The 56096-nt window shown below is 66.3% G+C and carries 53 protein-coding genes (1 of these 53 running past the window's edge); 38 read left to right on the top strand and 15 right to left on the bottom strand.

Annotated elements, in window-relative coordinates; all coding sequences use genetic code 11:
- A protein-coding gene (locus tag FHR22_RS14540) for a CDP-alcohol phosphatidyltransferase family protein (RefSeq protein WP_166944093.1) crosses the window boundary here: on the top strand, positions 1 to 363 show its 3' end. Its footprint begins 411 nt before the window's first position; only the last 363 of its 774 coding nucleotides appear in the window; its start codon lies beyond the left edge, outside the window; its stop codon occupies positions 361 to 363.
- Here the strand turns inward: FHR22_RS14540 and FHR22_RS14535 are convergent.
- Positions 347 to 607, bottom strand: a complete 261-nt coding sequence (locus FHR22_RS14535) for a hypothetical protein (RefSeq protein WP_166944091.1) — start codon at positions 605 to 607, stop codon at positions 347 to 349. The two genes, FHR22_RS14540 and FHR22_RS14535, sit on opposite strands and share 17 nt — an antisense overlap.
- A 613-nt stretch (positions 608 to 1220) precedes the next feature.
- Here FHR22_RS14535 and rpsB point away from each other — a divergent pair.
- The 12 genes from rpsB to rpmE all read left to right on the top strand — a co-directional run bounded on the left by rpsB (position 1221) and on the right by rpmE (position 12896).
- Positions 1221 to 2078: a 30S ribosomal protein S2 gene (gene rpsB, locus FHR22_RS14530; protein WP_166944089.1), complete on the top strand. Its 858-nt coding sequence runs from the start codon at positions 1221 to 1223 to the stop codon at positions 2076 to 2078.
- Positions 2079 to 2213: 135 nt separating this feature from the next.
- Positions 2214 to 3140 (top strand): translation elongation factor Ts, encoded by a 927-nt coding sequence (gene tsf / locus FHR22_RS14525; RefSeq protein ID WP_166944087.1) that lies wholly within the window; start codon positions 2214 to 2216, stop codon positions 3138 to 3140.
- A gap of 228 nt (positions 3141 to 3368) precedes the next feature.
- Positions 3369 to 4091: a UMP kinase gene (pyrH, locus tag FHR22_RS14520; protein WP_166944085.1), complete on the top strand. Its 723-nt coding sequence runs from the start codon at positions 3369 to 3371 to the stop codon at positions 4089 to 4091.
- Between the two features lie 51 nt (positions 4092 to 4142).
- Positions 4143 to 4697 carry a ribosome recycling factor gene (gene frr, locus FHR22_RS14515; RefSeq protein ID WP_166944083.1) on the top strand — a complete coding sequence of 185 codons (555 nt, stop codon included), beginning with the start codon at positions 4143 to 4145 and terminating at the stop codon, positions 4695 to 4697.
- A 160-nt stretch (positions 4698 to 4857) separates the two neighbouring features.
- A complete protein-coding gene (uppS, locus tag FHR22_RS14510) occupies positions 4858 to 5544 on the top strand; it encodes a polyprenyl diphosphate synthase (RefSeq protein ID WP_166944081.1) in 687 nt (228 codons plus the stop codon).
- Positions 5545 to 5548: 4 nt separating this feature from the next.
- The gene (locus tag FHR22_RS14505) at positions 5549 to 6226 is read left to right on the top strand and encodes a phosphatidate cytidylyltransferase (RefSeq protein ID WP_166944079.1); all 678 of its coding nucleotides are present in this window, start codon (positions 5549 to 5551) and stop codon (positions 6224 to 6226) included.
- Positions 6223 to 7386, top strand: coding sequence for a 1-deoxy-D-xylulose-5-phosphate reductoisomerase (locus FHR22_RS14500; protein WP_166944077.1), 1164 nt, complete (start codon positions 6223 to 6225; stop codon positions 7384 to 7386). Before FHR22_RS14505 ends, FHR22_RS14500 begins: the two co-directional genes overlap by 4 nt.
- A complete protein-coding gene (rseP, locus tag FHR22_RS14495) occupies positions 7379 to 8512 on the top strand; it encodes an RIP metalloprotease RseP (protein WP_166944714.1) in 1134 nt (377 codons plus the stop codon). Before FHR22_RS14500 ends, rseP begins: the two co-directional genes overlap by 8 nt.
- A 72-nt stretch (positions 8513 to 8584) precedes the next feature.
- The gene (bamA, locus tag FHR22_RS14490; RefSeq protein ID WP_166944075.1) at positions 8585 to 11284 is read left to right on the top strand and encodes an outer membrane protein assembly factor BamA; all 2700 of its coding nucleotides are present in this window, start codon (positions 8585 to 8587) and stop codon (positions 11282 to 11284) included.
- Positions 11284 to 11970 (top strand): OmpH family outer membrane protein, encoded by a 687-nt coding sequence (locus tag FHR22_RS14485; RefSeq protein ID WP_166944073.1) that lies wholly within the window; start codon positions 11284 to 11286, stop codon positions 11968 to 11970. The genes bamA and FHR22_RS14485 overlap by 1 nt, the downstream gene beginning before the upstream one ends.
- 4 nt (positions 11971 to 11974) lie before the next feature.
- Positions 11975 to 12454, top strand: coding sequence for a 3-hydroxyacyl-ACP dehydratase FabZ (gene fabZ, locus FHR22_RS14480; protein WP_166944071.1), 480 nt, complete (start codon positions 11975 to 11977; stop codon positions 12452 to 12454).
- Positions 12455 to 12668: 214 nt separating this feature from the next.
- On the top strand, positions 12669 to 12896 hold the full coding sequence (gene rpmE, locus FHR22_RS14475; protein ID WP_166944069.1) for a 50S ribosomal protein L31: 228 nt from the start codon (positions 12669 to 12671) through the stop codon (positions 12894 to 12896).
- Positions 12897 to 12907: 11 nt separating this feature from the next.
- On the opposite strand, the gene FHR22_RS14470 is transcribed toward rpmE, so the two are convergent.
- A complete protein-coding gene (locus FHR22_RS14470) occupies positions 12908 to 14380 on the bottom strand; it encodes a glycerol kinase (RefSeq protein WP_166944067.1) in 1473 nt (490 codons plus the stop codon).
- 309 nt (positions 14381 to 14689) lie between these two features.
- Between FHR22_RS14470 and FHR22_RS14465 the strand changes: the two genes are divergently transcribed.
- From FHR22_RS14465 to FHR22_RS14455, 3 genes are all read left to right on the top strand, one after another.
- Complete coding sequence (locus tag FHR22_RS14465; protein WP_166944065.1) at positions 14690 to 16069, top strand: DEAD/DEAH box helicase; 1380 nt, start codon at positions 14690 to 14692, stop codon at positions 16067 to 16069.
- 194 nt (positions 16070 to 16263) lie between these two features.
- Positions 16264 to 17931 (top strand): MFS transporter, encoded by a 1668-nt coding sequence (locus tag FHR22_RS14460; protein ID WP_166944063.1) that lies wholly within the window; start codon positions 16264 to 16266, stop codon positions 17929 to 17931.
- 68 nt (positions 17932 to 17999) lie between these two features.
- Positions 18000 to 19052: an alpha/beta fold hydrolase gene (locus FHR22_RS14455; RefSeq protein WP_166944061.1), complete on the top strand. Its 1053-nt coding sequence runs from the start codon at positions 18000 to 18002 to the stop codon at positions 19050 to 19052.
- On the opposite strand, the gene FHR22_RS14450 is transcribed toward FHR22_RS14455, so the two are convergent.
- The 6 genes from FHR22_RS14450 to FHR22_RS14425 all read right to left on the bottom strand — a co-directional run bounded on the left by FHR22_RS14450 (position 18988) and on the right by FHR22_RS14425 (position 24497).
- Positions 18988 to 19758, bottom strand: a complete 771-nt coding sequence (locus tag FHR22_RS14450) for an alpha/beta fold hydrolase (RefSeq protein WP_166944059.1) — start codon at positions 19756 to 19758, stop codon at positions 18988 to 18990. The genes FHR22_RS14455 and FHR22_RS14450 overlap by 65 nt on opposite strands.
- A gap of 37 nt (positions 19759 to 19795) precedes the next feature.
- Entirely contained in the window at positions 19796 to 20041 is a 246-nt protein-coding gene (locus FHR22_RS14445; RefSeq protein WP_166944713.1) for a hypothetical protein, read from the bottom strand.
- Positions 20042 to 20315: 274 nt separating this feature from the next.
- Positions 20316 to 21566: an N-succinylarginine dihydrolase gene (locus tag FHR22_RS14440; protein WP_166944057.1), complete on the bottom strand. Its 1251-nt coding sequence runs from the start codon at positions 21564 to 21566 to the stop codon at positions 20316 to 20318.
- A gap of 1 nt (position 21567) precedes the next feature.
- Positions 21568 to 22569 carry an arginine N-succinyltransferase gene (locus FHR22_RS14435; protein ID WP_166944055.1) on the bottom strand — a complete coding sequence of 334 codons (1002 nt, stop codon included), beginning with the start codon at positions 22567 to 22569 and terminating at the stop codon, positions 21568 to 21570.
- The gene (locus FHR22_RS14430; RefSeq protein ID WP_166944053.1) at positions 22566 to 23777 is read right to left on the bottom strand and encodes a hydrolase; all 1212 of its coding nucleotides are present in this window, start codon (positions 23775 to 23777) and stop codon (positions 22566 to 22568) included. Before FHR22_RS14430 ends, FHR22_RS14435 begins: the two co-directional genes overlap by 4 nt.
- Before the next feature lie 48 nt (positions 23778 to 23825).
- On the bottom strand, positions 23826 to 24497 hold the full coding sequence (locus FHR22_RS14425) for a spermidine synthase (protein WP_166944051.1): 672 nt from the start codon (positions 24495 to 24497) through the stop codon (positions 23826 to 23828).
- Between the two features lie 240 nt (positions 24498 to 24737).
- On the opposite strand from FHR22_RS14425, the gene FHR22_RS14420 reads away from it, so the two are divergent.
- The gene (locus FHR22_RS14420; RefSeq protein ID WP_166944049.1) at positions 24738 to 26831 is read left to right on the top strand and encodes a malate synthase G; all 2094 of its coding nucleotides are present in this window, start codon (positions 24738 to 24740) and stop codon (positions 26829 to 26831) included.
- 206 nt (positions 26832 to 27037) lie between these two features.
- On the opposite strand, the gene FHR22_RS14415 is transcribed toward FHR22_RS14420, so the two are convergent.
- Positions 27038 to 27646 (bottom strand): hypothetical protein, encoded by a 609-nt coding sequence (locus tag FHR22_RS14415; protein WP_166944047.1) that lies wholly within the window; start codon positions 27644 to 27646, stop codon positions 27038 to 27040.
- Between the two features lie 178 nt (positions 27647 to 27824).
- Here FHR22_RS14415 and FHR22_RS14410 point away from each other — a divergent pair, with 178 nt between their 5' ends.
- The 6 genes from FHR22_RS14410 (at position 27825) to trhO (ending at position 33418) form a co-directional block, all read left to right on the top strand.
- Positions 27825 to 28097 (top strand): metal/formaldehyde-sensitive transcriptional repressor, encoded by a 273-nt coding sequence (locus FHR22_RS14410; RefSeq protein ID WP_166944045.1) that lies wholly within the window; start codon positions 27825 to 27827, stop codon positions 28095 to 28097.
- A gap of 10 nt (positions 28098 to 28107) precedes the next feature.
- Positions 28108 to 29013: a CDF family Co(II)/Ni(II) efflux transporter DmeF gene (gene dmeF, locus FHR22_RS14405; protein ID WP_166944043.1), complete on the top strand. Its 906-nt coding sequence runs from the start codon at positions 28108 to 28110 to the stop codon at positions 29011 to 29013.
- A gap of 64 nt (positions 29014 to 29077) precedes the next feature.
- A complete protein-coding gene (locus FHR22_RS14400) occupies positions 29078 to 29695 on the top strand; it encodes a DJ-1/PfpI family protein (RefSeq protein ID WP_166944041.1) in 618 nt (205 codons plus the stop codon).
- 20 nt (positions 29696 to 29715) lie between these two features.
- Positions 29716 to 30522: an SDR family oxidoreductase gene (locus FHR22_RS14395; RefSeq protein ID WP_166944039.1), complete on the top strand. Its 807-nt coding sequence runs from the start codon at positions 29716 to 29718 to the stop codon at positions 30520 to 30522.
- A gap of 28 nt (positions 30523 to 30550) precedes the next feature.
- Positions 30551 to 32566: a GMC family oxidoreductase N-terminal domain-containing protein gene (locus tag FHR22_RS14390; protein WP_166944037.1), complete on the top strand. Its 2016-nt coding sequence runs from the start codon at positions 30551 to 30553 to the stop codon at positions 32564 to 32566.
- Positions 32567 to 32677: 111 nt separating this feature from the next.
- The gene (gene trhO / locus FHR22_RS14385) at positions 32678 to 33418 is read left to right on the top strand and encodes an oxygen-dependent tRNA uridine(34) hydroxylase TrhO (protein ID WP_166944034.1); all 741 of its coding nucleotides are present in this window, start codon (positions 32678 to 32680) and stop codon (positions 33416 to 33418) included.
- Between the two features lie 33 nt (positions 33419 to 33451).
- On the opposite strand, the gene FHR22_RS14380 is transcribed toward trhO, so the two are convergent.
- Positions 33452 to 34021: a TetR/AcrR family transcriptional regulator gene (locus FHR22_RS14380; RefSeq protein ID WP_208417747.1), complete on the bottom strand. Its 570-nt coding sequence runs from the start codon at positions 34019 to 34021 to the stop codon at positions 33452 to 33454.
- Between the two features lie 167 nt (positions 34022 to 34188).
- Between FHR22_RS14380 and FHR22_RS14375 the strand changes: the two genes are divergently transcribed.
- Complete coding sequence (locus tag FHR22_RS14375; RefSeq protein ID WP_166944030.1) at positions 34189 to 34581, top strand: RidA family protein; 393 nt, start codon at positions 34189 to 34191, stop codon at positions 34579 to 34581.
- A 6-nt stretch (positions 34582 to 34587) separates the two neighbouring features.
- Here FHR22_RS14375 and FHR22_RS14370 read toward each other — a convergent pair whose 3' ends face one another.
- On the bottom strand, positions 34588 to 35214 hold the full coding sequence (locus tag FHR22_RS14370) for a class I SAM-dependent methyltransferase (protein WP_166944027.1): 627 nt from the start codon (positions 35212 to 35214) through the stop codon (positions 34588 to 34590).
- A 90-nt stretch (positions 35215 to 35304) separates the two neighbouring features.
- Between FHR22_RS14370 and trxB the strand changes: the two genes are divergently transcribed.
- Entirely contained in the window at positions 35305 to 36270 is a 966-nt protein-coding gene (gene trxB, locus FHR22_RS14365) for a thioredoxin-disulfide reductase (protein ID WP_166944024.1), read from the top strand.
- A gap of 152 nt (positions 36271 to 36422) precedes the next feature.
- On the opposite strand, the gene FHR22_RS14360 is transcribed toward trxB, so the two are convergent.
- The 4 genes from FHR22_RS14360 to FHR22_RS14345 are packed head-to-tail and all read right to left on the bottom strand — an operon-like array spanning position 36423 to position 39112.
- Positions 36423 to 37226 carry a hydrolase 1, exosortase A system-associated gene (locus FHR22_RS14360; protein WP_166944022.1) on the bottom strand — a complete coding sequence of 268 codons (804 nt, stop codon included), beginning with the start codon at positions 37224 to 37226 and terminating at the stop codon, positions 36423 to 36425.
- Complete coding sequence (locus FHR22_RS14355; protein ID WP_166944019.1) at positions 37211 to 37873, bottom strand: alpha/beta hydrolase family protein; 663 nt, start codon at positions 37871 to 37873, stop codon at positions 37211 to 37213. Before FHR22_RS14355 ends, FHR22_RS14360 begins: the two co-directional genes overlap by 16 nt.
- A gap of 13 nt (positions 37874 to 37886) precedes the next feature.
- Positions 37887 to 38153, bottom strand: coding sequence for an acyl carrier protein (locus tag FHR22_RS14350; protein ID WP_341786630.1), 267 nt, complete (start codon positions 38151 to 38153; stop codon positions 37887 to 37889).
- Positions 38150 to 39112, bottom strand: a complete 963-nt coding sequence (locus FHR22_RS14345) for a GNAT family N-acetyltransferase (protein WP_341786629.1) — start codon at positions 39110 to 39112, stop codon at positions 38150 to 38152. Before FHR22_RS14345 ends, FHR22_RS14350 begins: the two co-directional genes overlap by 4 nt.
- A 74-nt stretch (positions 39113 to 39186) precedes the next feature.
- On the opposite strand from FHR22_RS14345, the gene FHR22_RS14340 reads away from it, so the two are divergent.
- From FHR22_RS14340 to FHR22_RS14280, 13 genes are all read left to right on the top strand, one after another.
- Entirely contained in the window at positions 39187 to 40719 is a 1533-nt protein-coding gene (locus FHR22_RS14340) for an acyl-CoA ligase (AMP-forming), exosortase A system-associated (RefSeq protein WP_166944010.1), read from the top strand.
- Complete coding sequence (locus tag FHR22_RS14335; RefSeq protein ID WP_166944007.1) at positions 40716 to 41945, top strand: pyridoxal-dependent decarboxylase, exosortase A system-associated; 1230 nt, start codon at positions 40716 to 40718, stop codon at positions 41943 to 41945. The genes FHR22_RS14340 and FHR22_RS14335 overlap by 4 nt, the downstream gene beginning before the upstream one ends.
- Positions 41946 to 42118: 173 nt before the next feature.
- On the top strand, positions 42119 to 42775 hold the full coding sequence (locus FHR22_RS14330) for an XrtA/PEP-CTERM system exopolysaccharide export protein (RefSeq protein WP_166944005.1): 657 nt from the start codon (positions 42119 to 42121) through the stop codon (positions 42773 to 42775).
- A 51-nt stretch (positions 42776 to 42826) separates the two neighbouring features.
- Positions 42827 to 44374 carry an XrtA system polysaccharide chain length determinant gene (locus FHR22_RS14325; protein WP_166944003.1) on the top strand — a complete coding sequence of 516 codons (1548 nt, stop codon included), beginning with the start codon at positions 42827 to 42829 and terminating at the stop codon, positions 44372 to 44374.
- 17 nt (positions 44375 to 44391) lie between these two features.
- The gene (locus tag FHR22_RS14320) at positions 44392 to 45405 is read left to right on the top strand and encodes a P-loop NTPase (protein ID WP_166944001.1); all 1014 of its coding nucleotides are present in this window, start codon (positions 44392 to 44394) and stop codon (positions 45403 to 45405) included.
- Positions 45402 to 47123: a hypothetical protein gene (locus tag FHR22_RS14315; protein ID WP_166943999.1), complete on the top strand. Its 1722-nt coding sequence runs from the start codon at positions 45402 to 45404 to the stop codon at positions 47121 to 47123. The genes FHR22_RS14320 and FHR22_RS14315 overlap by 4 nt, the downstream gene beginning before the upstream one ends.
- A 33-nt stretch (positions 47124 to 47156) precedes the next feature.
- The gene (locus FHR22_RS14310) at positions 47157 to 48572 is read left to right on the top strand and encodes an XrtA/PEP-CTERM system-associated ATPase (protein ID WP_166943997.1); all 1416 of its coding nucleotides are present in this window, start codon (positions 47157 to 47159) and stop codon (positions 48570 to 48572) included.
- A gap of 42 nt (positions 48573 to 48614) precedes the next feature.
- Positions 48615 to 49475 carry an XrtA system polysaccharide deacetylase gene (locus tag FHR22_RS14305; RefSeq protein ID WP_166943995.1) on the top strand — a complete coding sequence of 287 codons (861 nt, stop codon included), beginning with the start codon at positions 48615 to 48617 and terminating at the stop codon, positions 49473 to 49475.
- A gap of 17 nt (positions 49476 to 49492) precedes the next feature.
- Complete coding sequence (locus FHR22_RS14300) at positions 49493 to 50539, top strand: FemAB family XrtA/PEP-CTERM system-associated protein (RefSeq protein WP_166944712.1); 1047 nt, start codon at positions 49493 to 49495, stop codon at positions 50537 to 50539.
- Positions 50539 to 51744, top strand: a complete 1206-nt coding sequence (locus FHR22_RS14295) for a TIGR03087 family PEP-CTERM/XrtA system glycosyltransferase (RefSeq protein WP_166943993.1) — start codon at positions 50539 to 50541, stop codon at positions 51742 to 51744. The genes FHR22_RS14300 and FHR22_RS14295 overlap by 1 nt, the downstream gene beginning before the upstream one ends.
- Complete coding sequence (gene xrtA, locus FHR22_RS14290; protein WP_166943991.1) at positions 51741 to 53255, top strand: exosortase A; 1515 nt, start codon at positions 51741 to 51743, stop codon at positions 53253 to 53255. The genes FHR22_RS14295 and xrtA overlap by 4 nt, the downstream gene beginning before the upstream one ends.
- Before the next feature lie 11 nt (positions 53256 to 53266).
- The gene (locus FHR22_RS14285; RefSeq protein WP_166943989.1) at positions 53267 to 55162 is read left to right on the top strand and encodes an XrtA/PEP-CTERM system amidotransferase; all 1896 of its coding nucleotides are present in this window, start codon (positions 53267 to 53269) and stop codon (positions 55160 to 55162) included.
- A gap of 85 nt (positions 55163 to 55247) precedes the next feature.
- Positions 55248 to 55952 carry a helix-turn-helix domain-containing protein gene (locus tag FHR22_RS14280; RefSeq protein ID WP_166943987.1) on the top strand — a complete coding sequence of 235 codons (705 nt, stop codon included), beginning with the start codon at positions 55248 to 55250 and terminating at the stop codon, positions 55950 to 55952.
- Positions 55953 to 56096: the final 144 nt, after the last annotated feature.

Raw genomic sequence — 56096 nt, 5'->3', positions numbered from 1 at the left:
TTTCAGCCGCACAAGTCGGCGGGTTTCATGACCGGCATTCCCGCGCCCGCGGGGGCCGGGCTGTCCTTTGTTCCGGTCTATCTGTGGCTGGTGACGGGGAACGACCTGTTCCGTCAATGGTATGTCGTCATGCCCTGGGCGCTCGCGATCGCGATGCTGATGATTTCGGCGATTCCGACTTATAGCTGGTCGTCGATCCGGCTGCGCCGATCGTGGCGGTTGTTCGCGCTGGCCGGTGTCGGCCTGCTCGGTGCAGCACTCGTCACCGCGCCGTGGCAGACCTTGCTCGCGGTATGCCTGCTGTATCTGGTGATGCTGCCCTTCGGGCTTATGAGTTACGCGAAGATCAGGCGGCGCGGCTGAACGCCGGCTGCATGCGTGTCGCAGCGCGCATCGGACGCGGGGCATCGCGGCGCGCGGATGAACGGCGCAGCGTCATTTTTTGCGGCGCCGGATCCGAATGCGGCGCGCTGTCGACCGGGAAAGCCCCTTCGCCGAGCAGGGCCGAGAGAATCGCATTTTCATTATGCTTGATCATGGCCAGGATCACCGTGACGCCGAGACCGGCGGCGAGGGTGAAGAGGAGAGCGGCTGCGACCTGAACCATGATCTTGTCCTTTCGGCTTCCTTGTGCGAAACCTCTTGTTAACCAGCGACGGTTTCGTCGGACTTTTTGTTCCATGTTCCCTTTTTGTTCTCAACTGTTTTGCGACGAACCGAGTCGCTTTGTCGCCGGGGCGAGTGCGGGCATGGCTCCGTTTGGCGGTTAAAAGGCGGCATCGGGGTGGGGAGCAGTCGTTCCAACGCCGACTAAATCGTCGCCCCCGCGAAGGCGGGGGCCGCTGGCAACCTTGCGCCAGGCCGATGGCGGCCCCCACCTTCGCGGGGGCGACGGTTATTTGGCTAGTGTCCGGCTTCGGCCGCTTCTTGCCTCTCAGTTCGTCATCCCGGGCTTGACCCGGGATCCCGCTTTTCTTGGGGCATCCACCAGTTGTCGAGTTCAAGCGGGACCCCGGATCAAGTCCGGGGTGACGAAAAAGGACATGGCAGCTTCCGGCCGAAACCGGTCATGAAGCGCGGTCCACCCCTTGCATTTATCCCGTAACCCCGCTAACGGCCCGCCCATTCCACATGGAAGGCGCACATAAACCGGTGCCGGGCCCGTCGCTTGCGACACCCGGTTCTTGCTTTCCAGAGGACCAACCGGAAGGAGAAAGACTATGGCGGCACCTGTCGTCACGATGCAGAATCTTATCGAGGCTGGCGCCCACTTCGGCCACCAGACCCACCGCTGGAACCCGCGCATGAAGCCGTATATCTTCGGTGCGCGCAACGGCATCCACATTCTCGACCTGTCGCAGACCGTGCCGCTCTTTGCGCGCGCGCTCGAGTTTATCGCGTCCTCGTCGGCCGCCGGTGGCAAGGTGCTGTTCGTCGGCACCAAGCGCCAGGCGCAGGGGCCGATCGCCGACGCAGCCCGCGCTTCGGGTCAGCACTTCGTCAACCACCGCTGGCTGGGCGGCATGCTCACCAACTGGAAGACGATCTCGAACTCGATCAAGCGTCTGAAGACGCTCGAAGAGCAGCTTTCGGGCGACACTTCAGGTCTCACCAAGAAGGAAGTGCTCAACCGCACCCGCGAACGCGACAAGCTCGAAATGTCGCTCGGCGGCATCCGCGACATGGGCGGCATTCCCGACGTGATGTTCGTGATCGACGCGAACAAGGAAGAGCTGGCGATCAAGGAAGCCAATGTCCTTGGCATCCCCGTCGTCGCGATCCTCGATTCGAACGTCTCGCCCGATGGCATCGCCTTCCCGGTTCCGGCCAACGATGACGCCGCACGTGCCATCCGCCTTTACTGCGATGCGGTTGCCCAGGCGGCGACCCGTGGCGGCCAGCAGGCCCGCGCGAACCGCGGTGAAGACCTTGGCGCAGCTGTCGAGCCGGTTGCCGAAGCCGTGCTGACCGAAGAAGCGACCGCTCCGGTCGCTGAAGAAGTTGCCGCTCCGGTGACCGAAGACGAACAGGTCCCGGCCGCAGCTGCCGCTGAAACCGAACGTCAGAGCGACGCCTGAGCGCGCTGACATGGCGGGACGGCGCGTTGCTTCGGGCACCGCGCCGTCCCCGTCATGGTTTTGACTTATCGCCCCGCCATGCGCGCGGGCGTCACGCGGGCCAAGCGGGCCCGCCCCTTTTGAAAGGAAGATTTCATGGCTGAAATTACGGCCGCTCTCGTCAAGGAACTGCGCGACCGCACGGGCGCCGGCATGATGGATTGCAAGAAGGCGCTCGCCGAAAACAATGGCGACGTCGAAGCGTCGATCGATTGGCTGCGCACCAAGGGCCTTGCCGCCGCCGCCAAGAAGGCCGGCCGCGTCGCCGCCGAAGGTCTCGTCGGCTTTGCCACCGACGGCACCAAGGGTGCGCTGGTCGAAGTGAACAGCGAAACCGACTTCGTCGGCAAGAACGAGCAGTTCCAGGAATTCGTCCGCGAAGTGACGCAGGTCGCGCTCGCCGGTAACATCACCGACGCTGAAGCGCTTGGCGCCGCTGCTTATCCGACCGGCGGCACCGTCGCCGAAAAGCTGACCAGCAATATCGCGACGATCGGTGAGAACCAGTCGCTGCGCCGCGCCGCCGTTCTGTCGGTCGGCTCGGGCGTCGTGGCGGGTTATGTCCACAACGCCGTTGCGCTGGGCATGGGCAAGATCGGCGTGCTGATCGCGCTTGAATCGACCGCCGGTGCGGACGTTCTCGAACCGCTTGGCAAGCAGCTTGCGATGCATGTCGCCGCCGCTTTCCCGCTGGCGCTGAACGGCGACGATCTCGACGCCGACCTCGTCGCGCGCGAACGCGCGATCGCCGAGGAAAAGGCCGCACAGTCGGGCAAGCCCGCCGATATCGTCGCCAAGATGGTCGACGGTTCGATCGCGAAGTATCGCAAGGAAAATGCGCTTCTCTCGCAGCTTTTCGTCATGGACGGCAAGACCCCGGTCGCCGAAGTCGTCGCCGCTGCCGGCAAGGATGTCGGCGCGACGATCACGCTCAAGGGCTTCGTCCGCTTCCAGCTCGGCGAAGGCATCGAGAAGGAAGAAAGCGACTTCGCGGCGGAAGTCGCGGCGGCCGCCGGCGTTTAAGAAGAATTGGGGCTGCTGCTCCGGCAAGCGTCTTTTTCCGCTTTCGTCACCCCGGACTTGATCCGGGTCCCGCTATCGACGTCACAAAGCGGGATGCCGGATCAAGTTCGGCATGACGAAAGAGAGATCGGCTCTGATCGGGCGCGGCAGTCCGCTTGGCAATGGCGCGTACTCTGACTAGGGTGCGCGCCATTCGCATATATAGAATAGCAAGAGGTTCCCCCGATCATGGCATTGCCCGGCCTGAAACGCATCCTGCTGAAACTGTCGGGTGAGGCGCTGATGGGCCCCAGCCCCTTCGGCATCGATCCCGAAACGGTCGCGAGCATGGCGGCCGAGGTCAAGGAAGCGAAGGACAGCGGTCTCGAAATCTGCCTCGTCATCGGCGGCGGCAACATCTTCCGCGGCATGGCGGGCGCCGCCAAGGGCATGGACCGCGCGCAGGCCGATTATATGGGCATGCTCGCTACGGTCATGAACGCGCTCGCGATGCAGAATGCGCTCGAGCAACTCGGCGTCGAAACGCGCGTCCAGTCGGCGATCGAGATGGACAAGGTGTGCGAGCCGGTGATCCGCCGCCGCGCCGAACGCCATATGGAAAAGGGCCGCGTCGTGATCTTCGCCGCGGGCGTTGGCGCCCCCTATTTCACGACCGACAGCGGCGCCGCGCTCCGCGCCGCCGAGATGAAGTGCGATGCGCTGCTCAAGGGGACGAGCGTCGACGGCGTCTATAACGCCGATCCGAAGAAGGATGCGAGCGCCGTCCGCTATGACACGCTGAGCTATGACCGCGTGCTGGCGGATAATCTGAAGGTGATGGATGCGAGCGCGGTGGCGCTGTGCCGCGACAATCACATCCCGATCGTCGTGTTCAATATCCGCGAAGCGGGCAATCTGGCGCGCGTGCTGGCAGGCGAGGGCGTTTCGACCATCGTCGGCGATGCCGATTAAGGAATATATGTCGGCGATGCCGCCTGAAGCGAAACAAGAGAGGAAAAGACGATGGCGAAATATGACAAGGCCGACCTCGAGCGCCGCATGCACGGCGCGGTCGAATCGCTGAAGAGCGATCTTGCGGGCCTGCGTACCGGCCGCGCGCACACCGCGCTGCTCGATCCGGTGACGGTCGAGGTCTATGGCAGCCATATGCCGCTCAACCAGGTGGCATCGGTCAGCGCCCCCGAACCGCGCATGCTGTCGGTGCAGGTCTGGGACAAGTCGAATGTCGGCCCGGTCGACAAGGCGATCCGTTCGGCGGGCCTCGGCCTCAACCCGATCGTCGATGGCCAGACGCTGCGTCTGCCGATCCCCGAAATGACGCAGGAACGCCGCAAGGAATTGTCGAAACTCGCCGGCAAATATGCCGAGGCGTCGCGTATCGCGGTCCGCAACGTCCGCCGCGACGGCATGGACAATCTGAAGGCCGACGAAAACAAGAAGGAAATCAGCGAGGACGAGCGCAAGCGCCACGAAGCTGAGGTGCAGAAGCTGACCGACGCGACGATCGCCGAGATCGATAGTGCTGCGGCGAGCAAGGAAAAGGAAATCCTGGGCTAGTGCGTTTTTGCACCGTCTTTTCAGCCGTTCGGGCTGAGCCTGTCGAAGCCCCGTCCTTCTCTTTCGCAAGAAAGAACGGCCTCCTTCGGCTGCCTGCCTGCGGCAGCCGCTCAGGAGATGCTTCGACAAGCTCAGGACGAACGGATTTTTGAGTTCGCCGATGTCGGTTCCCGATCACGGCGCCCGCCATGTCGCCATCATCATGGATGGCAATGGCCGCTGGGCAAAGAAGCGCTTCCTGCCGCGCGTCGCGGGTCATCGCGCCGGCGTCGAGGCGGTACGCACGATCGTGCGCGCCGCCGGCGACCTGGGGCTTGAGGTGCTGACACTCTATGCCTTTTCGTCGGAAAACTGGAAGCGCCCCGAAGAAGAAGTCAGCGACCTGATGGGGCTGATGAAGCGTTTCATCCTGTCCGATCTCGACGAATTCGCCGCGAACGACGTCAAGCTGAAGGTGATCGGCAACTGGCGCGCGCTCGCCCCCGACGTCGTCGCGCTGATCGAGAACGCGCTCGACCGTACGTCGGGGAACAAGCGCACCACGCTGGCGGTCGCACTCAACTATGGCGCACAGGACGAACTGGTGCGCGCGGCGACCGCAGCCGCGGCAACCGGCGCGATCACGGCGGAGGCGATCGAGGCCCATCTCGACACCGCCGACATGCCGCCGCTCGACCTGCTCATCCGCACCTCGGGCGAGGTCCGCTTGTCGAATTTCCTGCTGTGGCAGTCGGCCTATGCCGAACTTTATTTCACTGATCGGCTATGGCCGGATTTCAAGCCCGCCGACCTGGCGGCGGCGCTCGATCATTTTGCGCGGCGCGAGCGCCGCTACGGGGGGCTTTAGGGATATGGCGACAGCGGTAAAGTCGGACCTGTGGGTGCGCGCCGGATCGGCGATCGTCCTGTTTGCGATTGCGGGTGCGGCGCTCTGGTTCGGCGGCATCGTCTTCGGCTTTCTGCTGCTTGTCGGCGGTGCGCTCGTGCTGGTCGAATGGCTTGCGCTGGTGCGCGCGATGCAACTGGGCAGTGGTGCGAAAAATGCGCTGATGCTGCTCGGCCCGCTGCTCGTCGCCGGTGCGATGGCGGGGCTGTGGTTCATTCGCGATCATCTGGGCGTCACCGCGGCGCTGTGGGTGTTCGGCATGGTGTGGGCGACCGACATCGGCGCCTATTTCGCCGGGCGGGCCTTTGGCGGCGCGCGGCTCGCGCCGAAAATCAGCCCGTCGAAAACCTGGTCGGGCCTGATCGGCGGGATGATCGCGGCGCTTGTCGCCAGCGCGACGATCGGCGACCGCGGCGGCATCATCGGCGTTCCGCTGTGGATTGGCCTGTTCATGGGATTGTTCGCGCAGCTTGGCGATCTGGCGCAAAGCTGGATGAAGCGCCGTGCCGGCGTCAAGGATTCGGGCAAGCTGATCCCGGGCCACGGCGGCCTGTTCGACCGTGTCGACGGGCTGCTGCCGGTGGCGCTGATCCTCGGCATCCTCGCTTTTGCGGGGCAGATCGCCGTGCGGGCGGCCGCATGACGCGCTGCCTCTCGCTGTTCGGGGCCACGGGATCGGTCGGGCAATCGACCCTCGATCTCATCCGCCGCGACGGCGAGGCATGGCGCGTCGGGGTGCTGACCGCGAATAGCGATGTTACCGAACTGGCGAAGCTGGCACGGGAATTTCGCCCCGATATCGCGGTGATCGCCGACGAGGCGCGGCACGGCGAGCTTGCCGAGGCGCTGGCGGGGACGGACATCGAAGCCGCCGCCGGTGCCGATGCGCTGGTCGAGGCGGCGCGGCGGCCCGCCGACCTGGTGATGGCCGCGATCGTCGGCTGCGCCGGTCTGGCGCCGACGATGGCGGCGATCGAAAGCGGCACCGACGTCGCGCTGGCGAACAAGGAAGCGCTGGTTTCCGCCGGCGAACTGATGACCGCCGCGGCGCGGACGTCGGGTTCGACGCTGCTCCCGGTCGACAGCGAGCATAATGCGATTTTCCAGTGCCTCGCGGGCGGACGAATCGAGCAGGTGCGGCGGATCATCCTGACCGCGAGCGGCGGGCCGTTCCGGACGATGAGCGCCGCCGACATGGCGCGGGTAACGCCGAGCGAGGCCGTCGCGCACCCCAATTGGTCGATGGGCGCCAAGATCAGCGTCGATTCGGCGACGATGATGAACAAGGGCCTCGAACTCATCGAGGCGCATCATCTTTTTCCCGTCGGGCTCGAGCGGATCGAGATTCTGGTCCACCCGCAGTCGGTGATCCACAGCCTCGTCGAATATATCGACTGCTCGACGCTCGCGCAGCTCGGCTCGCCCGACATGCGGATCCCGATCGCGAGCGCGCTTGCCTGGCCGCAGCGGATGGCGACGCCGTGCGCGCCGCTCGACCTCGCGACGATAGCGCGGCTCGATTTCGAGGCGCCCGACGAGGTGCGTTTTCCCGCGACGGCGCTGTGCCGCGCCGCGATTGCGGAGGGCGGCGCGCGGCCGGCGCAGCTCAACGCCGCGAACGAGGTGGCGGTCGCCGCGTTCCTGGCGGGGCGCATTTCCTTTCCGGCGATCGTCGATACGGTGCGCCGGGTGATCGATGCCGCGGCGCCGGCCGCGCCGACATCGCTTCACGACATATTCAGCGTCGATGCCGCATCGCGGGCGGCTGCCCGATATTTTGTGGACCAATGTGAACATGCTTGAAGCCCCCGGTATCCCCTTCACCATCCTCGCTTTCCTGCTCGTGCTCGGCCCGCTCGTGTTCGTGCACGAATATGGTCATTATATCGTCGGCCGCTGGTGCGGGGTGAAGGCGGATACCTTCTCGATCGGGTTCGGCCGCAAGATTCTGGGCTGGACCGACAAGCGCGGCACCGAATGGAAGGTCGGCTGGCTGCCGCTCGGCGGTTATGTCCAGTTCGCGGGCGATCGCGATGCGGTCAGCCAGCCCGACGCCGGCTGGCAGCAACTGCCCGACGCCGAACGCTCGCACAGCTTTCCCGCCCAGCCGGTGTGGAAGCGCGCCTTGATCGTCGTTGCGGGACCGGTGACCAATTTCCTGTTCGCGATCCTGATCCTCGCCGGCTTTGCCTGGATCGCGGGTACGCCGACGACGCCCCCCGTTGCGGGTTCGGTGATGGCAGGATCGGCAGCGGACGCCGCGGGTATCCGCGCGGGCGATCGCATCGTTTCGATCGACGGCCGCACCGTCGACGTCTTCACCGATATCCCGATGGCCATCGGCCATCGTCCGGGCGAAGCGGTCGAGGTGCGGATCGCGCGGGGCGGGGCCGAAGAGACGCTGCGCCTCACCCCCCGGCTGGTGAAGGAAAAGGACCGGTTCGGCAACAGCTTCGAGCGCGGCGTCATCGGCATTGCGGCGGGCGAGGTGGTGTTCGAACGGGCCTCGCTGGCCGAGGCGCCGCTGGTGGGTCTGAAACAAACCGCGCAGATCATCCGGCAGACGGGGGAGGTGCTCGTCCAGCTGCTGACCGGCAACCGCTCGGTGAAGGATCTCAGCGGTCCGCTCAACATTGCCAAGGTGTCGGGCGAGGCGGCCAGCCTGGGAATCGCGTCGCTGATCTTCCTGATCGCGCTGATCTCCATCAATCTGGGGTTCATCAACCTGTTGCCATTGCCCATGCTCGATGGCGGTCATTTGCTTTTTTACGGATATGAGGCGATCAGGCGGCGTCCTGCACCGGCGAAAGTGCAGGAATGGGCGTTTCGATTCGGCTTTGCGGCGGTCGTGACGCTGATGCTGGTCGTGACTTTCAATGATTTGGGCTCATTCGGCCTGTGGGATCGGATCGCCCGCTTGATTGGATAGCCGGACTGGGGCAGGGAGTGCGCGCGAACCGCCGAAAAAGGGGGCTCGCCGCTTTTGAGTTATTTTTGCGGGATGAACAGCGTGGCCTCACTCAAAACTTCGGCGCGGATGCAGCTGTCGGCACTCCTCATGGCAGGAACGATGCTGGCACCCGTCGCGCCGCTCATGGCGCAGGAAGCCGCTCCGCCGGTCGCGGCGCCGACCGTCCCGGCACCCCCGGCGCCCGAGGCCGCACCATCGGCGACGACCGTGCAGTCGATCACCGTGGCCGGCAACCAGCGGCTCGAGGCGCAGACGATCCTGTCCTACCTCCGCCTGCGCGTCGGGCAGCCCTATGATCGCGCGACGCTCGACCAGGCGCTGAAGGATCTCGCCGCCACCGAATTGTTCAAGGATTTCCAGATCACCGACAATGCCGGTGCGCTGACGATCCAGGTCACCGAAAACCCGGTGATCAACCGCGTGATCCTGGAGGGCAACAAGCGGCTGAAAGAGGACAAGATCCGTCCCGAGATCAAACTGTCGCCGCGCCAGATCTTCACCAGGTCGAAAGTCCGCGCCGACGTTGCGCGCATCATCGAACTCTACAAGCGCCAAGGCCGTTTCGCGGCGACGGTCGAGCCGAAGATGGTGTCGCTCGACCAGAACCGCGTCGACGTCGTGTTCGAAATCAACGAAGGGCCGAAATCGAAGGTCCGCCAGATCAACATCATCGGCAACGAGAAGTTCAGCGACGGCGATCTCAAGGACGAGATGGCGACGAAGCAATCGGGCCTGCTGACGATGCTGTCGTCGAATACCAGCTACGATCCCGACCGTCTGGCCTACGACCAGCAGAAGCTGCGCCTGTTCTACCTGCAGAACGGCTATGCCGATTTCCGCGTGATTTCGGCGGTCGCCGAGCTGACGAGCAACAAGCAGGACTTCATCATCACTTACGTCGTCGAGGAGGGCGAACGCTACAAGTTCGGCGACGTCGACGTGAAGAGCGAAATCCGCGACTTCCGGCCGGAAACGCTGAAGACGCTGTTGCCGATGAAGAAGGACGACTGGTACGACGCCAAGCTGGTCGAGGACACGGTCGAAAGCCTGAGCGAGACCGCCGGCCTGTTCGGTTACGCCTTTGCCGACATCAGCCCCGAATTCCGCCGCGACCCCGAAACGCGCACGATGGGGATTACCTTCAACGTCGCCGAAAGCCCGCGTACCTACGTCGAGCGCATCGACGTCAACGGCAACACGCTGACGCATGACAAGGTCGTGCGCCGCGAATTCCGTCTCAATGAAGGCGACGCCTTCAACAGCTTCGGGATCAAGCGCACCGAGAACCGCATCAACAGCCTCGGCTATTTCCAGGAGAATCTGGAGATCGAGCGCAAGGAAGGCAGCGCGCCCGACCGTATCGTGCTGGAAACCAATGTTCAGGAAAAGCCGACCGGTGAACTGTCGCTGTCGGCCGGTTTCTCGTCGATCGAGAATTTCCTGCTCCAGGGATCGATCCGCCAGCGCAACTTCCGCGGCCTCGGCCAGCAATTGCAGGCGTCGGTCAATTATTCGAGCTATTCGAAATCGGTCGAACTGGGCTTTACCGAGCCCTATCTGTTCGACCGCAACATCTCGATCGGCGGCAGCATCTATCGCCGCGATTTGAACTCGTTCAACTTCATCGGTAGCGATCGCCGGACGACGTTCGAGCAATCGACGACGGGTTTCCAGATCAACGCCGGCGTGCCGCTGACCGAATTCATGTCCTTCTTCACGCGTTACAGCCTGAATTTCGACGATGTGTCGCTCGACAAGAATCTCTATTATTTCCGCGACCAGTGCGATCCGCTCGTCGCCGGCCGCTATCTGTGCGACGCGATCGGCAAGCGGACGACGTCGCTGCTCGGCTTCACACTCGCCTATGACGACCGCGACAACCGCCTGCGCCCGACGCGCGGCCAGTCGCTGTCGCTCAGCCAGGATTTTGCCGGCCTCGGCGGCAGCGTCAAATATGTTCGCACCCGTGCCTCGGCGTCGAAGCACTTCAATCTCGGCAGCCGCTTCATCCTCAACGTCTCGGCCGAGGGCGGTTATATCTATCCGCTCGGCGGGCGTCCGACGCCGACGAGCGACAAGGTCCGCCTGACCGACCGCTTCTTCCTCGGCGAACCGCAGATGCGCGGTTTCGACATCCGCGGTGTCGGCCCGCGCGTCATCCGCTATACGAGCGTCGACCTGACCGACCCCGCGAATCCGGTTCTCGACACCACGGCCAACAGGCAGCAGATCGACGACGCCCTGGGTGGCCGGGCTTATTATCAGGGCCGGCTCGAGGTCGATATTCCGCTTGGTACCGGCGCCAAGGAACTGGGGCTGCGGCCATCGGTGTTCCTCGACGTTGGTTCGGTGTTCGGCGTGAGGCGCCCCACGCTTACGGTTCTCGAAGATTTTCGCGATACCCGCCCGGGAGTCGAAGGTTCGGGTTCCATCAAAACGCTTTGTCGCAATAAAACGACGGGCGTTCAGCAATTCGCAACCCGTCCCGTCGGCCAAGACGGGCAGCCGACCAGCAATCAATATACTGTCTGCCCGACCGATTTTTCTCCCCTTAGCCCCTTCGAGGAACGCTATTTCGGCGACAGCTGGATGCCGCGCGTCTCGATCGGTGCCGGTGTCAACTGGAACTCGCCCTTTGGTCCTTTCCGGATCGACTTCGCTTACGCCCTTCGCAAAGAAGAGGGCGACGATACCAAACGCTTCTCATTCAACGTAGGAACCCAATTCTGATGAAGAAAATCCTTGTCGCTTCGGCGCTGGCGATGGCCACGCTGTCGGTTTCGCCCATCGCCGCCGCCCCTGCATTCGCCCAGGCAAAGGCGGTTGCCGTCGCCGATGTCCGTGCGGCCGCCGCGCGTTCGAACGCTTTCCAGACTGCCACGAAGCAGATCGAAACGACCTATAAGGCGCAGATCGACCAGCAGCAGTCGCGCGGCCAGACGCTGCAGGCCGAAATCAACGTGCTGATCGCCAAATATAATGAAGAGGCGAAGAAGACCCCGCAGAACCAGGCTGCGCTGCAGGCGGCCGCCAAGGCGGTCCAGGACAAGCGCCAGTCGGCGCAGGACGAACTCGGCAAGATCGGCGCGCCCGTCGACCTCGCCATCGCCTATGTCGAAGACCAGATCAGCGTTCGCATGAACGAAGCGATCAAGGCGGCGATGACCGCGAAGAAGGTCGATCTGCTGCTCAACCCCGATGCGGTGCTGGCGCGCGAAAACAATGTCGACGTGACCGACGCGGTGGTGACCGAACTCAACCGCCTGCTGCCCAGCGTGTCGACCGCGGCGCCCGCCGGTTATCAGCCGGGCCAGCTCGTGCAGCAGCGCAACCAGCAGTTGATGGACGCCGCCCGTTCCGCGCAGGGTACGCCCGCCGCGCCGGCGCCGACGGGCACCCCGCCGGCAACCCGCTGATCGGATGACCGACGGGGAAAAGGCCGCGGGCGCGTTGGGTCCGGTGGATATCCGCCGGATCCTGACGCTGCTGCCGCATCGTTATCCGATGCTGCTCGTCGACCGGGTGGAATCGATGGTGAAAGACACCTCGATCCACGCGGTCAAGGCGGTGACGATGAACGAGCCCTTCTTTCAGGGCCATTTTCCCGGCCGGCCGATCATGCCCGGCGTCCTCATCGTCGAGGCGCTGGCACAGGCCGGCGGTATCCTCGCGGTCGAATCGCTCGGGCTCGGCGGTTCGGGCAAGCTCGTCTATTTCATGGGCATCGACGGGGTGAAGTTCCGCAAGCCCGTCGAACCCGGCGTCCTGCTCGACCTCCACGTCACCATCCTTCAGGCGAAGCGGAACATCTGCAAGTTCGAAGGCAAGGCGATGCTGGGCGGCCAACTGGCGACCGAATGCCAGTTTACGGCGATGATCGCCGATCCGCCGGGCGACTGACGACAACCTCTCTTCATCGTCATCCCGGCGAAGGCCGGGATCTCTCCCAAGCATCCATACGCACCGGTGAGATTCCGGCGTTCGCCGGGATGACGAGGCGAGGGGTGTTGCATTTTCCATCATTCGCCGTTAGGGGCCACCGCTTCGCGGACCCTGACGGGGACGCATCGACTCACGCGGCTGGTCGGTAACCAGCGGCACAGGAGCCCAAGACATGAAAAAAGACATTCATCCCGCCTATCACATGATCACGGTCAAGATGACCGACGGCACCGAATATCAGACGCGCTCGACCTGGGGCAGCGAAGGTGACGTGATGACGCTGGAAATCGACCCCACCGCGCACCCGGCATGGACCGGCGGCACGGGCCGTATGCTCGACGCGGGCGGCCAGGTCGCGAAGTTCAACAAGCGCTTCGGTGGTCTTACCCTCAAGCGTTAAGCCCTCGGCCTTCAGCCCAGGACTTTAGCAAGCGCGCTTTGCCACCCGGCAAGGCGCGTTTTGCGTTTCGCGGCATCGAGCGCGGGCGTGAAGCGCGTGGCGGTGCCGCGCATCGCCTTGGCTGCAGCGGCGAGGTCGGGGTAAAGCCCGGCGCCGGTCGCGGCGAGCATCGCCGCGCCCAGCGCGGTACTCTCGACGAAATCGGGCCGCTCGACGGACAGGTCGAGCATGTCGGCCAGATCCTGCGCCATCCAGTCGTTCGCGGCCATGCCGCCATCGATGCGGAGTTCCGCCCAATCGACCCCATCGGCGGCAAAGGCCGATTTCAGGTCGTGCGCCTGATAGGCCTGCGCTTCGAGCGCGGCGCGTGCGACATGCGCCTTGCCGGTCGCGAAGTTCAGCCCCGAAATCGCGGCAAGCGCGTCGGGCCGCCAGTGCGGCGCGCCAAGCCCGGTGAGGGCAGGGACAAGGTAGACGCCGCCATTGTCGGCGATCGATCGCGCCAGCCCCTCGCTTTCGCCGGCGCTCGCGAGCAGGCCCAGCCCGTCGCGCAGCCATTTGACCAGACTGCCCGCGACGAACACCGATCCCTCGAGCGCATAGCTGCGGGTATCGCCTTCCTGCACCAGCACCGTGGCAAGCAGGCGATTGTCCGACATCGGCCGCGTCGTGCCGCTGGCCGAAAGGATGAAGGCGCCGGTGCCGAAGGTCGCCTTGGTCTGGCCCGGTGAAAGGCACGCCTGGCCGATCGTCGCCGCTTGCTGGTCGCCCGCCATGCCGCAGATGGGAATCGCGCCGCCGAAAAGCGCCGGGTCGGTCGCGCCGATGCGCGTGGTACAGCCGGTGATTTCGGGGAGCAAGCGCATCGGGACGCCGAGCAGGTCGCAGAGTTCGCTGTCCCATCCGCCGCTACCATTGATGTCCATCAACAGCGTTCGCGATGCATTGCTGGCGTCGGTGACGTGGATGCCGCCGGTCAGCCGGTAGGTCAGATAGGATTCGATCGTTCCCGCCGCCAGCCGGTCGCCGGCTTCCTCAAGCTGCGGCCAGTGTTTCAGCGCCCAGCCGATCTTGGTTCCCGAAAAATAGGGATCGAGCAGCAGGCCGCTCTTCGCCTGCACCATCGGTTCATGGCCCGCATCCTTCAGCGCGGCGCAATCGGCGGCCGAACGGCGATCCTGCCACACGATCGCGGGCGCGAGAGGTTCGCCGGTGGTGCGGTCCCAGAACACCACGGTCTCGCGCTGATTGGTGATCCCGATCGCAGCGATCCGGCCGGCGCCGCCCGCCTGTGCGATCATCTCGCGCGTGCAGGCGAGGGTGGCGTCCCAGATTTCGGCGGCGTCATGCTCGACGAGGCCCGGACCGGGATAATGTTGCCGGAACTCGCGCTGGGCGCTGCCGAGCGGAATGCCGTCGGCGCCGAAGAGCATCGTCCGCGTCGATGTCGTGCCCTCGTCGATGACGATGATCTTCTCGGCCATGGCACTCTCCCTCTTTCGCCTTTGATGCAAAAAGAAAGGGGCGCCGACAAGGCGCGCGACACATACATTCGTATCCGGCTTGCAAAATTACGGCGACTGTGCCATATATTGTGCAGCGCAGCATGGCGGGATCACCCGCCGCAACCACCGGCAGCGTGATTTTCCCGCCCGAATCAGGCGCGGGACGAGCCGGACCAGCGCTTTGTCCCCAGAGGCACCCTTTCACGCGGGTCGTTTCGAACCCGCGGCCGTGCGCCGTCCGTTCGATACGAACGGATGCGCCTGCGCGTCGCCCTATGTGAGTATCTTATGACGACTTTCAACGACTTTGGCCTGCACGCCGACATCAATCGCGCGCTTGCCGCCAAGGATTATACCACCCCGACCCCGATCCAGACGCAGGCGATCCCGCCGCTGATGAAGGGCCGCGACCTGTGCGGTATCGCGCAGACGGGCACCGGCAAGACCGCCGGCTTCTCGCTGCCGTCGATTCATCACCTGTTGACCTATCCGCACCGGCCGACCCCGCGCGGTTGCCGGATGCTCGTCCTCGCGCCGACGCGTGAACTTGCGGCGCAGATCGCGCAGAGCTGCCGCGATTATGGCCGTTTCACGAAGCTGTCGGTTTCGACGGTGTTCGGCGGGGTTCCGATCAACAAGCAGATCCGCGACCTGTCGAACGGCGTCGATATCCTCGTCGCCACGCCGGGCCGCCTGCTCGACCTGATCGACCAGCGCGCGCTGCGCCTCGACGATGTCGAAATCTTCGTCCTCGACGAAGCCGACCAGATGATGGACATGGGCTTCATCCACTCGCTGCGCCGCATCGCCAAGCTGTTGCCGTCGCGCCGCCAGAACCTGTTCTTCTCGGCGACGATGCCCAAGGAAATCGCACACCTCGCCGAACAGTTCCTCAACGATCCGGTCACCGTGTCGGTCACCCCCGCGGCGACGACGGTCGAAAAGATCAGCCAGTTCGCGACCTTCGTCGAACAGAAGGAAAAGCAGGCGCTGCTCCATTCGATCGTCGCCAGCGAAGATATCGATCGCGCGCTGATCTTCACCCGCACCAAGCATGGCGCCGACCGCGTCGTGCGTCACCTCGCGGGTGCCGGCATCAAGGCGATGGCGATCCATGGCAACAAGAGCCAGTCGCAGCGCACTCACGCGCTGCAGGCCTTCCGCTCGGGCGACATCAAGCTGCTCGTCGCGACCGACATCGCCGCGCGCGGGATCGACGTGTCGGGCGTGTCGCACGTCATCAACTTCGAAATTCCGAACGTGCCCGAACAATATGTCCACCGCATCGGCCGCACCGCGCGCGCCGGCGCCGAGGGCAAGGCGATCAGCTTCATCGCGCCCGACGAGCGGCCGTACATGCGCGATATCGAGCGCGTCACCCGGTCCAAGTCCGAACCGATGCCGCTGCCCGAGAATTTCAACGAGATGGTGCGCAACCTGCCCAAGCCGGTTGCGGGCCCCCGCGACACCGGCAGCCAGGGCCGCGACCCGAACCGCCAGCGCCAGGAAGCGAATCGCGGGCGCAATGGCGGCAAGCCGCAAGGCGAGCGCGGCCCGCGCCGTGATGGCGCCGCCGGCGAAGGCGCCGAAGGCCAGCGCAAGCGCCGCTTCCGCCCGCGCAACAAAAGCGTCGGCGCGCACAAGGGCGTGGTGAAGCGCGTCGGTTGACGCGCTAAACAAACCTCTCATTACCGCTCGTGCTGAGCTTGTCGAAGCACCGTCCTTTCCTTCAGGCATCGTGCGAAGGAAGGACGACCCTTCGACAGGCTCAGGGCGAGCGGTTCTGATTTGACGCTTGCCGTTTACCCGTTAGACCTCCTTCGCTCCTCTTCATCAGGGGAGGGGCTAAAAAAGGGGCAGGGATGACGACCGACGCGGCGGCAGGCACGACCGGAACCCGGCAGAGCGAGCGCAAGGTCATCTTGGCCTCGTCGCTTGGTACCGTGTTCGAATGGTATGATTTCTACCTCTACGGCCTGCTCGCGACGATCATCTCGGCGCAATTCTTCTCGGGCGTCAACGAAACCACCGGCTTCATTTTCGCGCTCGCCGCCTTCGCGGCGGGCTTTGCTGTCAGGCCCTTCGGTGCGCTCGTGTTCGGGCGCATCGGCGACCTCGTCGGACGCAAGAACACCTTTCTCGTCACCATGGGGCTGATGGGCGCCTCGACCTTCCTCGTCGGCGTCCTGCCCAGCTATACGTCGATCGGCGTCGCCTCGCCGATCCTTCTCGTGCTGCTGCGCCTCGTCCAGGGGCTCGCGCTCGGCGGCGAATATGGCGGCGCCGCCACCTATGTCGCCGAACATGCGCCCGAAGGGAAACGCGGGCTCTTTACCAGCTTCATCCAGACCACCGCGACGCTCGGGCTGTTCGCGGCGCTCGGCGTCGTCATCGCGATCCGCTCGATCATCGGCGAAGCCGCCTTCGCCGACTGGGGCTGGCGCATCCCCTTCCTGATCTCGGTCATCCTGCTCGGCGTGTCGCTGTGGATCCGCCTCCAGCTCGAGGAAAGCCCGGTCTTCAAGCAGATGAAGGAGGAGGGAACGACCTCGAAGGCGCCGCTGACCGAGGCCTTCGGACGCTGGGAAAACCTCAAATGGGTGATCGTCGCGCTGTTCGGCGCGGTCGCGGGGCAGGCGGTCGTCTGGTATTCGGGGCAGTTCTACGCGCTCTTCTTCCTTGAAAAGACGCTGAAGGTCGATGGCGCGACCGCGAACATCCTGATCGCCATCGCGCTCGCGCTCGGCACGCCCTTCTTCATCTTCTTCGGCTGGCTCAGCGACAAGGTCGGCCGCAAGCCGATCATCCTTGCTGGCTGCGTGCTCGCCGCGATCACCTATTTCCCAGCCTTCCAGATGCTGACCGCCGCCGCAAACCCCGCGATGGCGAAGGCACAGGCGGGCGCCGCCGTTTCGGTGACCGCCGATCCCGGCGCCTGCGCCTTCCAATTCGATCCGGTGGGCAAGAACAAGTTCGAAAGCACGGGCTGCGACATCGCCAAATCGGCACTCGCAAAGGCGGGCGTCAGCTATACGAGCCATGTGCGCGACCGGCCGGCCGGCCGGCCGGCGCATGTCCGTATCGGCGAACGCGTGCTGATCGCACCCGAGCCATGGCGCCTCGCCGAAAGCGAACGCGCCGGAGCGGTCGAAGCCTTTCGCGGCGAACTCGCGGCGGCGACGGCCGGCGCGGGCTATCCCGTCAAGGCAGACCCCGCCGTCATCAACAAGCCGCTTGTCGTCGCGATCCTCTTCTACCTCGTGTTGCTCGTGACGATGGTCTATGGCCCGATCGCCGCGCTGCTTGTCGAACTCTTCCCCAGCCGCATCCGTTACACCGCCATGTCGCTGCCCTATCATATCGGCAATGGCTGGTTCGGCGGCTTCCTGCCGACGGCGGCGTTCGCGATGGTCGCGGCCACGGGCGACATATATTATGGCCTCTGGTATCCCGTCGTTGTCGCAGTGCTCACGGTGATCATTGGACTGTTGTTCCTGCCCGAAACCTTTCGCCGCTCGATCCACCAATAGGCGGTAGATTGACGGCGCGCATGTCGCGGGGCTAGTTTCGCTTCGGGTCGTTGGGGGACCATGACGCGATGATCGATCAGGACGAATTTGAACCGCTGCCGCCGCAGCGCCCTTTGTTTCGCCGCAAGCGGGTGCTGATCCCGTTCGCGATCCTTGGCGCGATCCTCGTGCTTTTCCTGATGCTGCGCACGCCCGACACCGATCGCGACGAAATGATCGCCAAATATGGCGGCGAGGCATCCGAATTCGCCGCGGGTCCGGCGGGACAACAGATCCATTACCGCGACCAGGGGCGCCGCGACGCCCCGGCAATCGTCCTGCTCCACGGATCAAACAGCAGCCTCCACACATGGGAACCGATGGTACAGCGGCTTGGCGATCGGTATCGCATTGTCACGCTCGACCTGCCTGGCCATGGCCTGACCGGAGGCACTCCCGACCGCGACTATAGCGCCGACGGAATGATGGCGGCGGTGGATGTCGTCGCAGCAAAGCTCGATCTCGACCATTTCACCCTGGGCGGCAATTCCATGGGCGGCTGGGTCGCCTGGCGCTATGCGCTGGCCGAGCCCGCTCGCGTTGACGCGCTGCTGCTGCTCGACGCCGGGGGTATGCCGCCGCGCAAGGGCGACAAGGCACCGCCGTCCAACATCGGTTTCCGGATTCTCAAATATCCGGCCGGGCGCTGGCTCGCGGGGCAGATCACCCCGCGCTCGCTGGTGGAACAATCCTTGCGCGGCTCGGTCGAGCGGCAGGACATCGTCGATGATGCCATGGTCGACCGTTACTGGCAGTTGCTGCGCTTCCCTGGCAATCGCCAGGCAACGTCGCTGCGCGCCACGCTCGATCGACAGCCCGCGATGGCCGACCGCATCGGCGACATCAAAGTTCCGACGCTGATCCTGTTCGGCAAGCAGGACCGGCTGATCAACCCCAGCGCCGCGCAGAGTTTCCACGAACGCATCGCGGGATCGGAAGTCGTGCTGCTCGACGATGTCGGCCATTTGCCGATGGAGGAAGCGCCGGATGTGACCGCGAATGCGATCGCCGACTTCCTCAGGCGGCGGCTTGCTGCCCCGGACGCGACCGGCCCGACGCCGGCTGGTCCAGAAACGCGTTGATCCGATCCGCCGTCGCGGCGGCGTGGGTGAAGGGGAAGAGGTGCGACCCGGGCACCACCTCCAGCAGCGCACCGTCGATCAGCCCGGCGATCGTCTGGCCGTGAAATGCAGGAACGACGCCGTCGCGCTCGCCCATCAGGATCAGCACCGGAACGTCCTTGAGCTGCGGCAGCATCGCCGCGCTCGTCCAGCCCGCCATCGCCATTGACTGATAGGCCAGGCCGAGCGGCGTCGCGGTCGGCAGTTTCAGCCCGCTCGCGAGCATATCGTCGTCGAGCAGCGCCGCCCAGCCGATCCCGGGCGCGGTCACCGTCGGTGTCGTCGCCATCAGGACGAGGCGGCGGACGCGGCCGGGAAACTGGACCGCGACCTGCTGCGCCAGCGCGCCGCCCCAACTGAACCCGGCGACGTCGATCGCCTTGTGCCCCAGCCGGTCAGCGATCTCCATGACCACCGCGGCCATCGTCGATGCGCCATAGGGGAGCAGTGCGTCGGGCGAACCGCCGACGCCCGGCATATCGAGCGTCCACACCTCGCGCTCGGCTATCCGGGCGAGCAGGGGCGCCGCGGCGGCGATATCGGCGCCGATGCCGTTCAGGAACAGCAGCGGAGTCCCTGCGGCCCCCGCACGCCAGCGCGCGACGCGCAGCGTCATGCCATAGACATGTTCGGTGCTGATGGCGGGGCGCCCGCTAATCCTCGTCATGGAGCGGGCTTTCGCATGTTTCGGTGACAGAAGAAACCTATTCGGCGCCCTGTTGCCGTGCCAGGGCGGCGGCTTGTTCGTAGCGCAGGCAGTCGAAGATCTTCGCACCGGCCAGGAAAACCGCGCCGCTGCATGCCGCCATCAGCAGTTTCCCGCCGACGCCCGGGAACTGATCGAGATAGGCATGTCCGCGCGCCATCGCGCCAAGCGCCAGCGCATAAATGATGAGGCACGCCTCGAACCGGGTCTTGATGACGAACAGGCGTCCGATTTTCTTCAGCATCACCATATCCTAGGCAAGAGCCATGCCAGTGGCGAAAATCCGCGATTCGGCGCCTCGGGCTTATGGTAAACTGTAAGTTAATCCGACAAGCGGGGGAATAGGGAGTTGGCGAGCGACCGTTTTGGGGTGGGGGGCGCCGTTCCCAAGCAGGCTAAACCGTCGCCCCCGCGAAGGCGGGGGCCGCCGTCGGCCTAGCGCAAGGTTGCCAGCGGCCCCCGCCTTCGCGGGGGCGACGTTTTTTTAGTTACGGCAACGACCCGCCGTTTCCCGACATTCAAACCAGTTCGTTCAGCTCCAACGCCTCGAGCAAGGCGGCGCGCGCCCGGCGCACATCGGCGACGAGGCCCGCCGAAGCGAGGTCGCCTGCGGCAATCGCCTCGGGCCAGTGCGCCGCGATCACCGCAGCGATGCGGTCGAGCTTCGCCGCGTCAGCCATAAAGCGCGGGTCGACGGTATCCGGATCGGCGACGACGCGCAGGCGAAGGCAAGCGGGGCCGCCGCCATTCGCCATCGACTGGCGGACATCGACGGGGAACAATTTGCGGATCGGGCCATTGCCAGCGACATGGGCTTCCAGCCATTGCCAGACCGCGGGCGTTTCGCGCGCTTCCGACGGGAGCACCAGCCCCATGCCGGCGCCGTCCGGCAGGCTGACGAGCTGGGCATTGAACAGATAGGATCTGATCGCATCGGGCAGGCTGACCGCGTTCGCGGGCACCTCGACGATCTCGACCGCGGGGAAGGCGGCGCGAATTTGCGCGTGCGCCGCATCGCGGTCCTCGAACGCGGTTTCGTGCGTGAACAGCACGCGCTCGTTGGCGACTGCGACGACGTCGTTGTGGAAGGCACCGCCCTGAATCGCGGTGTCGGACTGGCGGATGAAGAGCGCCCGCGCCGGATCGAGCCGGTGCCGGCGTGCGATCGCTTTCGACGCGTCGAGATGCTGGCGTGCCGGGAACCGCCCGCCGCTCAGCCCATAGACGAAAATCTCGACCCCCGGCGTTCCGTGCCCGTCGCAGAGCCGCATATGGTTCGCCGCGCCTTCGTCGCCGAACGGCGCGGGGACGGGCGCGTGGACCGCAAAGGCGGGGTGGGCAAAGGCGAGGCGAAGCTGCGCGAGCGTGCCCGGCCATTCATGGCTGCGGTGCGGCATGGTGACGAGGTTGGCGACGGTCAGATGGCATCGGCCGTCGGCGCTGTCGGCGGCGGGCGACACGGTCGCGGCGTTGGCGGCCCACATCGACGACGCCGACCAGGCCTGCGCGCGCAGGTGCGGCTCGGCATCGTCCAGCGTTGTCGCCAGCGTTTCGAGCCATGCCGCGTCGGGGCGATGGAGCGGGGCGAAGAAGCCTTGCGGGAGGCCGAGCGCGAGATTGTGGCGCATCTTGTCGATGCCCTGCAGCGCCGCGGCGCGCGGCTGCGACACGTCGCCGGCGTTGCTGGCCGACGCGATATTGCCGCGGCTGAGGCCGGCATAATTATGCATCGGACCGATGATTCCGTCGAAATTGATTTCGGTAATCATCTCAACGCCCGATCCAGCTGATATCGCCACCCACATCGACGCCGAGCAGCTTCGCGGCGGCGGCATCGAGCGTCGTGCCATCGCCGACCTTGCCGAAGCAGCAACGGAAATCGGCGAGCCGCCCGGTCGCGACCAGCGCGTCCTCGCCCGTTTCGGCCAGCGCCGATATGTCGGCATGTTTTGCGCCCGAAATGCTCGCGACCTGATCGGTGCGCGCGGTCATCGTCGGGCCGCCGTCGAAGATGTCGACGTAATTTTCGAAGGCGAAATTTTCATTCTCCAGCATCCGCATCGCGGCGCGGCCGCTGGGATGCGGGACGCCGATCACGCTGCGCGCATGGTCGCCCAGCATCGCGATATAGACGGGGTGCTTGGGCATCAGGTCGGCGATGAACTGGTTGCCGTGGACGGCGTTGAACTGGTCGGCCTCCTGAAAGCTCATGCCGAAGAATTTGCCGGCGACCCCGTCCCAGAAGGGCGATCCCCCCGCTTCGTCGATCACGCCGCGCAGTTCGGCGAGGATGCGATCGCCGAAACGCGCCCGGTGGCGGGCGATGAACAGATAGCGCGACCGCGCGAGCAGCAGCCCGAGGCCGCCGGCGCGCGCCGCGGGGTGCAGGAACAGCCCGCCGACCTCGCTCGCGCCGTTGAGGTCGTTGCTCAGCATCAGCACCTGCGCGTGGAAGGTCCGGTCGAGCTGTTCGCTATGCTTGCTGTCGGTGCCGATGCGATAGGAATAGAAGGGCCAGCGTTGGCCGACCTGCCCGAAAATCTGGCAGGTGCCGCGCACTTCGCCGCTGTCCAGATCCTCGAGCACGAGCAGGTAGAGCTCGTCCGACGGATATTCCTTGTCGCTGGCGAACGATGCCTCGGTGCGCTCGAGCTTCGTGCGCAGCGCCTTTTTGTCGGGGGGCAGGTTGGTAAAGCCGCCTCCGGTCAGCTTCGCCATCTCGTAAATGCTTTGCAAATCGCCCGGCTTGGCTGCCCGGATCACATAGTTCACACAGTCCCCCGTTCCGCTATTTTCATCATGGCAAGCGCCGAAAGCTGCGCGCGTTCGGCGAGGCTGTCGACGATCAGAAATTCGTCCGCCGAATGGATGGCGCCGCCGCGCGGGCCCATGGTGTCGACCACCGGGATGCCGCAGGCGGCGATATTATTGCCGTCGCAGACGCCGCCCGTCGCGTTCCAGCGGATTGGCGGCAGGCCGAGCGCGGCGCCGCAATCGCGCACCAGTTCGAACAGGCGGGTCGCCGCGGGGTCGAGCGGTTTGGGCGGGCGATTGAACTGGCCGTGGAGGTGGCAGCGGACGTCGTGGTCGCGTTCGATGTTGGCTAAAGTGCCACGCAGCGCCGCTTCGGCAGCCACCATCGCTTCGGGTGTGGCGGGGCGGAGGTTGATGCGCAGGATCGCCTGGTCGGGGACGACATTGTTCGGACCGCCGCCGTCAATTTTTGCAGGGTTTACCTTTAATTCCAAAGACTTGAGTGCATTGAGTCGCAGCGCCAGGTCGGCGGCGGCGATGAGGGCGTTGCGGCCGTCCTCGGGGTTGCGCCCGGCATGCGCCGAACGGCCGTGGACAATGACGCTGAAGTTGCCGCTTCCCGGCCGTGCGCCCGCCAGCGTACCGTCGGGCAGTGCGGGTTCGTAGGTAAGCGCGGCGGTCTTGCCCTTCGCCAGTTCGGCAATCAACGCGGCGGAGGCGTGACTGCCCGTTTCCTCGTCGCTGTTGATCATCACGTCATATCCGACACGTTCGGCAAACGGCGAGGCTTCGAGCGCGCCGAGCGCCGCGAGGATCACCGCGATGCCCGCCTTCATGTCGGCGGTCCCGGGGCCGTTGAGCACGCCCGCTTCGAGCCACCGCAGTTGCTGGAAGGGGTGATCGGCGGCGAACACCGTGTCCATATGGCCGGTGAGCAGCAGCTGGACCGGTGCGTCCGGGCGCACGCGCACGTGCAGATGGTCGCCGCGCTGCGCGGTCCGGATGCTGCCGTCGGGCGCGACACTTTCGACCGGATCGGGGGCGACGAGCCGCACCGTGCCGGGCAGCGCCGCAAAGGCGTCGGCGAGCTGCCCCGCGACGGCCTTCAGACCGGCGAGATTGCCGGTACCGCTGTTGATCGCCGCCCACCGCTCGACCTGTGCGAGCATCGGGGCGTCGGCGGCGCGTTCGAGCGTCGCGCTTTCGGTGGCGGTGATGCTGGTCATCGCATGGCTATAGCCAGAGGGAAGCGGCTTTGCGACCCCCTCTGCTTGTCAGGCGGTGCGCGCAAACCAGATCAGGTGGCGCGGCCCCTTGCCATTGCTGCGCGCGCGGACGACGACTTCCTCGACCGCGAAACCCGATTCCTTGAGGCGCCGCGAAAATTTGGCGTCGGGGGCGGCGGACCAGACCGCCAATATGCCGCCGGGGCGCAGCGCTGCCCTGGCGCGGGCGAGGCCGCCCATCGAATAGATGCGGTCGTTGCCCTCGCGCGTCAGCCCGTCGGGGCCGTTGTCGACGTCGAGCAGGATCGCGTCATATTGCCGCGTCGCGCCGCCGATCACGCCCGAAACATCGGCGAGCAACAGCTCGACGCGCGGATCGTCGAGGCAACCCGCGGTCATCGCCGCCATCGGTCCGCGCGCCCAGTCGATAATGTCGGGGACCAGTTCGGCAACGGTGACGCGCGCATCGGGGCCAAGCCGCGCCAGCGCCGCGCGCAAGGTGAAGCCCATGCCATAGCCGCCGATGAGCAGATGCGGCGAAGCATCGTTGCGCAACCGGTCGCAACTCATCTCCGCCAGCGCCTCCTCGGAGCCGCTCATCCGGCTGCTCATCAATTCGTTGCGGTCGAGCGCGATGATGAAATCATTGCCGCGCTGAAACAGGCGTAGCGGATCGCCGCCGGGGACATCTGCGGTGCCGAGAAGGGTGCGGGGGGTCATGGCGCGGCTATAGGGCGCGGCGCGGCGATTGGCATGTGCTTATTGTGGGGGAGAGTAGGAAACGGCGGGTAGCTGACGTTATCCCGAAAGTGGGTGGTACCTTGTCCGCTCCACCCCCAAGGCCGACGCGTTTGCCACGCGACGACGGGCGGTTGCCAAGCTGCGCGGTTCGCGGCATAGGGCAGCGGCCCTTTCCTCCCCGGGTCCACTGGCGTGTTTGCGCCGACCAAAGGGTGTTTCATGACTGATTTTCAAGACCGCCATGGTTTGTCCGTCGATTCGCGTCTGATCGATTTCGTCGAACAGCGCGCACTTCCCGGCACGGGACTCGACGCGGCGGCTTTCTGGAGCGATTTCGCCGCCTTGCTCGGCCGGTTTGCGCCCGAAAATGCCGCGCTGCTGGCGAAGCGCGAGGATTTGCAGGAGAAGATCAATGCCTGGCATAGCGGCCGTGAAGGGCAGGGGCATGATGCCGCCGCCTATCAGGCGTTCCTGCGCGAGATCGGCTATCTTGTCCCCGAACCCGCGCCGTTCGCGGTTGGCACCGCGAATGTCGATCCCGAGATCGCGACGATGGCGGGGCCGCAGCTCGTCGTGCCCGCGCTCAACGCGCGCTTCGCGCTGAACGCCGCCAATGCGCGCTGGGGCAGCCTGTACGACGCCTTTTACGGCACCGACGCACTCGACGCGCCGGCGGCGAAGTCCGGCGGCTATGATGCGGCGCGCGGCGCGGCGGTGATCGCGCGTGCCAAGGCGTTTCTCGACGAGACGGTGCCGCTGGCATCGGGAAGCTGGGCCGACTGGCAGGGCGGCGATCCGGCGCTCGCCGATCCGTCGCAGCTGGCGGGCAGCAAGCCCGGCGCCATTCTGCTGAAGCATAACGGCCTGCACATCGAACTGGTGATCGACCCGGCGAGCGCGATCGGCCGGACCGACCCGGCGGGCATCGCCGACGTGCTGCTCGAAGCCGCGCTGACGACGATCATCGACCTCGAGGATTCGGTTGCGGCGGTCGATGGCGAGGACAAGGTGCTCGGCTACACCAACTGGCTTGGCCTGATGCGCGGCGACCTGACCGAAAGCTTTGCCAAGGGCGGGCAGACGGTGACGCGCGCGATGGAGCCCGACCGCGCATGGACCGCCCCCGACGGCACCGCCTTCACCCTGCCGGGGCGCAGCGTGATGTTCGTGCGCAACGTCGGGCATTTGATGACGACGCCGATGGTCCGCCTGCCCGATGGTAGCGAGGCGCCCGAAGGCCTGTGCGACGCGCTGTTCACCAGCCTTTGTTCGCTGCACGATCTGAAGGGCCTCGGGACGCTGAAAAACAGCCGCGCGGGCAGTGTTTACATCGTCAAGCCCAAGCAGCATGGGCCCGAGGAATGCGGTTTCACCGACCGGCTGTTCGACGCGGTCGAGGATCTGCTGGGCCTCGCGCGCCACACGATCAAGGTCGGGGTGATGGACGAGGAGCGCCGCACCTCGGCGAACCTCGCGGCGTGCATCGAAGCGGTGAAAGACCGCATCGTCTTCATCAACACCGGTTTCCTCGACCGCACTGGCGACGAGATCCACACCAGCATGCGCGCCGGTCCGATGATCCCCAAGGGCGAGATGAAGGCGAGCGACTGGATCGCGAGCTACGAGGATCGCAACGTCCGCATCGGGCTGGCCTGTGGCCTGTCGGGCAAGGCGCAGATCGGCAAGGGCATGTGGGCGATGCCCGACCTGATGAAGGCGATGCTGGAGGCCAAGATCGGCCATCCGAAATCGGGGGCGAACACCGCCTGGGTGCCGTCGCCGACCGCCGCGACCCTGCATGCGCTCCACTATCATGCAGTCGACGTGTTCGCGCGGCAGCGGGAAATCGCGGGCGAGGCGGTCCCGTCGCTCGACCGACTGCTCAACATCCCGGTCGCCACCGGCCGCAACTGGAGCGACGCCGAGATTGCCCGCGAACTCGACAATAATTGCCAGGGCATCCTGGGCTATGTCGTGCGCTGGATCGATCAGGGTGTCGGCTGTTCGAAGGTTCCTGATATCGACGACGTCGGACTGATGGAGGACCGCGCGACCTTGCGCATCGCCAGTCAGGCGCTCGCCAACTGGCTGCTCCACGGCGTCTGCACCGAAGCGCAGGTCGACGCGGCGCTGGCGCGCATGGCGGCGAAGGTCGACGCGCAGAATGCGGGCGATGCGCTGTACGAGAAGCTGGCGCCGGAGGGCATCGCCTATCGCGCCGCGCGCGCGTTGATCTTCGAAGGCGTGGCGCAGCCGTCGGGTTACACCGAGCCGCTGCTTCACCGATACCGGCAGGCGAAGAAGGCGGCCTGAGAAAAGCAGTACAAAGCTGGTGTTGATGCCGGCATTGGGGTGGGGAGCGGACGTTCGCTCACCCTCATTTCGTCATCCCGGGCTTGACCCGGGATCCCGCTTTTTTGAGGGCAGCGACAGTTTTCGACTTCAAGCGGGACCCCGGATCAAGTCCGGGGTGACGATAAGGGTAATGGCGGCAATCGGCCGAAACTGCGCATCCGCGCCTAGCGCCAATCCGCCAGCCGCTCCCACGCGCGGATCTGAAGCTGTCCGCACAATTCGGCCATCCGCCAGTTGATGACGCCATCCTCGGTCCAGTTGCTGCGGCAATAGGCGAAGCTCTTGCCGATCGCGCCGCGATAGGTTTTTTCGAGCAGCTGGAAGATGCGATAGTCGACGGCGTTGTCGAAAACGCATTCCTCGACGGGGCTGCGGTTTTCGGAACTGGGCGGCGGAGGCAGGCCCGGATCGCCCGCTTCCGAGCATAAAGCGTGCAGTCCCTTTTCATCGAAGTCGCGCTTGCCGCGCGCCGCGGCCAGCGGGTCGCCGGCTTCGGTCAGGCACGATCCCGCCATCCGCCAGTCGGTCACGCCGTCTTCGGTCCAGCGGCTGCTGCAGCTTTCCATGTCCGCCGCACCCTCGCGGCCGCGATCGGCGGCGACGAGGACCCACAGACGGCGGCCGCGCAGCTGATAGTCGAGGCATTCGATCCGGCCGTCGAGATCCTCTGCCTTGACGTCGGCGGCGCATTGCTTGTCCGCCATCGCGCGGTCGAAGCCGATGTCGAGCGGGGCGGCGGCGGAAGCAACAAGCATGACGGCGGCAAGAAACATGAAAATCTGTCCTTTATAAGCATTTGCTTCCCAAAAGCCTTTTCAGGGCATCCGGTTGCATATTTTGCGGATGCGAACGGCAATTTATCGCACCCGTCCGGCCGCTCTCGCGCTTGGATCGCAGATGCAGCATTCGCACGGTTGCCCGATCAGCGGTTATAGGATAGGGGGGTATGGTATGAGTCATCTTTCTTCCCGCCCCGATCTTGTCGCCCGCGTCCACCGCATCGCCGGACAGGTCGCCGCCGTCGAAAAGGCGCTGGCGTCCGATGCGCCCTGCGCCACCGTACTTCACCGCATCGCCGCAGTGCGCGGTGCGGTGAACGGGCTGCTCGACGAGGTGATCGCCGAGCATTTGAAAGAACATGTCGCGCTGCCCGGGCTGAGCGACACGGAACGCGCCGAGGGTGCCGCCGACCTGCTGGCGGTGATCCGCCGCTACGCCAAATAGGAGGAGCCGCGTGTCCGAATCCGCCCCGGCCCAGCATCTCCACGATTTTCTTGGCGATGCGCATGACGAGAATGCCAGGCGCACGCTATGGGTCGTCGCGCTCACCGCGGTGATGATGGCGGGCGAGATCGCCGCGGGATATTGGACGGGATCGATGGCGCTGCTCGCCGACGGATTTCACATGGCGACGCACGCCGGGGCGCTCGGCCTTGCCGCACTCGCCTATCGCTATGCGAAGCGGCATCGTCACGATCCGCGCTTCAGCTTCGGCACCGGCAAGGTCGGCGACCTCACCGGCTTTGCGTCGGCGCTGATCCTCGGGATTTTCTCGATCGGCATCGCGTTCGAATCGGTCCTGCGCCTGATCGATCCGGTGCGGGTGGATTTCGGCAGCGCAACCTTGGTCGCGGTGCTGGGGCTGGCGGTGAATATCATCAGCGCGCTGCTGCTGATGGGCGGACACCATCATCATCACGATCATGATCATGACGATCATCGTCATCACCACGGCCATGACAATAATCTGCGCTCGGCCTATTTTCACGTGCTTGCCGACGCGCTGACTTCGCTGCTCGCGATCGGGGCGCTGCTGGCAGGGCGCTACCTCGGGCTCCACTGGATGGACCCGATGATGGGGATTGTCGGCGCGATCGTGATCGCCCGCTGGTCGTGGGGATTGATGCGCGACACCGCTTCCATCCTGCTCGACGAGAGCGACGAGACGCTCGCTGGGGTCCTGCGCGCACGGATCGCCGCGATTGACGGCGTGCGGGTCGCCGACCTGCACGTCTGGCGCGTCGGCCCCCAAGCGCGCGCGGCGATCGTCGAGGTCGAGAGCGGCGTGCCCGCGGCCGAGATCCGCGCACGGCTGGGGACGGTCGGTCCGATCGCCCATCTGACGATCGCGGTGCGCTGACCCCGTTCCACCGGCGCGGTTTCGATGATAGGCGGAGCGTCCGGCTTTCATCAAGGATGGTCCCATGCAGATCGCGGTGCTGACGTTCGACGGCTTCAACGAGTTCGATTCGTTCGTGGCGGCCGCGATTCTCAACCGGCTGCACGCCGCGGGCTGGGCCGCGCATATCACGGCGCCGACGCCGCGGGTGACGTCGATGAACGGGGTGACGGTGGACCGCCAGAAGCCATTGGAATTCGCGGCGGAGGCCGATGCCGTGATCATCGGCAGCGGGATTCGGACGCGCGACCATGCCGCCGACCCGGCGCTGCTGGCGCAGATCGCGCTCGATCCCGAACGCCAGCTTATCGGCGCGCAATGTTCGGGGACCCTGCTGCTCGCGAAGCTGGGGCTGATCGGCACCCTCCCTGCCTGCACCGACCTGACGACCAAGCCGTGGGTGATCGAGGCGGGGATCGACGTGCTCGACGCACCGTTCGTCGCGCACGGCAATGTCGCGACCGCGGGCGGCTGCCTGGCGTCGCAATATCTGGCGGCCTGGATCATCGCGCGGCTCGCCGGGCCGCGTGCGGCCGAGGATGCGCTGCATTATGTCGCGCCGGTCGGCGAAAAACGGGCCTATGTCGCGCGCGCGATGGCGGTGGTGCGGCCCTATTTGCCGGTCGCGGCGGTCGCGCGCTGATCGCGGCGGGGGAGAAGATGGTGGATCTGGGGCTGGACGGAAAGATCGCGCTTGTCGCGGGCGCGGGGCGCGATCTGGGCCGGGCGACCGCAGTCACGCTCGCGCGTGAAGGCGCGCATGTGCTTCTTGGCGGGCGCAGCGCCGACATGCTCGAGGAAACCGCGGCGCTGATCCGCGGCGACGGCGGGCGCGCCGGCATCCATGTTTTCGACGCGATGGATGGAGATAGCGTCGCGGCCGCCGTCGCCGCGATCCTTGCCGTGCACGGCCGGATCGACCTGTTTGCGAACACCGTCGGCCCGTTTCCGGCGCGCGAGCCCGGCACCGCCCCGCCCTATGGCAGCGATGCATCGTGGCTGGCGGCGTTCGACCGCATTTTCCTGACCGCGGCGCGGCTGGGCCGCACGGTGGTGCCGGCGATGAAGGCGGCGGGGCAGGGGGCGGTGGTGAATGTCCTCGCCAATTCGGTGCGGCATTATAGCGAAAGCACCGCGCAATATGGTGCGATGAAGGCGGCGTTGGCGCATCTCGTCAAGAATCTGGCGCGCGACGTCGCGGGCAGCGGGGTGCGCGTCAACGCCGTGCTACCCGGATGGATCCGCACCGCGGCGCTCGACGGCGCGATCGCGTCGCAGGCGGCGGAGGCAGGCGTTTCGCCGCGCGAGATCGAGCGGCGGATGATGGCGGGGCATGGCGCGGCCTTCTGGGGCGACCGCATGGGGGCGCCGCAGGAATATGCCGATGCGATCGTCTTTCTGCTGTCCGAACGCGCGAGCTATATCAACGGCGCGCTCGTTCCGGTGGATGGCGGCAGCCAGATCACGTAGACGGGCACCAAAAAGGAGGGGGCAGGGGATGACGGCACCGTTTAATTTCGGGCAATTGCGATTTCTGAAAGCGCTGACCGAGGCGCTGTTTCATGAGGCCGAGATGGTGATTTCGGCCGATCAGGTCGTCGCCAATGTCTGCGACCTGTTCGCCAAGGTCGGGGGGACGAAGCTCGACGAGATTCGCCTGTCGCTGCTGGCGACCGAGGTGGTGCTCGGCGGCCCCTTTTTCACCGAGGACGATGTCGCGGGGCGCGCCAAGACGATCCGGGGCCGGCTCATGAACAGCCAGATCGACCTGTTCCAGGACATGGCCCGGCTGCGCGGGGTCATTTACGCCTGCTATTATGGGCATTGGCAAACGGGACTGGTGCCCGGCGATCAGGACGCCAATGCCGCGAACCCGGTGCATCGCCAGATTGGTTTCACCCTGCCCAAATTTCGCCAGCGCGGCGCCGGGGAGATAGCGATCGAACCCGTCCCCGGTCGCGAGATTGATCCGGCGCATATCCTCAATGCCGATACGCTCGCCGACGAATATGACGTGATCGTCATCGGATCGGGCGCGGGCGGCGGGGTCGCGGCGTATAATATCGCGGCGCAGGGTTATAAGGTGCTGATCGTCGAGGCGGGGCCCTTTTTTCCGTCGCCCGCGATCAATCATCACGAACTCGACATGGTCGCGAACCTGTTCAAGCACGGCGCGCTGCAAACTTCGACCAACCGCGATTTCGTGGTGTTCCAGGGGCGCTGCGTCGGCGGGTCGTCGACGATCAACAACGGCATCTGCCTGCGCGTCAACGAGGCAGGCCGCACGCACCCCGATGCGGTCGACGTGCTGGCGAAATGGGCGAGCATCGGGGCGCCGGTCGATGCCGCGGCGTTCCACGCAAGCTATGACGCGGTGCAGGTGAAGCTGGGGATCGCGAAGATCGAGCCGCGGAGCGGGCGGCACAATGGACCGCATCTGCTGAACGGCTGGGCCGCCTATGCGGGCGCCTCGACCGACCCGCGCGAGCAGCGCGCGGTCGCCGACTGGTTCGCGAAGAATTTCGGGCCGCCGAACACGCCGACCGCCTGCGCCTATTGCGGCTATTGCAATTCGGGCTGCGCCTATGGCCGGCGGATGGGGATCGCGCAGACCTATCTGCCCGCGGCATGCCGCGACCATGGCGCGCGCATCCTGCCGGGGACGAAGGCCGACGAGATCGTCTGGCAGACCGCGATCGACGGACGGCGCGAGGCGGAGGCGGTGAAGCTGGTCCTGCCGGGCGGAACGCATCGACTGGTGCGCGCGCGTGTCGGTGTCGTCGTCGCATGCGGGACGATCGCCTCCTCGAAACTGCTCGACCGCAGCGACATATCGGGCACGGGATATCAGGTGTCATTGAACGTCGCCTCGCCCGTTGTGGCGCTGATGCCCGAGGGGGTCGGCGGCAATGCGTGGGACGAGGATCAGATGGCGAGTTATGTCGACTGCGGTGACTTCCTGCTCGAAAGCCATTTTCAGCCGCCGATGTCGATGGCCTCGCTGATGCCCGGCTGGTTCGGCGACCATAGCGCGCGGATGAAGAATTTCGGCCGCGTCCATTCGGCGGGCATCCTGTTTCCCGCCGACCGGCGCGGACGGGTGACGGGCGACAAGCTGGAGTTCCGGCTCGACACGAGCGACGACCTGCCGGTGCTGCGCCGCGCGATGGCGACGCTGACCAAGGTGCATTTCGCGGCGGGCGCGATCGAATGCTATCCGGCGCTGGCGAAGGGGCAGGTGGTGACCCGCGGCATGGATATCGACGCCTTCTTCCACGATGCGATCCGCGAGCAGGACGATGTCACCCTGTCGAGCAGCCACCCCCATGGCGGCAATGCGATCAACGAAAATCCGCAATATGGCATCGTCGATCCCGAATGCCGGGTGCATGGGACAACCAATGTGCTCGTCACCGACGCCAGCGTCTTTCCGACCTGCATCCGCGTCAACGCGCAGTGGACGACGATGGCGATGGCGCAATATGCGACGGGGAGGAGCGATCCGTTTCGGTGAAATAGCGCGTCATTGCGAGCGCAGCGAAGCAATCCAGGGCGCGCGTAAACTGCCCTGGATTGCTTCGCTGCGCTCGCAATGACGGCAAGTTTTGTCTAAGGGGCCGGCCTCATGACCTTCACCGTCGCCGCCCTTTATCGCTTCGCGCCGTTCGACGATCCCGCGGCGCTCCGCCAGCCGTTGCTTGACCTCTGCGTCGCCGAGGATATTTGCGGCACGCTGCTGCTTGCGCGGGAAGGGATCAACGGGACGATCGCCGGACGCGCAGCGGGCATCGCCGCGGTGCTTGCCGATATCCGTGCGCTGCCCGGCTGCGCCGAACTCGACGTCAAATATTCGACCGCCGCCACCATGCCGTTTCAGCGGATGAAAGTGCGGCTGAAAAAGGAAATCGTGACGATGAAGGTGCCGGGGCTCGATCCCGCCCGCGACGCCGCGCCCTATGTCGACCCCGCCGACTGGAACGCGCTGGTCGACGATCCCGACACGGTGCTGATCGACACGCGCAACGGTTTCGAGGTCGGCTATGGCAGCTTCGACGGGGCGCTGAACCCCGAAACCAAAAGCTTTGGCGACTTCCCCGGCTGGTGGCGCGCGCGTGCCGCCGAATTCGAGGGCAAGCGTATCGCGATGTTCTGCACCGGCGGCATCCGCTGCGAGAAATCGACCGCCTTCCTGCGGAGCGAGGGGGTCGAGGATGTGGTCCATCTGAAGGGCGGCATCCTCGCCTATCTGGAACAGGTGCCCGCCGTCGAGAGCCGCTGGCACGGCAGTTGTTTCGTTTTCGACGAGCGGATCAGCGTCGGGCATGGGCTGGTCGAAGTCGGCGAGAAGGACGACCCGGCCGGTTGACCGGACGCGCGCGGCGGCCAGCAAAGCGGGAAATCAGAGTTTCCCGGCCAGAAACCCCTCTGCCATGAGGCGAAAGGCATCGACCGCCCTGGGCAGGGCGGACTGCGGATCGTCACTGGCCGCGACCCACAGCGCCGCGTTCAGTGCCGCACCGCAGAGGAGGCGGGCGGCAGCCTCGATATCGACGCGCTTCATCACGCCGTCGGCGATCAATTTCCGGGTCGCCTGCTTCGTCGCCTCCAGACACGCGTTCTGGCTGGGCCAGTGCGAGGGATCGCCAAGAAACGCGGGGCCGTCGAGCAGCACGATCCGTCGCACCTCGGGATCCAGCGCCATCGCGATATAAGCGGCGCCTTCGGCCAGAAGCTGTTCCCAGTCGTCCCCCGCGCCGGCGCTGGCGACCCGCGCCCGCGCCGCCATTTCTCCATCGACTTCGGCCACGACCGCCGCAAGCAGCCCCTTCTTGTCGCCGAAATTATGGTATAGCGCGCCGCGCGTCAGGCCGACCGATGCGGTCAGTTCGTCCATCGACGCCGCGGCAAATCCTTCGGATGCGAAGGCCTTTCGACCCGCGGAGATCAGTTTTCCGCGGTTTTCTTCCATTGTTTCCGCGCGGCGCCGTGCAGCCACAACCGATCCTTTCAGATACGCGACGTATGCCACTTGAATGCCGCGGGGGTGAGTTTATATACGTCACGTATATGAGAATATGCAATCGACATTCAACCTGTCGCCATCGCGTTCCGGCGACCCGCAAAAGGATATGACCCATGGCCCAACGTGACGCCGTTTTTCCCGCCGGTCGGCATGACCTCTATACGTCAAACACCTATTCCGCCGCCATCCGATCGGGCGACCTGCTGTTCGTGTCGGGGCAGGTCGGCAGCCGCAGCGATGGCTCGCCCGAGCCCGATTTTGAAGCGCAGGTCCGTCTGGCATTCGCCAATCTCGAGGCAACGCTGCAAGCGGGTGGATGCGGGCTCGACGATATCGTCGATGTGACGAGCTTTCACACCGATCCCCAAAATCAGTTCGGCACGGTCTTGACCGTTAAAAGCGAAGTCTTCCCGGAAGCGCCTTATCCGAACTGGACCGCGATCGGCGTCAACTGGCTCGCGGGGTTCGATTTCGAGATCAAGGTCATCGCCCGCATTCCCGGCTGAATATCATCAGCCCGGCCCCCGCGCCGCGCCATATTCGACCCAGCCGAACGGACGCGGCGTCTTGGGCATATAGGCGGCGGCGTGCCGGTCGACCGAAAACCCCGCCTTTTCATAGGCGTCGCCGATCGGGCGGGTCAGGTGGCAATTGCCGCCGATGCGTTTCCACAGCGGTTCGATCCGCCGCTGCCACCTGGCGACGCCCGCATCGGGCGCGGCGCCATGTTCGAGGAACAAGGCGGTGCCGCCGGGTTTCAGCACGCGGCGGATTTCGGCGAGCACCGCCGCCTGCTCGGCGACAGAACAGAGGGTGAAGGTGGTAACGACGGTGTCGAACATCGCATCGTCGAACGGCATCGCCTCGCCAATGCCGCCGCGGATGTCGGCATCGATGCCGTGCGCCTGCGCCGCCGCCCGGCTCATCGCCAGCAGTTCGGCCGACGGGTCGAGCCCCGTGAAGCTCGCGATCCGCGCGGGATCATAGAATTCCATGTTGATCCCGCCGCCGCAGCCCAGCTCGAGCACGTCGCCGCCCGCATGCGGCACGACCTTGCTACGCAGCTTCATGATCTGCCCCTGCGAACAGGCGCATTTGATCAGCCGCGGTACTCCGTGACGTTCCCACCAGCTCGCCATTGGCTTCTCCCCTTGGCGTGCAGCCTGTCCCTTGCTAGCGCGGTTGGCAACACCCATCTGTGCCTTCCGCACCGCCTGTGAAAGATCGCCATGCCCGCCACGCACCACACCAAGATGCTCATTCTCGGCTCCGGCCCCGCCGGCCTGTCCGCCGCCATCTATGCCGCGCGCGCGGGCATGCGGCCGATCGTGGTGCAGGGAATCCAGCCCGGCGGGCAGCTGACGATCACCACCGACGTCGAAAATTACCCGGGTTTCGCCGAAGTGATCCAGGGCCCGTGGTTGATGGAACAGATGACCGCGCAGGCGACGCATGTCGGGACAGCCATGATCTGGGACACGATCGTCGACGTCGACCTGTCGCAGCGCCCGTTCCGGATCACCGGCGACGGCGGCGACGTCTATGTGGCCGAAACGCTGGTCATCGCGACCGGGGCGCAGGCGAAATGGCTGGGCGTCCCCGGCGAGCAGGAACTGGGCGGCAAGGGCGTGTCGGCCTGCGCCACCTGCGACGGATTTTTCTATCGCGGCAAGAAGGTCGTGGTGATCGGTGGCGGCAACACCGCGGTCGAGGAGGCTTTGTACCTCACCAACCACAGCGACGATGTGACGTTGATCCACCGCCGCGACAGTCTGCGGTCTGAGAAGATCTTGCAGGACCGGCTGTTCGCCAATCCGAAAATCAGGACGCTCTGGAACAAGAAGGTCGAACGCTTCGTCGCGGGCGACGGCGTGTCGGGGCTGGTCGGCGTCGATCTGGTCGACACGGTGACCGGCGAGCCGAGCTTCGAGCCGACCGACGGCGGTTTCGTCGCGATCGGCCACAGCCCGTCGACCGAATTGTTCAAGGGCAAGCTGCCGCTCGACGCCGACGGCTATCTGCAGGTGACCCCCGGTACGTCGCTGACGTCGATCCCCGGCGTGTTCGCGGCGGGCGACGTCACCGACAAGATTTACCGCCAGGCAGTGACCGCGGCGGGGATGGGCTGCATGGCGGCGCTGGATGCCGAGCGGTTCCTGGCCGAGGCGGAATATCACGCGATGGTGGACGCTTAGGCTGAGCTGGAAGCGTAGTTAGCGGCCGGGAGCGGCCGTGCCACCATCTTAACTTCGTCATTCCCGCGAAAGCGGGAACCCAGAGCCTCCGTCGGCTGGCCCATCCCTGGGTTCCCGCTTTCGCGGGAATGACAAAGGTTGGGAAAGGCCGTTCAGCCCAGCTTTTCCAATATCCGCGCCGCCAGCCATTCGGCATCGTCGCCCGCAAAGCTGTGTGAGGGGCTGGCGAGGCGTTCGACCGGGGCGCGGGTCAGCGCCGCGGGGCAATTTTCGATAAACGCCTGCGCTGTGCGGTCGCCCGTTGCGAGCAGGAGCGTCGCGGGCCGATCAAGCTTTACCATTGCGTCGTCGAGACGCGCCGCGAGGCTATCCGGCGCAGCGGGAGTCGCGGGTTTCCGTAGCGCCGAAAGGCCCCGGGCAAGCTTGCCGAAATCGACGTCGCCCTTGAGCAGCCGCCACAGACTCTTCGGATCGGTGAGCCGCGCCAGATAGCGCGCGCGGATCGCCGACGCGGGCGGCAGCGCCGGTTCGTCCGGGGCGTCGGTATCGCCGCCATCCTCGTCATAGGTCCAGGGATTGGCGAGGATCAGCGTGTCGAGGTCGAGCGGCTGGTGCAGCAGCAGCGCGCTCGCGGCGTCGCAATTGCCGAAGGCGGCGATGCGTGTCAGCTGCGGCGCGGCTTTGCGAAACGTCGCGATGGCGGCGGCGACGTCGGGCGCGCTCGACAGATAGCCGCCGTTTTCGCCCTCGCTGTCGCCGATGCCGCGGCGGTCGAAGCGGAACACCGGATAGCCCGCCGCCGCGACGCGCTGCGCGAGCAAGGCCATGCCGCGGTGCGCGCCGCTGCGTATCTCGTTGCCGCCCGAGACGATGAGCAGCCCGGTGGTGCCCGGCGCGGCGTCGAGCGTCGCGGCGAGCGTGGCGCCATGGCAGGCGAAGTTCAGCCGATGCCGCATGTCGTGCTCCACGCGGCAATATCGTCGGCGATCGTCCCGGCCATGGCGGCGTCCTCGCCCGGCTCGGCGCGCAGCCAGAGCGGGGTGCCCAGTATGCCGTCCGCGCCGAGTGCCACGGTGCGCAGCGGCTCCACGGGCTGCGGTTCGGCGCCGCCCAGTTGTGCGACCATGGCGGGCGACAGGCGGTTGCCCGCGAGCAGCAGCGGCGCGGACCGTGCTTCGGCTTGCAGGCTTTCGAGCGAAGTGGCCAGCCCGGCCTCGCGATCGGCCGACACGCGGGCGCGCATCAGCGTGCGGAGCAGCGAGGCGCCGCCAGCGGGCGCCAGGCGCCACCAGGCGGCGGCTTGGACGGCATGATCGATCAGTGCGCCGCCGCGAACCGACACGATGATGAGCGGGCCGTCGATCTTGATAGCGGCGAGTTCGGATCGCCAGCGGGCAAGGTCGACGTCCTCGAGCGCGACGAGGCTGTCATTCTGCCCGGCAAGGTCGGGAAGCAGCGCGGCAAAACCCTGCGCGGCGAGCGCGCGCATCGCGAGCACCAGCGTGCGGCGGGTGCGGTTCGCTTCCTCGAACAGCGGCGGGACGATGAGGATCGTGGCGCGCGGGGCGCCCGCGGGGTCGATGCGCAGATGATGTTCGGTCATGCGCGCATAAGGGTCAGCCGGTCACTTTGGCTTGCGAAAAGGCAAGCAAATTGCCGTAGGTTTCAAATATTTCGCCGTCGATCTCATCATCGTCGATGAGGATGCCGAGCCGGTCTTCCATTTCGGTCAGCACCGTCGCGACCGCCATCGAATCGAACTCGGGCAGTTCGCCGAACAGGCCGCTGTCGGCGGTCAGCGCGGCGGCGCGCGCTTCGCCGAGGCCGAGCACATCGGCAAGCAGCGCGCGCAGGGTGGCATCGACATCAGTGCGATCGGTCACGGTTTTTTCCCCAGCATGGAACGGCCAAAGGCCTTCAATGCCGGTCCCCATGCCGCGATGCGCGACGGATTGAAAGCCTCGATCCGCCACAAGGGTTCGTGGCGGTTCATCCAGTCGCGCTTATAGGCATCGTTGCCGGTGCCGAAATCGACCCGCGTCACGCGATCGATTTCGATGACATGACGGAACAGTGCCGCTGACAGCAAGGTGCCCGGCGACGCTTTCAGGCTGTCTTCGACATGCGCGAGCTTGTGGATGAAGGCACTGCCGTCCTCGACGGTCCAATATTGTGCCGCAACCGGTTCGCCCGCCATCCGGGCGAGCCCCATGCGAAGCGTGCCGCGTGCGCTCTCGCTCTCGGCAAAGGCGCGGAGCAGCGCGGGGTGGCCTTCCTCGGGTTTCCAGCTCGCGGCGTAAATGGCTTCATAGGCGGCCCAGGCGTCGGGGTCGAAGGCGGTGAACAGCGCGATGTCGACGACGCCCTTCTTCGCCTTGCGCTTGACCGTATTCTTGAGCGCGCCGGGGCGGCTGTCCCACCAGCCGTCATGATCCATATCAGAGAGATCGAGCCAGTGGCGGTCGCCCGCGGGCGCCGCCTTCACCCACCAGCCGGCGGTGCGCAAGGCGGCGGCGATGCTGCCCTGATCGGCGTCGGGGACAGGGTAGAGCGACAGCCGCGCCGCCTGCTGGCGCAGGCGGCGGAAAAGATCGGCGAGCGCGGCCGCGTGGTCGCCCTCACCACGGAAAAGTGGGCGGATCGAGAAGCTGTACCAGTTGGTGAGGCCAGCGAAATGCCCGGGCTTGTCGCGGCGCAGCGGCAGCCAGGCGGTGGCGCCTGCGTGCGTGCCCTGTGCGTCGACGCGGCCTTCGCCGGCAAAGCCATGCGCTGCGAGCAGGTCGAACCAGGCACCGCGATCGAAGGGCGACGCAAAGCCCGCGGCGCGCGCATCCTCCGCCACTTTGCTATCATTAGCGGGATGTTCATCGTTCCCTTGCATGGTGCGGGCCTCTATCATCACTCTCCTAACAGCCCATGACCAAAGACGAAAAATCGCCCTCGCATCCGATCGACCATCTCGCCCGTCGCGGCGCGCCGGATACGGCTGCGCTGCTGATCGGTGACCGTATCACGACATTCGCCGAACTGGATGCCAGCGTTGGCCGGCTTGCGTCGTGGCTGCTCGAACAGGCCGGCGGGCCGGGCGAGCGGGTTGCGAGCTGGAGCGCGAAGACGAGAGTAGCTTGCCTGATGCCGCTTGCCGCAGCGCGCGCGGGGCTGATCCATGTGCCGGTCAATCCGCTGCTCAAGGGGCCGCAGGTCGCGCATATCCTGGCGGACAGCGGCGCGAAACTGCTGGTCACCAACAGCTCGCGCGCCGGCATGCTGGGCGATGCGCGGCCGGCCGAATGCGCGGTGCAGGATTTGAAGATCGCCGAAGAGGTGATCGATTCGGGCGGCGAGGGGTTGCCACCCTCGATGGCCGAGCCCGACGATCTGGCGGCGATCCTTTACACCAGCGGGTCGACCGGGCGGCCGAAGGGCGTGATGCTGAGCCACGCCAATTTGTGGCTGGGGGCGGAAAGCGTCGCTTCCTATCTGAAACTGACCCCCGATGATCGCGTCCTCGCGGTGCTGCCGCTGAGCTTTGATTATGGGCAGAACCAGCTGTTTTCGACCTGGCACGCCGGGGGGGCGGTGGCGCCGCTCGATTATCTCACGCCGCGCGATGTCGTGAAGGCGGTGGCGCGGCACGGCGCGACGACGCTGGCCGGGGTGCCGCCCCTGTGGGTGCAACTCGTCGAAAGCGAATGGCCTCGCGAAGCCGCCGGCCTGCTGCGGCGGCTGACGAACAGCGGCGGGGCGCTGACGCCGTCGCTGATCGATGCGATGCGCGCGACCTTCCCCCATGCCGACATCTACCCGATGTACGGGCTGACCGAGGCGTTCCGGTCGACCTATCTCGATCCGAAATATGTCGCCGACCATCCGACCTCGATGGGCCGCGCGATCCCGCATGCCGAGATATTGATATGCCGCCCCGACGGGACGATCACCGCCGACGAGGAGCCTGGCGAACTTGTTCATTGCGGGCCGCTGGTCGCCAAGGGCTATTGGCAGGACGCCGAGCGGACGGCGCAGCGTTTCAAACCGGCGCCGCGCGCGTCGCAATATGGCGGGATGGCGGTGTGGTCGGGCGACACGGTGCGCCGCGACGCCAATCATCTGCTCTATTTCGTCGGCCGCGACGATGCGATGATCAAGACCGCGGGCAACCGCGTCAGCCCGACCGAGGTCGAGGATGTCGCGGTGGCGTCGGGGCTGATTTATGAAGGGGTGGCGTTTGGGGTGGCCGACGCGCGGCTGGGCGCCGCGATCGTCCTGATCGTGCGCGGCAAGGGCGGCGTCGCCGACGAGGAAGGGCTGGCGGCTTATCTACGCCAGAACCTGCCCAATTTCATGCAGCCGCAGACGATCGAATGGCGGGGCGAACTGCCGCGCAATCCCAATGGCAAGCTCGACCGCGTGGCGATCGCGGCCGACTGGGTGCCGCAGGTGACGGCATGAAGCCGCACGGCCCGATCCCGCCCGGCTTTGCCGCCGACGACGACGGCATGCTGCTGATCGGCGGCGACCGCGCCGAGGCGCTGGTCGATGCGGCGGGTGACACGCCTTTGTTCGTCTATGACAGCGCCATGCTGGCGGCGCGCGTTGCCGAGTGGCGCGCGGCGATGCCGGATGCGGTGCAGCTTCATTATGCGATGAAGGCCAACCCCTATGCGCCGCTGCTCGCCTATATGGCGGGGCTGGTCGACGGGTTCGACGTCGCGTCGGGCGGCGAACTCAAGGCCGCGCTCGGCAGCGGCGTGGCGGCCGCACACATCAGCTTTGCGGGGCCCGGCAAGCGCGACCGCGAACTCGAAGCGGCGATTTCAGCCGGTGCGACGCTCAACCTCGAATCGGCGGGCGAAGCCGAACGGGCGCTGTCGATCGGCGCGCGGCTGGGCCTCACCCCGCGGCTTGCGGTGCGGGTCAATCCCGACTTCGACCTCAAGGGATCGGGGATGAAGATGGGCGGCGGGGCCAAGCCGTTCGGGGTCGATGCCGACGCGGTGCCGGGGCTGGTACGGCGTCTGCGGGATGCTGGCGCCGATTGGCAGGGTTTCCATATTTTCGCGGGATCGCAGGCGCTTGACGCCGATGCGATCGCCGAGACGCAGGCGCAGACGGTCGCGCTCGCGGCGCGGCTGGCGAACGCGATCGGCGCGACGCCGCCGCTCGTCAATCTGGGCGGCGGAATGGGGGTGCCTTATTTCCCGGGCGACAAGGCGGTTGATGCCGCCGCGGTCGGCGCGGCGCTTGCGGAGACGTTGGCGGAGCGCGATCCGGTGCTGGGCGAAAGCCGTTTCGCCATGGAACTCGGCCGCTGGCTGGTCGCCGAAGCCGGCGTCTATCTGATGCGAATTGTCGACCGCAAGGTCAGCCACGGCGAGACCTTCCTCGTCACCGACGGCGGACTGCACCATCAACTTGCCGCGAGCGGGAATTTCGGCACGGTGATTCGGCGCAACTATCCGATTGCGGTCGCGAACCGGTTCGGCGGTGAACCGGCCGAAACCGTGTCGGTGGTCGGCTGTCTGTGCACTCCGCTCGACCGGCTGGGCGACCAGGTCGCGCTGCCGCGTGCCGATGCCGGCGATCTGATCGCGCTGTTCCAGGCCGGCGCCTATGGCGCTTCGGCGAGCCCCGCGACCTTCCTGGGACAGGGACCGGCGCGCGAAATGCTGGTCTGACTATGACAATTATGTGTCAATACGGCACAAGATGCGACGAGTGCGGTCCAAACTTATCCCAATACTAACGGTATGTTCACCCTTTTCGAGCATGGCTTATCCTGACGCAATGGCTGTCGTGGTAGGGGGAACCCTTCGGCGACGGGGCCAGCCGCTCGAAAGGTGACACGAATATGGCTTGCTTCTCCCCGCTTGGTGCCGCGCGCGCGGCCCTGCTTTCCGGCATCGCCGCGACCGCATTGACGGGGTGCGCGGGCGGTGTCGGCAGCGCGCCGCAGCTGCCGAGCGCCAGCTTTGTCGCGAACCAGGAAGGTCCGGGCGAGGAATATATCATTGGGCCGCTCGACGAGCTGCAGATCTTTGTGTGGCGCAACCCCGAACTGGGCGGCAAGGTGCAGGTTCGCCCCGACGGGCGGATCACCACGCCGCTGATCACCGACATGCCCGCGGTCGGCAAGACCCCGACGATGCTGCAGCAGGATATCAAGCTCCAGCTCAGCCAATATATCACCGATCCGATCGTCAGCGTCATCGTCACCAGTTTCCAGAGCACCTTCTCGCAGCAGGTGCGCGTCGTCGGCGCGACCGAAAAGCCGGCGTCGATTCCCTATCGCGCCAATATGACCGTGCTCGATGCGATGATTGCAGTCGGCGGGCTGGGCGAATATGCGGCGGGGAACAAGGCGCGGCTCGTCCGCTACGACAAGGGCAGCGGCAAGCAGCACGAATATGGGCTGCGGCTCAACGACCTGATCAAGCGCGGCGATGTGAAGGCCAACGTCCGGTTGCAGCCGGGCGACGTGATCATCATCCCCGAAAGCATGTTCTGACGCGGACGGCCGCGCCAACCCGACGCAACCCCCAAGGACTGACCCCGACCCATGAACAGCCTCTACGACGAATTCCGGGTGGCGCTGCACAGCGTCTGGACGCGCCGCTGGCTCGTGCTGGGCGTCGCGTGGGGGATTTGCATCCTGGGCTGGCTGGCGATCGCGTCGATCCCGAACCGTTATGATTCGCGCGCGCGCCTGCTCGTCGACGTCAATCAGATCCTGCCCGACGATGCGCAGGCAGGCTCGTTCGGCGACCGCCAGCAGATCGACCAGATCCGCGAAACGCTGACCAGCGCGCGCAATCTGGAGAAGGTCGCGATCACCACCGGCCTGCTTCCCGCCGGCGCCGGCGAACGTGAAAAGGCCGGCGCGGTCGCGATGCTGCAAAAGAATATCAAGGTCGTTCCGCAGCAGGACAAGATTTTCGAAATCACGTCGAGCGTCGGGGTCGGCAGCCTGTCCGACGCCGATAATGCCAAGCTTGCGTCGGGCGTGCTCGACAGCCTGATCACCGTGTTTCGCGACGACCAGCTGCGCGGCGGCCGGATGAATGCGCGCGAGGGGATGAAGTTCCTCGATTCGCAGATCGCCGATCGCGAAAAGGCGCTGCGCGAAGTCGAAGCGCGCCGTGCGGCGTTCGAGGCGCAGAATATCGGCCTGATCCCGGGCGGCGCCGGATCGCCGGCGCAGCGCGTCGATGCGGCGCGCGCCGAACTGAACCAGATCGATTCGCAGCTTGTTTCGGCGCAGGCACAACTTGCCGCGGCGAACGGCCAGATGGCGACGACCCCGGCGACGATCAACGTCCCCGGCATGGGCGGCGTCGGCGGCGGTGTCGCGCGCCAGCAGCTGGCGGGCGCGCAGGGCGAACTGTCTGCCATGCATGCCCGCGGCCTGACCGACGCGCACCCCGACGTCATCGCGCTGAAGAGCCAGATCGCGTCGTTGAAGGCGATGGCCGATCGCGAGGGCACCGGCGGCGGGGGCGGCGGCAACGCCCAGAACCCCGCCTATCAGACGCTGTCGGCGATGCGCGCCGAGCGGCAGGCAACGGTAAGCGCGCTGTCGTCGCGCAAGGCGCAGCTGACCGGCGACATCGCCAAGATCACGACGCAGCAGATCCAGAACCCCGGCATCGCGGCCGAATATGACCGGATCAACGGCGAATATACGGCGTTCAAGGCGCAATATGACAAGCTGCTCGGCCAGCGCGAACAGGTACGCCTGCGCGGCCAGGTGCAGACCGAAACCGACGCGATCAAGGTCGAATTGCTCGATCCGCCGTCGAAACCGACGAGCCCCGCGGCGCCCAACCGGCCGCTGTTCCTGACGCTCGTGCTGTTCGCGGGCATCGGCGGCGGTATTGGCGCCGCCTTCGCGCTCGCGCAGGTGCGCACCAGCTATGCGACCGCGGCGAAGCTCGAACGCGCCAGCGGGCTGCCGGTGATCGGATCGATCACCGAGGTGGTGACGCCCGAACGCCATGTCGAACGCAAGAAACGCCTGGTGTGGCTTGCGGGCGGGGGCGGTGCGCTGGTCGGGCTCTATGCCTTGCTGCTTGTCGCCGAATTCATCCAGCGCGGCATGGTCGCGTGACGGGGGACAAGAAGAAGATGACCGACCAACGCCCCGTCAAGCGCCCTCCCTCGCTGCTCGAACGCGCTGCCGACATGTTCGGCATCGATCCCGCGGCCAATGCGCCGACGATCGACGTATCGAACCTGCCGCCCGAACCCGCGAAAAGAGCGAAGAAGGTCAAGGACGAGCCGAAGATCGAGACGCCCGCCGCCGAAATCCTCGAACCCGAGGCGCCCGCCGTCGATCCCGCACCGGTCAAGCCGTCGGCGCGAAAGGACATCGCGCGCGCCGCCCCGGCGATCGTACCGACGCGGCAGGGGCGGATCGACCGCGACCGCCTGGCGGCGCGCGGGATGATCGTGCCCGGTGCGCCGGTGACGGGCATTTCCGAAGAATATCGCATCGTGAAGCGCGAGATTATCCGCAATTTCGCGGGAACCGCGAACCGCCCGGTCGTGCCGCGCGGCCACCGCGTGCTGATCGCATCGGCGAACCCGGGCGAAGGCAAGACCTTCTCGGCGGTCAATCTGGCGCTCAGCCTAGCGGTCGAGGCCGATCACGACGTACTGCTGATCGACGCCGACATTGCGAAGCCGAGCGTGCTCCAAACGCTGGGGCTGGAAGACGGCCCGGGGCTGATGGACGCGCTGGCCGATCCGTTGCTGCCGCTCGGCGACTGCATGATCCAGACCGACATCGCGGGGCTGAAGGTGATGCCGGCGGGGATGCAGCATATGCACGACACCGAACTGCTCGCCTCGGCGCGGACCGAGACGCTGCTCGCGCAGCTCGAAGCGGGGGCGCCGGGCCGGATCCTGATCCTCGATTCGCCGCCGGTGCTCGCGGCGTCGCCCGCGGCGGTGCTCGCCGGGCATGTCGGCCAGCTGATCATGGTCGTGCGCGCCGACGAAACGCTCGAATCGGCGCTGCGCGACGCGATCGGGCTGATGGGCGCGTGCCCGCATATCCAGCTGCTCCTCAACGGAGTGAAATATTCGCCGGGCGGCCGCCGCTTCGGCACCTATTATGGACAGGGAGGCGCGTCATGATGCGCACCGAGACCAGCATGCGTTATATGGGGACGCTTGCCGCGTTGCTGCTCGCCGGGACGGCGACGGGCGCGCACGCACAATTTTCGGGTGATTCCGGCCAGGGCGGCGGCGATGCGCCGTCGGCGGGTGCGCCTGCCGCGTCGGGAAGCGAAGGCGGGCGCAGCGAGGCGCGCGCCGAACGCCGCCGGGCGCAGAAGCAGGTGAACATCAGCCCCTATCTGGAGGTCGGGCAGGTGCTGACCGCCGATCTGAAGGGCGATGGCGACGTGCTGACCTATACGACGCTCGCCGCCGGGGTCGATGCGTCGATCGTGACGCGCCGCGCCGAACTCGCGGGCAGCGTCCGTTATGAATATCGCATCGGCGAATCGGGCGGGCTCGGCAATTCAAGCTCGCTGAGCGGTCTTGTGCGCGGCCGGCTTGAAGCGGCGCGCGGGCTCAATCTCGAAGCGGGGGCGCTCGCGACGCGGACGCGCGCCGACGGTTATGGCGGCGACAACAGCGTTTTCCTCGGCGACGGCACCAACACCGCCAACCTCTATTCGATCTATGCCGGCCCGACCTTTGCGCGGCGCATCGGCGGGCTCGATGTCGGTGCGGGCTATCGTTTCGGCTATACCAAGATCGACGTCGACGACCCGGTGCTTCCGGGGGTGACGTCGCAGGATATTTTCGACAGCTCGACGAACCATGTCGCCTGGGCGAGCGTCGGCGCAAAGCCCGGCGACCTGCCGTTCGGCTGGCAGGTGTCGGGCGGCTATGAGCGCGAGGACGTCAACCAGCTCGATCAGCGGTACGAGGGCAAATTTGCCCGCGCCGACGTGACGGTGCCAATCGGGCCGACGCTGGCGCTGCTCGGCGGCGTTGGCTATGAGGATATCGAGATCAGCCAGCGCGATCCGGTGGTCGACGCGAACGGGGTGCCGGTGCGCGACGGCAACGGCCGCTTTATCACCGACACGTCGAAACCGCGCCAGCTGTCGTTCGATACCGACGGGCTGATCTGGGACGCCGGCGTGATGTGGCAGCCGAACCGCCGCATGGCGCTGACCGCCAAGGTTGGGCGCCGTTATGGCGACACCATCTATACCGGCAGCTTCACCTATCGTGCCAACCATGCGACGAGCTTCCAGGTCGGTGTCTATGACGGGCTGTCGAGCTTCGCGCGCGGCATGTCGAGCGGACTCGCGTCGCTGCCGACGCAGTTCGACCCGACCCGCAACCCCGTCGACGGCAGCATCAACCCCTGCGTGTTCGGCGATCAGGGCGGCGGTTGCCTTGCCAACCAGCTCGGCAACACGACCACCGCGCAGTTCCGCAACCGCGGCATCCAGGCGGTGCTGTCGTCGCGTCTCGGCGGCTGGAACTACGGCGTCGGCGCCGGCTATGATCGCCGCCGACTGTTGCTGCCCGGCCTGTCGGCGATTTCCGACCTCAACGGCATCATCGACGAGAATTATTATCTCTTCATCTCGGCCGGCCGCCAGATCGACCGCGATTCGGACATCACGCTGCAGGCCTATGCCAGCTATTTCGACAATGGTTCGCCGGGCGCCGCCAATGTTCAGTCGGCGGGCGTCTCGGCCGCCTATTCGCGGCGGCTGTGGCGCGGCCTGACCGGTCATGCCGCGGCCAGCCTGACCGCGTTCGACCAGGAAGGCTTCAACAGCGAACTCATCGGATCGGCGCTCGTCGGGATGCGTTACAGCTTCTGATCCGGATAAGGCGACAAGAACAGGGATTTTGCGATGTACGATCAGTTTTATGGCTTCACCGGACGCCCGTTCCAGCTGACGCCCGACCCGCATTTCTATTTCGAAAGCGGCACGCATCGCAAGGCGATGTCCTATCTTGGCTATGGCCTGGCGCAGGGCGAAGGCTTCATCGTCATCACCGGCGACGTCGGCGCGGGCAAGACGACGCTGGTCGGGCATTTGATGAATACGATCGACCCCAATCGCCTGACCGCGGTCAAGCTGGTGTCGACGCAGGTCGAGGGCGACGACCTGCTCCGCCTGGTCGCCGAACAGTTCGGGCTGGAATGGGAAACCGAAAGCAAGGCCGAACTGCTGCGCTCGATGGAGCAATATCTGCGCGAACAGGCGCGCGCCGGTCGCCGCACGCTGCTGATCGTCGACGAGGGGCAGAATCTTGCGATCTCGGCGCTCGAAGAATTGCGCATGCTGTCGAACTTCCAGCTTGGCGGCCATTCGCTGCTGCAGATTTTCCTGCTCGGCCAGCCCGAGTTTCGCCAGACCCTGTTCCATTCGCCGACGCTTGAGCAACTGCGCCAGCGCGTGATCGCGACGCACCACCTCGACCCGATGGAGCCCGAGGAAATCGAACCCTATATTCTCCACCGCCTCGGCAAGGTCGGCTGGAACGGCAACCCCAGCTTCAGCCCCGACGCCTTCGAGGAAATCTTCGATTACAGCGCGGGCGTGCCGCGCAAGCTGAACGTGCTGGTCAGCCGCCTGCTGCTTTACGGCGCGGTCGAGCAGATGAACCGCATTACCGGCCAGCAGGTCCGCTCGGTCGTTGCCGAGATCGAGGCCGATCGCGGCATCGACGAAGCGGCGCTGGCACCGGTGCCGGTCGCGGATGTCGTCGCGCACGCCGCGGTCGCCGCCGCGCCGGTCGCTGCCGCCGTAGCGCCGGAACCGGTCGTCGCGGACGAGGCCGCCGATGGCGAGGCGCCGCTCGAATGGCCGCGGGCGGCCGCCGTCTATGACGCGGCGCCGGTCGCGGACGAACGTCCGCCCTTTGCCGGTCCCGTCGGGCTTGCACACCAACAGGCCGAACCCGCCGTCACCTTGACGCCGCACAGCAGCCCCAGCTTCGCCGAAGCGCGGTCGCTGGTCGCCGAACAATTGGGCATCGCGCCCGCCGCGGCGTCGGTCGAGGTCGAAGCGGCTGTGCCCGGCGACGCCGCCGACGTGTTCGAACTGGCCGCCGAAACGGCCGTCGAGGCGCCCGCCGAACCCGCAGCGGCGATCGATGCCGAGCATTTCGCGGCGCTGCAGCAGCAGATCGCAAGTCTCGAAACGCGGCTGGTCGAACAGGATGCCGCGTTGCGCCGCGTACTTGATTTGCTCATCGAATGGGTCGAACGCGATCCGGAGAATGCGCCCAACCCGACAACGTCGCAGGTGTGGGCGGCTTGACGGTCGGTTGTCGTCCATCCGGGGCGCTGAAGGTGACGAACGATGCAGAACGGCCTGTCGGTCGATGTCGAGGACTGGTTCCAGGTCGGCGCCTTTGAGCGCTCGATCGACCGCGACGACTGGCCCAGCCTCGAATGCCGCGTCGAGGCGAATTGCGATGCGGTGCTGCGGCTATTCGACGAAGCCGGGGTCAAGGGCACCTTCTTCACGCTCGGCTGGGTCGCCGAACGCTATCCGGCGCTGATCGGGCGGATCGTCGCGGCGGGGCACGAACTCGCAAGCCATGGCTATGACCATAAGCGGGTGTTCACCCTGACCGCGGCCGAATTTGCCGCCGACCTCCAGAAGACGCAGGCGATCCTCGAGGATATCGGCGGCACGCCGGTGCGCGGCTACCGCGCCCCCAGCTTTTCGGTCGATCATCGCACGCCATGGGCGCATGCAGTGCTCGCCGAACAGGGCTACGCCTATTCGTCGAGTGTCGCGCCGGTGGTCCACGACCATTATGGCTGGCCCGCGAGCCCGCGTCACGCGTGGCGCCCGCTGGCCGACAGCGCTCTCGTCGAATGGCCGGTCACCACCGCGCGTATCGCCGGGCGGACGCTGGCGGCGGGGGGCGGGGGCTTCATGCGCCTCTTGCCCTATGGTTTCACGCGCTGGGCGATCGCGCGGATGAATGCCGAAGGCCATCCGGCGATCCTCTATTTCCACCCGTGGGAAATCGACCCCGGCCAGCCGCGCGTCGCCGATGCACCGCTGAAATCGAAAATACGCCATTACAGTGGCTTGTCGGTCATGGCTGGCAAGTTGAAGAAACTGCTTGGGGACTTTGAATGGACGCGTGCCGATGCGCTGGCGCCGGCGCAGCAGCAGCGCGCCCAGCCGTGGCGCGCGGCGGCGTGAATGCGCCGACGCTCCCGATGAAGGGCGGTTTTTCCGGCGCGCCGCTATCCGACGCGGCGGCGTGGGACGCCTATGTCGCGGCGCACCCGCAAGCGACGCCGTTTCACAGCCGCGCGTGGTGCGAGGCGATCACCAAAGCCACCGGGCATCGCTGCCACCTCGTCACCGCGCGCGATGCGAGCGGGGCGCTGACCGGCATCCTCCCGCTCCACCATGTTCGTTCGCCGCTGTTCGGGCAGGCGCTGGTCGGCAGCGGCTTTGCCGTCGATGGCGGCATCCTTGCCGACGATGCGGCGGTCGCCGCGACGCTGGCAAACGGCGCGGCGGAAATGGCGCGGTCGCTCGGCGTGCCGTCGGTCGAACTGCGCGGCGGACCGCAGCCCGGGGGCGAAGGCTGGCATCGCGAGGAAGGCGTTTATGCGGGTTTCGCGCGCGATCTCGCGGCCGACGACGATGCCGAACTGCTGGCGATCCCGCGCAAGCAGCGCGCCGAGGTGCGCAAGGTGCTGGAAAGCGGGCTGACGGTGACCACCGGCAGCGATGCCGCCGAACGCCGCGACCAGTATCGCATCTATGCGACGAGCGTGCGCAATCTCGGCACGCCGGTGTTTCCCAGAAAACTGTTCGACGCCGTGCTCGATGCGTTCGGCGGCGATGCCGACATCTTGACGGTGCGCAAGGACGGGCAGGCGGTCGCCAGCGTGCTGAGCCTGTACTGGCGCGGTACGGTCATGCCCTATTGGGGCGGCGGACTGGCCGAAGCGCGGGGGCTGCGTGCCAACGAACTCATGTATTTCGCGTTGATGCGCCATGCGCGCGCGAAGGGCTGTGCCCGCTTCGATTTCGGGCGGTCAAAGGTCGGCACGGGCCCGTATAGTTACAAGAAAAACTGGGGTTTCGAACCGCAGCCGCGCGTCTATGCGCGCTGGCTGGCGCCCGGTGAGACGCCGCGCGACACCAATCCGAACAGCGCCAGATATCGCCTTCAGGTCGACCTCTGGAAAAAGCTGCCGCTATGGGCGGCGAACCGCATCGGTCCGCTGATCGCCCGCGGATTGGGGTGATGGCAAACATCCTGTTTCTGGTGCATCGCGCGCCATGGCCGCCCGACCGCGGCGACCGGATCCGCAGCTGGCATATGTTCGAGGCGCTGGCCAGGCTGGCGCCGGTGCATGTCGCGGCACTGGCCGACGATGCCGAGGATGCGGCGACGGCTCGCGATAAAATGGCGCCGCTTTGCAAGAGCCTGGCGATCGAAGTGCGCGATGTCTCGCGGCCGCTCGCGCTCGCCCAGGCGGTGCTCTGCGGCGAGCCGGTGTCGAACCGGCTGTTCCGGAACGCGGCGCTGGCGCGGCACGTCGACGCGCTGGTTGCGCGCGGCAGGATCACCCATATCGTCGCCTTTTCGGGGCAGATGGCGCAATATCTGCCCGCCGGTTTCCGCGGCCCGGTGATCATGGATTTCGTCGATGTCGATTCGGCCAAGTTCGCCACCTATGCCGAGCAGGACAAGCGCCAGCCGCTGAACTGGGTGCACCGGCGCGAAGCCGAAAAGCTGGGCGCCTATGAAGCCGATGTCGCGCGCAGGGTCGATGCCAGCCTGTTCGTCAGCGAGGCGGAGGCGGCGCTGTTTCGGGCGCAGAGCGGGCTCGGTGCAGATAAGGTGCAAGCGGTCGAGAATGGCATCGATACAGCGAAGTTCGATCCGGCGCTGACGTTCGATCGGGCCGGGACCGGGGGCGGGCCGCTCGCGGTGTTCACCGGCCAGATGGATTACCGCCCCAATATCGATGCGGTGCGCTGGTTCGCCGCCGACGTCCTGCCGCTGATCCGCACGCGCCACCCGGCGGCGCGCTTCGCGATCGTCGGCCGCGCGCCGACCGACGAAGTGCGCGGGCTCGAGAAGCAGCCGGGGGTGATCGTGACGGGCGAGGTGCCCGACGTGCGGCCGTGGCTGGCGGCCGCCGATGCCGTCGTCGCGCCGCTGTTGCTCGCGCGGGGGGTGCAGAACAAGCTGCTCGAAGCGATGGCGATGGCGCGCCCGGTCGTTGCGAGCGGCGCCGCAGCCACGGGAATCGATGCGGTGCCGGGCGAGCATCTGCTCGTCGCCGACGATGCGGCGGCGATGGCGGCGGCAGTCGGCAAGCTGTTCGACGATCCTGCGGCGGCAGCGGCGATGGGCGCCGCGGCACGCGCGCGGATGATCGCACGCTATGGCTGGGATGCGCGCCTGGCGCCGCTCGGTTCCCTGCTGGGGCTCGCCGGATGACCCCGTCGCTCAGCCTCTCGCATCCCAAAAGCTGGTCGCTGTGGCAGCGGCATCTCGTCGCGCTTGGCCTGCTCGCCGCGGCGATCCTGACGCTGTTCCACCGCGACGCTGCCGATATGGCGGCGATCTGGTGGACCAGCTCGACCTTCACCCATTGCCTGCTGATGGTGCCGATGATCGGCTGGCTGGTGTCGCAGCGCGTGCCGCAGCTGAAGGCGCTGACCCCCGCCTGTTGGTGGCCGGCGCTCGTCTGGCTGGCGGGCGCGGGGACCGTCTGGCTGGTCGGCGAGGCGGCCGGGGTCGGGTTGTTCCGGCAGGTCGGGCTGGTTCTGATGCTGCAGGGCGCGGTCGCGGCGACGCTGGGCGGAAAGCTCGTCCGCGCGCTGCTGTTTCCGCTCTGCTATGCGCTGCTGCTGGTGCCGTTCGGCGAGGAGCTGGTGCCGCTGCTCCAGACCTTCACCGCAAGGATCAGCGTCGTCCTGCTCCATATGTCGGGGATCGCCGCTGAAATGCAGGGGGTGTTCGTCACCACCAAGGCGGGCTTCTTCGAGGTCGCCGAGGAATGTTCGGGGGTCAATTTCCTGATCGCGATGCTCGCCTATTCGGTGTTCGCGGCGCATCTGTGTTTCCGCAGCTGGACGCGGCGGATCGTCTTTGTCGTGCTCGCGCTGGTAACGACGATCATCGCCAACGCGCTGCGCGCCTATGGCACGATGGTCGCCGCCGACATCTGGGGGATCGAGGCGGCGGGGGGCATCGACCATATCTTCTATGGCTGGATATTCTTCGGGCTCGTCATCCTGGCCGTGATGTTCGTTGCGTGGCGCTGGTTCGACCGGCCGGCGAACGATGCGGCGATCGACGTCCGCGGCCTCGACGGCCTGCCGCGCTTTGCCGGTTCGGCGCGCGCGGTGCTGCCTGCGGCCTTCGCGCTGCTGCTGGCCTTTGCCGGCTGGGCCGCGCTCGTCGGCGGCCGGTCGGCACCGCTGGCCGGAACGATGGCGGTCGACGCGCCGCGCGGCTGGGCCGAGACGCTGGCGAACGGGACGCCGTGGGCGCCACGCTATGATGGCGCCGATGAGCGGCTGATGCGGCATTTCGTCGATGCAAAAGGGAGGCGCGTGACCGTCGCGATCGGCGGTTATGAGCGGCAGGCCGAGGGGCGCGAGGTCGTCGCCTTCGGGCAGGGGGCGGTCGACCTGCAAAGCAGATGGGCATGGAGCGCGGCGCTCGCGCCCGTCGATGGCGCGAAGACCGAGCGGTTGCTCCACCCCGGCCCGGTGCTGCGCGACGCCGCGACCTGGTATGTCGTCGGCGGCGAGGCGAGCGGAAGCCCGCGCCGCGCCAAGCTGGCGGGATTGAAAGCGCGGCTGTTCGGCGGCGATCCGCGCGCGCTGTCGCTGATCGTGTCGAGCGAGGCGGGGCAGGGCGGGCGCGATGCGATCGCCGATTTCGTTGCCGCGTCGGGCGGGGCGCAAGCAATGGCTGACCGCGCGCTCGAAACGCGTTAGGAGCGGTCCATATGTGTGGGATCGCAGGCATCTATCATCTCGAAACGGCGAAGCCGGTCGACCCGGCACGGCTGCGCGCGATGCTGCAGCCGATGGCGCACCGCGGCCCCGACGGCACCGGCGAATGGACGGCGCCCGGCGTCGGGCTGGGCCATCTGCGGCTGTCGATCATCGATATCGAGGGCAGCCTGCAGCCGATGGCGAGCGACGACGAGGCGGTGACGCTCACCTATAATGGCGAAATCTATAATTTCCGTGAGCTGCGCGCCGAGCTGGAAGATCGCGGCTATCGCTTCCGTACCACGGGTGACACCGAGGTTATCATCGCGGCGTGGCGGCAGTGGGGGGTCGAATGCCTGTCGCGGCTCAATGGCATGTTCGCGTTCGCGATCCACGATCATGCGCGCGGCTGCCTGTTTCTCGCGCGCGACCGGCTGGGGGTCAAACCGCTTCACCATGCGCGGCTGTCCGACGGGTCGGTGGCCTTCGCATCGGAACTGAAGGGGCTGCTGCGACATCCCCTGTTGCGGCAGGAAGCCAATCTCGCCGCGATCGAGGATTTCCTCGCGCTCGGCTATGTTCCCGACGACAATTGTATCGTCGCGGGGGTCCAGAAATTGCCGGCGGGCCATTATCTGCTGCTCGAACGCGGCAAGCCGGTGCCCGCGCCGACGCGCTGGTGGGCGCCCGATTTTTCGAAGCGCATTCGGGCTTCCGAGGGCGAAGCGGCCGAGCATCTCGTCCATCTGATGCGCGCCGCGGTGACCGACCGCATGGTCGCGGATGTGCCGCTCGGCGCTTTTCTGTCGGGCGGCGTCGATTCGAGCGCGGTCGTCGCGCTGATGGCAGAGGCCAGCGCCAAGGCGGTGAAGACCTGCACGATCGGTTTCGACCAGGCGGCGCTCGACGAGACGGCCTATGCGCAGGCGATCGCCGAACGCTTCGCGACCGATCATCGCACGCGCACCGTCGCGGCGGGCGACTTCGCGCTCGTCGACCGGATCGCCGACATGTTCGACGAACCCTTTGCCGACGCCAGCGCGCTGCCGACTTATCGGGTGTGCGAACTGGCGCGTGAAGAGGTGACGGTGGCGCTTTCGGGCGACGGCGCCGACGAAGCGTTCGCGGGGTATCGCCGGCTGGTCTTCCAGCATCAGGAAGAACGGCTGCGCGGGCTGATCCCCGGCTTCATGCGCCGCGGCGTGCTGGGGCCGCTGGCGCGCGTCTGGCCGCAGATGGACTGGGCGCCGCGGCCGCTGCGCGCGCGCGCGACGCTCGCCAGCCTGTCGAAAAACGGTGCCGAAGGCTATGCCGAGGCGGTCGGCGTCACCGGCCCCGACCAGCGCGCACGATTGTTCAACGATGCCGCGAAGCATGCGCTGGGCGACCATGTCGCCGAAGCGCGCTATTGGCAAGCGATGGCCGAGGCACCGGCGCGCGAGGCGCTCGACCGCGCCCAATATGCCGACCTGATGATCTGGCTGCCCGGCGACATCCTGACCAAGACCGACCGGATGAGCATGGCGGTCAGCCTCGAGGCGCGCGAGCCTTTGCTCGACTACCGCCTGATCGAATTCGCAGCGAGCCTGCCAGCATCGATGCGGGTCAAGGGCGGGACGGGCAAGGCGATCATGAAGCAGGCGATGGAACGCTATCTGCCGCACGATATTCTCTATCGTCCTAAAATGGGGTTCGTCACCCCGGTATCGCACTGGTTTCGCGGACCGCTGGTCGATGCCGCCAAGGGCCTTGCGACATCGTCGACGCTGGCGCGGTCGGGGTGGTTCGACATGGCGGAGATCGAACGCATCGTTGCGGCGCACCAGTCCGGGCGGCGTGATCATGGCCGGTTGATCTGGCAATTCTTCATGCTCGAGAAGTCGCTGGCGAAGCTGTTCGGGATCTGATCAAGAGGGCGGCTATTGCGCTATCCAGCGATCTTTCGGCGCGCTCGCTAACCTTCTCTTAACCGGCGGACCCCAACAACCGCCTATGGCCATTTCCGGATATTTTCTTCCTTCGGCATCCGACACCGACAACCGTCATGACACGCGCCGGAAACTCAGCCTTCTGACCCGCGGCGCGCAGCATGATGGCGCCGGCATCGAGGTGGAGATCCACAATATCTCAGGCACCGGCCTATTGCTCGAAAGCGACATCAAGCTGGCGGCCGGCGATCGCATCGAAATCGAGCTTCCGCATGCCGGCGACATCAGCGCGGTCGTCATCTGGGCCAGCGGACGGCTGTTCGGTTGCCAGTTCGAAGGCCCGGTATCGCCGGCGACGCTGAGCGCCGTCGAACTCAAAAGCGCCGTGGAACCCAAGAACGCCGTGGAGCTGAAGAGTGCCGCCGGCCCGGCGCCCAGCTTCGACGAAGATATTGCGGCACCGGCGATGGACGAAAGCTTCGGCTTCCGCCTGCAGCGGCTCCGCACCACGGCCGGGCTCAGGCAGAGCGAGGTCGCCGTCCGCATGGGCGTCAGCGCGGCGTCGGTCACAAGCTGGGAAAAGGGCAGGGCGCGCCCCAAGCGCAGCAGCATGGAGAAGCTGGCCGCCATTCTCGGCGTCGAGACCGCCGACCTGCTCGACGACGCTGCGCCCGGCGGATTGCAGAAGCTGCTCGACCGCTGCCGCGAACAGATCGCGCGCGCCGTCGGCACCCGCCCCGACAGGATTCGGATCGTCGTCGAACTTTAGCGTCGAGTGAGGCGATTATATGGGTTGCAAGCCCGAGGCGCTGATATCCGCTTTGGGGTGGATTTGAGACATTCCCCTCCCTTTTAGGGAGGGGTTAGGGGTGGGTCGCGAGCGCAGCGAGCAAGAGGAAGAGCGCCGCCTTCG

Origin of the sequence: Sphingopyxis panaciterrae (genome assembly GCF_011762125.1) — a bacterium.
GTDB lineage: Bacteria > Pseudomonadota > Alphaproteobacteria > Sphingomonadales > Sphingomonadaceae > Sphingopyxis > Sphingopyxis panaciterrae.
Note: the sequence above shows the minus strand (reverse complement) of the source record. Positions and strands in the feature narration are given on the sequence as shown.

Excerpts from the sequence above, each read along its gene's own strand:
- FHR22_RS14535 (WP_166944091.1), bottom strand. The coding sequence starts at position 607 with ATGGTTCAGGTCGCAGCCGCTCTCCTCTTCACCCTCGCCGCCGGTCTC.
- rpsB (WP_166944089.1), top strand. The coding sequence starts at position 1,221 with ATGGCGGCACCTGTCGTCACGATGCAGAATCTTATCGAGGCTGGCGCC.
- tsf (WP_166944087.1), top strand. The coding sequence starts at position 2,214 with ATGGCTGAAATTACGGCCGCTCTCGTCAAGGAACTGCGCGACCGCACG.
- pyrH (WP_166944085.1), top strand. The coding sequence starts at position 3,369 with ATGGCATTGCCCGGCCTGAAACGCATCCTGCTGAAACTGTCGGGTGAG.
- frr (WP_166944083.1), top strand. The coding sequence starts at position 4,143 with ATGGCGAAATATGACAAGGCCGACCTCGAGCGCCGCATGCACGGCGCG.
- uppS (WP_166944081.1), top strand. The coding sequence starts at position 4,858 with ATGTCGGTTCCCGATCACGGCGCCCGCCATGTCGCCATCATCATGGAT.
- FHR22_RS14505 (WP_166944079.1), top strand. The coding sequence starts at position 5,549 with ATGGCGACAGCGGTAAAGTCGGACCTGTGGGTGCGCGCCGGATCGGCG.
- FHR22_RS14500 (WP_166944077.1), top strand. The coding sequence starts at position 6,223 with ATGACGCGCTGCCTCTCGCTGTTCGGGGCCACGGGATCGGTCGGGCAA.
- rseP (WP_166944714.1), top strand. The coding sequence starts at position 7,379 with ATGCTTGAAGCCCCCGGTATCCCCTTCACCATCCTCGCTTTCCTGCTC.
- bamA (WP_166944075.1), top strand. The coding sequence starts at position 8,585 with ATGAACAGCGTGGCCTCACTCAAAACTTCGGCGCGGATGCAGCTGTCG.
- FHR22_RS14485 (WP_166944073.1), top strand. The coding sequence starts at position 11,284 with ATGAAGAAAATCCTTGTCGCTTCGGCGCTGGCGATGGCCACGCTGTCG.
- fabZ (WP_166944071.1), top strand. The coding sequence starts at position 11,975 with ATGACCGACGGGGAAAAGGCCGCGGGCGCGTTGGGTCCGGTGGATATC.
- rpmE (WP_166944069.1), top strand. The coding sequence starts at position 12,669 with ATGAAAAAAGACATTCATCCCGCCTATCACATGATCACGGTCAAGATG.
- FHR22_RS14470 (WP_166944067.1), bottom strand. The coding sequence starts at position 14,380 with ATGGCCGAGAAGATCATCGTCATCGACGAGGGCACGACATCGACGCGG.
- FHR22_RS14465 (WP_166944065.1), top strand. The coding sequence starts at position 14,690 with ATGACGACTTTCAACGACTTTGGCCTGCACGCCGACATCAATCGCGCG.
- FHR22_RS14460 (WP_166944063.1), top strand. The coding sequence starts at position 16,264 with ATGACGACCGACGCGGCGGCAGGCACGACCGGAACCCGGCAGAGCGAG.
- FHR22_RS14455 (WP_166944061.1), top strand. The coding sequence starts at position 18,000 with ATGATCGATCAGGACGAATTTGAACCGCTGCCGCCGCAGCGCCCTTTG.
- FHR22_RS14450 (WP_166944059.1), bottom strand. The coding sequence starts at position 19,758 with ATGACGAGGATTAGCGGGCGCCCCGCCATCAGCACCGAACATGTCTAT.
- FHR22_RS14445 (WP_166944713.1), bottom strand. The coding sequence starts at position 20,041 with ATGCTGAAGAAAATCGGACGCCTGTTCGTCATCAAGACCCGGTTCGAG.
- FHR22_RS14440 (WP_166944057.1), bottom strand. The coding sequence starts at position 21,566 with ATGATTACCGAAATCAATTTCGACGGAATCATCGGTCCGATGCATAAT.
- FHR22_RS14430 (WP_166944053.1), bottom strand. The coding sequence starts at position 23,777 with ATGACCAGCATCACCGCCACCGAAAGCGCGACGCTCGAACGCGCCGCC.
- FHR22_RS14425 (WP_166944051.1), bottom strand. The coding sequence starts at position 24,497 with ATGACCCCCCGCACCCTTCTCGGCACCGCAGATGTCCCCGGCGGCGAT.
- FHR22_RS14420 (WP_166944049.1), top strand. The coding sequence starts at position 24,738 with ATGACTGATTTTCAAGACCGCCATGGTTTGTCCGTCGATTCGCGTCTG.
- FHR22_RS14415 (WP_166944047.1), bottom strand. The coding sequence starts at position 27,646 with ATGTTTCTTGCCGCCGTCATGCTTGTTGCTTCCGCCGCCGCCCCGCTC.
- FHR22_RS14410 (WP_166944045.1), top strand. The coding sequence starts at position 27,825 with ATGAGTCATCTTTCTTCCCGCCCCGATCTTGTCGCCCGCGTCCACCGC.
- FHR22_RS14400 (WP_166944041.1), top strand. The coding sequence starts at position 29,078 with ATGCAGATCGCGGTGCTGACGTTCGACGGCTTCAACGAGTTCGATTCG.
- FHR22_RS14390 (WP_166944037.1), top strand. The coding sequence starts at position 30,551 with ATGACGGCACCGTTTAATTTCGGGCAATTGCGATTTCTGAAAGCGCTG.
- trhO (WP_166944034.1), top strand. The coding sequence starts at position 32,678 with ATGACCTTCACCGTCGCCGCCCTTTATCGCTTCGCGCCGTTCGACGAT.
- FHR22_RS14380 (WP_208417747.1), bottom strand. The coding sequence starts at position 34,021 with ATGGAAGAAAACCGCGGAAAACTGATCTCCGCGGGTCGAAAGGCCTTC.
- FHR22_RS14375 (WP_166944030.1), top strand. The coding sequence starts at position 34,189 with ATGGCCCAACGTGACGCCGTTTTTCCCGCCGGTCGGCATGACCTCTAT.
- FHR22_RS14370 (WP_166944027.1), bottom strand. The coding sequence starts at position 35,214 with ATGGCGAGCTGGTGGGAACGTCACGGAGTACCGCGGCTGATCAAATGC.
- trxB (WP_166944024.1), top strand. The coding sequence starts at position 35,305 with ATGCCCGCCACGCACCACACCAAGATGCTCATTCTCGGCTCCGGCCCC.
- FHR22_RS14360 (WP_166944022.1), bottom strand. The coding sequence starts at position 37,226 with ATGCGGCATCGGCTGAACTTCGCCTGCCATGGCGCCACGCTCGCCGCG.
- FHR22_RS14355 (WP_166944019.1), bottom strand. The coding sequence starts at position 37,873 with ATGACCGAACATCATCTGCGCATCGACCCCGCGGGCGCCCCGCGCGCC.
- FHR22_RS14340 (WP_166944010.1), top strand. The coding sequence starts at position 39,187 with ATGACCAAAGACGAAAAATCGCCCTCGCATCCGATCGACCATCTCGCC.
- FHR22_RS14335 (WP_166944007.1), top strand. The coding sequence starts at position 40,716 with ATGAAGCCGCACGGCCCGATCCCGCCCGGCTTTGCCGCCGACGACGAC.
- FHR22_RS14330 (WP_166944005.1), top strand. The coding sequence starts at position 42,119 with ATGGCTTGCTTCTCCCCGCTTGGTGCCGCGCGCGCGGCCCTGCTTTCC.
- FHR22_RS14325 (WP_166944003.1), top strand. The coding sequence starts at position 42,827 with ATGAACAGCCTCTACGACGAATTCCGGGTGGCGCTGCACAGCGTCTGG.
- FHR22_RS14320 (WP_166944001.1), top strand. The coding sequence starts at position 44,392 with ATGACCGACCAACGCCCCGTCAAGCGCCCTCCCTCGCTGCTCGAACGC.
- FHR22_RS14315 (WP_166943999.1), top strand. The coding sequence starts at position 45,402 with ATGATGCGCACCGAGACCAGCATGCGTTATATGGGGACGCTTGCCGCG.
- FHR22_RS14310 (WP_166943997.1), top strand. The coding sequence starts at position 47,157 with ATGTACGATCAGTTTTATGGCTTCACCGGACGCCCGTTCCAGCTGACG.
- FHR22_RS14305 (WP_166943995.1), top strand. The coding sequence starts at position 48,615 with ATGCAGAACGGCCTGTCGGTCGATGTCGAGGACTGGTTCCAGGTCGGC.
- FHR22_RS14300 (WP_166944712.1), top strand. The coding sequence starts at position 49,493 with ATGAAGGGCGGTTTTTCCGGCGCGCCGCTATCCGACGCGGCGGCGTGG.
- FHR22_RS14295 (WP_166943993.1), top strand. The coding sequence starts at position 50,539 with ATGGCAAACATCCTGTTTCTGGTGCATCGCGCGCCATGGCCGCCCGAC.
- xrtA (WP_166943991.1), top strand. The coding sequence starts at position 51,741 with ATGACCCCGTCGCTCAGCCTCTCGCATCCCAAAAGCTGGTCGCTGTGG.
- FHR22_RS14285 (WP_166943989.1), top strand. The coding sequence starts at position 53,267 with ATGTGTGGGATCGCAGGCATCTATCATCTCGAAACGGCGAAGCCGGTC.
- FHR22_RS14280 (WP_166943987.1), top strand. The coding sequence starts at position 55,248 with ATGGCCATTTCCGGATATTTTCTTCCTTCGGCATCCGACACCGACAAC.